This is a genomic window from Pseudorhizobium marinum (genome assembly GCF_000705355.1).
Classification (GTDB): domain Bacteria; phylum Pseudomonadota; class Alphaproteobacteria; order Rhizobiales; family Rhizobiaceae; genus Neorhizobium; species Neorhizobium pelagicum.
Genome location: NZ_JMQK01000010.1, coordinates 1 through 53,839 on the forward strand (window position 1 = coordinate 1; position 53,839 = coordinate 53,839).

Sequence of the window (53,839 nt, forward strand, 5' to 3'; positions counted from 1 at the left end):
CGCTGGTCGCCTGCGCCATGGCTTCGGCGCGTTTGCGATCCTGCTCGGCGGTCTGCCGGCGCTGCTCTTCGGTCTGGTTGCGCAAGCGGCCAGCCTCGTCCTCGAGCCGGCGGCTTTCCAGCGCGTTGTTGCGGAAGACTTCCACGGCGGCGGCCATTTCGCCGATCTCGTCGGCGCGGCCGGCATAGGGGATGGCAGTCGCGGCGTCGCCGGCCGCCAGCTTGTTCATCGAGTGGGTGATCGTCTGGATCGGCTTGGCGATGCCGGTGATGGCGAACCAGATGGCGCCGGCAATGGCGATTGCCACGATCCCGATGACGGTAAAGGTCACGGTCAAGGTCGTGGAATAGGCGGCCTGGGCACTCTGGTACGCTTCTTCTGCATGCGACATGCTGATTTCGACCAGTTTTGCGAGCGCGACCGTGGCGGCATCGGCCGACTTGACCATATCGGTCCTGAGGATTTCGTTGGCACCCTGCACGTCTGCGGCATTGGAGAGTTCGAAGACACGGGGAGCAAACCCGACATAAGTCTTCATCGCCTCCTCTACGGCGTTCAGCGCTGCGGCTTCTTCGGGTGGTGGGGAGAAGGTTCTCGCCTTGCGAAGGTCTTCTCCGAAAACGGCATAGGCGGCGTCGACGGCCTTCTCCGCGCTTGCCTTGCCTTCGGCGTCGGCGCGCAGGATGTGGCTGCGGAAGGAATTGCGGATCTTTTCGACCTGTACTTCCATGTCCTTCATGGTCACCACGCTCGGCATCGCTTCCGTCGCGATCTCGATCAGGTGGTGCTCGATCGCGCCGAGCCGATTGACGGCGAAGGCGCCGAAGAGGGCGAATGCGGCACCGAGCACTATCAGGATGCCGGCGAGAGCTGTTTTTACCTTTGGACGTGACATGAATGGGGATCCAGTTGCGCGAGTGAGGGCTCGACGACAGGCCACGCGCGTTTCCGCCGCAGGACCTGCCTCCGTCATCCAGATCTAGCCTAGGAATCTTTACCGAACAGAAACCAATGCGTCCCCAAGAAATCACCCGTAATATCTAGTTGCGACCGATCATCGCCGGATGCGGAGCCGTGCCATTGATCGGAGAACCGGCTGCGGCACCTGCCGCCGCGATCACCCCAATCCCGCGGCGGGCGCGTGCCAGCCGCAGGACGGCAGAAAACCGTCCTCCTGCACGCTGATCCTGCCGCGACGCCAGCTTCACGCCAGCCGCAACCTGCATGGTGCTCGCGGTATCATCTGCCGGAATCGGGTCGCCATGTCGTTCTTGCCTCAGTCTCTGCGCAAATCCCTGTCGCTGGTCAGCGCCACAGCCGCCATGCTTTCGCTCGGCGGCTGCATCCTGGTCACCGACACGAGCCGCATGAACCCGGATGTCTTCGTGCAGGAGACGGCGCCGGTCTTCAATGTGCCGCCCTATGCCGATCCGCCGACCAACAATCCGCCGCCGATGCCGGGCGCCATTCCGCAGCGGCGCCAGCTCTATCCGACGGATTTCCACCAGACCTACCGCCAGACCTATGGCCTGCCGATCTCCAATCCCGTCCACCGTGCGATGTACGGCGTCCTGCGCGACGGGGGCCACACGCTGCCGGCCATTCCCTATTCGCGCATCGATCCGCGCTTCCTGCGTCAGGAGGTTTCCTACCAGACCACGGAGGCGCCGGGCACGATCGTCGTCGATCCGCGCCAGCATTTTCTCTATCTCGTGCAGCCCGGCGGCAAGGCGATCCGCTACGGCGTCGGGCTCGGCAAGGACGGCTTTTCCTGGTCCGGCCGCGGCACCATCCAGTGGAAGGCGAAATGGCCGCGCTGGACGCCGCCCGGCGAAATGGTCGAGCGCCAGCCGGAGCTACGCCAGTTCGCAGCCTCCGAGGGCGGCGCCAATCCGGGGCTGAACAACCCGCTTGGCGCCCGCGCGCTCTATATCTTCCAGGACGGCAAGGACACGCTCTACCGCGTCCACGGGACGCCGGACTGGCAATCGGTCGGAAAGGCCACCTCGTCGGGCTGCGTGCGGATGCTGAACCAGGATGTCATCGACCTTTTCGACCGCGTTCCTGCGTCGACGCCGATCGTCGTCCTCTGATTTTTTGAAACGCGGGTGTCCGCTCACGCGAACGTGCCTTTAAAAATCGTTGCCGTGGCCGCAGGGAAGCGTAAACGATAGCTGCAACGCGCGCACGCCCGGGTGGAACCTTCACACCGGGAGTGTCGTTGATGGGCTTAGTCAAGAACCAAGAAATCGGCGGTCTTCCGAACATGAACAGCAATACTTCCTATTCCCGCCGGGGCGTTCTCTCGCTTCTTGCGGCGGGTGCAGCCTCGACACTGGCCGGTTGCGCCTCCAGCAGCCCGCGTCCATTCTCGGCCACGCCGGTCGCTTTCGCGCCGCCTCCGCAGCAGCAGCTTCGCGCCGGTCGCTCGCCAGAACTCGACGCGATGTACGGCTCGGTCGTCGATGGCGGCTTCGTCATCCCGGCCGTTCCCTACTGGCAGATCAACCCGCGCTACTATCGCCAGCAGGTCGTCGATCCGACCGGTGAACGCCCGGGCACCGTGGTCGTCGATACCGCCTCGCGCTTCCTCTACCTCGTCGAGCCCGGTGGAACCGCGATGCGCTACGGCGTCGGCATCGGCCGCGAAGGCTTTTCCTGGGAAGGCGAGGGTGTCATCCAGTGGCGCCGGAAATGGCCGACATGGACGCCGCCGGCGGAAATGATCGCCCGCCAGCCGCAGCTGGCCAAATATTCCGCCGACAACGGCGGCCAGCCGCCGGGCCTCGACAACCCGCTCGGCGCCCGCGCGCTCTACATCTTCCAGGGCGGCGAGGACACGCTCTACCGCCTGCACGGCTCGCCGGAATGGAGCTCCATCGGCAAGGCCGTCTCCTCCGGCTGCGTCCGGCTGATGAACCAGGACGTCATCGACCTCTACGAACGCGTGCCGGAAAAGGCCCGCATCGTCGTCTGGCAGTAATTCTGTCATCTGCGATTGGTAATCCCTGCGAACGCGCTCCGTTTGCAGGGATTTCGTTTAGGTGGATACCAGAATAAAACTCGATGCTGCTGTTGTGCAGCGCCTGGTCGCCGCGCAGTTTCCGCAATGGGCCGGGCTGCCGGTACAGGCGGTTGCGGAAGGCGGTTGGAACAACCTGACGTTCCATCTTGGGACGGCCATGTCCGTTCGGCTGCCCAGCGCAGAACGCTATGTGGCGCAGGTGGAAAAGGAAGTGCGCTGGCTGCCGGTGCTGGCGCCTCAGCTTCCTCTCCCTGTTCCCACGCCGCTCGGGCTCGGACAGCCGGGCGAGGGCTATCCATGGCCCTGGTCCGTCTACAGCTGGATCGAGGGTGAGACGGCAAAACCGTCTAGAATTGCCGACCTCACCGGTTTTGCCTTGGATCTGGCGGATCTTCTCAACGCCCTTCGCGCCATCGACGCAGCAGACGGTCCGGTCGCCGGGCTCCACAACTTCCATCGTGGCGGCGATCTTCAGGTCTATGACGCAGAGACACGCGACGCGATCGAAATCCTGTCCGACGAAATCGACGTTATGCGGATCACCTCCATCTGGGATGCGGCTCTGGGATCACGTTGGACGGATGCGCCTGTCTGGGTGCATGGCGACGTCACGCAAGGCAATCTGCTGGTGCAGAATGGCAAGCTCTCCGCCGTCATCGATTTCGGTACCTGCGGCACCGGCGATCCGGCCTGCGATCTCGCCATCGCCTGGACGCTGCTCGACCAGCCGGCCCGTGAGGCATTTCGCAACCGTGTCGGGCTTGACGCCGACACTGGCGACGGGCGCGCGGCTGGTGCTTGTGGAAGGCGCTGATCGTCATCGCTGCGGAGCACGACGCCCATCCAGCGATCGCCGATCGTCATCGGGTGTGGATAGAGAAGATCGTTGCCGATCTGGAGCACGGCTGACCGCTGCGCCCGGCCGCAATAAGGCCCGCAGGTCATCGCTGCCCTTAGTCTCCTCTGAGGTTGAGCCGCGTCCGCAGCGCCACCAGTCCGTCACGCAGCGCCTCCGCCTCCTCGAGGCTGCACCCGGTGGCCGAACCGATCGCCGGCATGATACCGGTCGCATCGTGCCGCAGAGCATCGCCTCTCTCCGTCAGCAGGATCCGCACCTGCCGCTCGTCGCGGCTGTCGCGCAGGCGCTTTACCAGTCCGGCCTGCTCGAGGCGCTTGAGGAGAGGGGAGAGCGTGCCGGAATCAAGCCCGAGCCGCTCCCCGATCGCCTTGACGGCCTGGCCGTCCTCCTCCCACAGCGCCAGCATCACCAGATACTGCGGATAGGTGAGCCCCAGCGGCTCGAGCAGCGGCTTGTAGGCGCGATTGAAGGCATGCGCCGCGCCGTAGATGGCAAAGCAGAGCTGCGTCTCCAGCCGGGGAGGCGCCTTCCTGTTTCCGCTCTCGGTCTGCCTTTTCTGCATCTCGGTCCCTTACATTATCCGCTTGTGGCCTATCTCCCCTATTATCTCCGATGCCGACCTCAAGAACAATGCGCAATGCTGTTGCGTAAAATTAAATTGCGCGCTATTGAAATAGGCATCATTCAACCCGAGGAGTTTCCACATGGCTATTATCTACACGACCAAGGCATCCGCCACCGGCGGCCGTTCCGGCCACGCCGTTTCCGAAAACGGTGTCCTCGACGTGACGCTGACGGTGCCCAAGGAAATGGGCGGCGACGGCGCCACCGGCACCAATCCCGAACAGCTCTTCGCGGCGGGCTATTCCGCCTGCTTCCTCGGCGCGCTGAAGAACGTCGCCGGCAAGGAAAAGGTGAAGATCCCCGACGACGCCAAGGTGACCGCCACCGTCGGCATCGGTCCGCGCGACGATGGCACCGGCTTCGGCATCGAGGTCTCCCTCTCGGTCAGCATCCCGGGCATGGACAAGGCCCAGGCGGAAGATCTGGTCGCCAAGGCGCATATCGTCTGCCCCTACAGCCACGCCATGCGCACCTCGACGGAAGTTCCGGTCTCCGTCGCCTGATCATCCGACGACAAAGACGCAAAGGGAGCGGCTCGCCGCTCCCTTTTTTTGTTGCGCTGCTCCGCAACCGTCCGCAGTGACGCCGCCCGCGATGGCGCTGCGGCTGACGACACCCCGGTCGTCGAATTTCAACGCCAGATAGCCATTCCCGAAAGACGTTCGCCGTTAAGGCGAGGTTCATGTCCATTAGACGAAACTGAATTGTGCTTTTGTATCAATGTGCGAAAAGGAAATTTCACGATGAAGATATTTGGAACGACACTCACCGCCGGGGCCATGAGCGTTCTGATGCTGGCGACCTCCGTCTTTCCCGCAGGCGCGGTAGTCATGCCGTCCGTCCAGGCACCGTCCGTATCGGCTGCTTTCGAGCAGGTACAGTACCGTGGCCATGATCGCGACGACCGTCGTCGGTTCGAGCGGGGCCGTGACCATCGTCGCGGCGAATATCGCGGCCACAGGGGCTCGAGAGAGCAGCGTCGCGGCTATCGTCGCCACAACGACGGCTGGTGGTACCCGCTCGCAGCCTTCGGCGCAGGCGCCATCATCGGCGGCGCGATCAACAACCAGCAGGGCCGGCCCCAGGCCGTATCGAGCCGCCACGTGCAGTGGTGCGCGGATCGCTATCGCACCTATCGCGCTTGGGACAACACCTATGTTCCGCGCGTGGGCGTCCGGGCCTATTGCAGCTCGCCTTACTCGCGCTAATCGGCTTTAGCGCGAACGAAGCCCCGCCAGCGATGGCGGGGCTTTTTGCGTGTTGGAGCCTGATAGTAGGCGAAGCGGCGACCGTTACGGCGACCAGTTCTGGAAGCCCCATCCGATCAGCAGGGCGAGCGCCAGGGTCGTGACGAACGCGATGCCGAGCGCGCTCACGAACGATCTTCTCCATCAGCTGCGCCGGGAGCCACGGTCCGGTCGGCATGTGATCGGTGACGAAAGCTACCGGATCTCCGCCAGCGTCTTGCGCAGCGGTGCCATCTCCGAACCAATCTCCTCGTCGAGCTCGCCGTGGACCCGCGTCCAGATCGGCAGCGCGGCGGCGAGGAGGGCGGTGCCGGCCTCCGTCAGGCGCATCAGGCGGCTGCGCCCATCCTTCGGGTCGGGCAGGGTTTCGACGAGCCCGCGCCGCTCCAGCACCTTGACGGCCGCCGTCAGCGTCGTCCGGTCCATCGCCAGCACATGGGCGACCGGTCCCATCGGTGCCGGCTCCGGCCGGTTCAGCGCCATCATCAGGGAAAACTGCCCGTTGTTCAGCCCGAGTGGCTTGAGGGCATTGTCGAAGCGGCGGGCCAGCGCCCGTGCCGCCCGCTGCACGTGAAGGCAGAGGCACGTATCGCGCACATGGAGGGTTGTGGAAAAGGGAATCAGCACGGTGTTTGACATGCGCCATATATGTTGATATCAACGTAATTGTCAAGCGAATGAGCTTTGGAGGAAAGGTCATGCAGCATGCCGTCGTATCGCGCGAAGAGTGGCTGGAAGCCCGCCGCGCACTGCTCCTGAAGGAGAAGGAAGAAACCCGCCTGCGCGACAGGAATCGCGCCGAACGGGAGGCGCTCCCCTGGGTGAGGGTGGACAGGGACTACAGCTTCGACACTCAGGAGGGCCAGAAATCGCTGTCCGATCTCTTTGCCGGGCGCAGCCAGCTGGTGGTCTACCATTTCATGTTCGGTCCGGATTGGGATGCCGGCTGCGTCGGCTGCTCCTTCCTCGCCGACCATCTGGACGGCACGCTGGCGCACCTCAACCACCACGATGTGACGCTGATGGCGGTGTCGCAGGCGCCGCTGGCAAAGATCGAGGCCTACAGGCGCCGCATGGGCTGGACGTTCCCCTGGGCCTCGTCCCACGGCAGCGATTTCAACTTCGACTACCACGTCTCCTTCACGAAGGAGGACCTGGCGAAGGAGAAGGTCGCCTACAACTTCACCGCCATCGACCGCGCCGATGCCCATGACGAACTGCCGGGCCTGAGCGCCTTTTGCCGCAACGCGGAGGGGGAGGTCTTCCATACCTATTCCACCTATGCCCGCGGTTCGGAGGAACTGATCGGCACGCTGATGATCCTCGACCGCGCGCCGCTTGGCCGCAACGAGGACAGCACCATGCATTTCGTCAAGCGCCACGACGAATACGAGGACGCCCCGAAACTTGCAGCCGCCTGCTGCCACTGAGGGAGGAGCCGACGATGATGGAAATGCCCAAGCCGCAGGCAGAGCACGGCTTCCTGCAGAAACTGGTCGGCACCTGGGAGGTGACCGCCAAGGACATGACCGGCGACGATCCCTGGACCGAGGTGGTGCGGTCTCTGCACGGCATCTGGTTCGTCGCCGAGGGCACTGGAAACATGCCCGGCGGCGGCGCGGCGACCACCGTCCTGACGCTCGGCTTCGATCCAGCGAAAGGCAAATACGTCGGCAGCTGGATCGGCTCGATGATGAGCCACATGTGGGTCTACGAGGGCGAGGTGTCTGCCGATGGCACCACCCTCAGCCTCTACACCTCGGGGCCGGATTTTGCCGATCCGGGCAAGACGGGGGAGTACCGCGAGCAGATCGTCTTCGCCGACGACGACCACCGCATCTTCACCTCCAGTGCCCGGCAGGCCGATGGCAGCTGGAACCAGTTCATGGAAGCCCGTTACACCCGCATGTCCTAGATCAAATTCCTTGCGACCCTGATCGCTTAAACCTCGTCCATGGCCCAACACAGGAGGTCGGAATGCTGCAGACTGCAAAGGAAAGCACAAGCGAGACTCACGGCAAATTCATCTGGTGCGAACTGATGACCTCCGACACGGAGGCGGCCGGGCGCTTTTACAGCGCCGTGCTCGGCTGGTCGGTCAAGCCGATGCCGATGGAAGGGATGACCTACCATCTGTTCGAGATCGGCGAAGGTGACAAATGCCCCGGCATCGGCGGCATGATGACCCTGCCGGCGGAGCTTGCCGGCCACGTGCCTCCGAACTGGAGCGGCTATGTGGCGGTCGACGACGTCGACCGGACGGCCCGGGCATTCGAGGCGGGCGGCGGTATGATCCATCGTCAGCCGGAGGATATTCCCGGCGTCGGCCGCTTTGCCGTCGTTGCCGATCCGCACGGCGCTGTCATCAACATCATGACGCCGCTCCCTGTGGACGACATGCCGACGGCGCCCGAGGGCGCTCCCGGCACCGTCGGATGGTACGAACTCTATGCCAATGACCTGCAGGAAGCCTTCGACTTCTATGCCGGGACCTTCGGCTGGACCAGGGACCACGACCACGACATGGGCCCGATGGGCGTCTACCGGATCTTCGCCGAGCACGGCAAGGCGATTGGCGGCATGATGGCACGTCCCGAGAGTGTCCCGGTACCCTGCTGGGTCTACTACTTCAACGTCGACGGGCTCGACGCGGCGATCGCCCGGGTGACGGCTGCCGGCGGCAAGATCGTCCACGGTCCGATGGAGGTTCCCGGTGGCAGCTGGATCGCGCACTGCACGGATCCGCAGGGGGCATTTTTCAGTCTGGTCTCGATGCGGAGGTAAAATCTGCGTCAGCTGAACTTGCCATCTCCGTTAAAACTAGGTTCATGCGGCTGTCGTTATGATATGCCCCACCAAGCCCATGTATTTCGCGCATGGGCACGAACCGAGTGAAAAGGTAACGATGCGCAGGATCAGACTGATGGTGGTGGGACCGCCGTCCTTCCTCAAGCCCGCTGTCCTGCAGGCATTCGCCGACGTCGGCGTTGATCTGCAGGGGCCGGTTGCTGCCATCGATCTGGCGGCAGCCCTTGCCGACGCGAAGCTGGACGGCGCGATCATTGATGTCGACTACGACGCCAAGGCACTGTTCCATGTCGTTGAGCTTTTCGATGCCATTGATGTGCCGGCACTTTTTGCCACGTCCCGGACCGGAAGCATCCGGGGCGGCTTCACCTGCTCTGAGAACCCGGAGGCGATCAACGCCATCGTCCACCATCTTCTCGGCGCGACGGAAACGACCCTGCAGTAACATTTGTTGTTGAACTTTCATGCCATGCATCTACCCTTGTGGACCAAGGGAGACGCCCGATCCTGGGCCGTCCGTCCCGCAATGTCGGAGGAGATGCACGATCATGTCCGCAGATCAACACTTCTTCTATCCGGAGATCCTCCTGGCCGAGGATCTTAAAGTCCTGCAGGCGACGGTGCGCGCCCTGACCATCGGCAATGAAGGCCTGCACCGTGAGCACAACCCGGAACAGGTGGCGAAGATCGTTCTGCGCCTTTACTGCTTCGGTCTCACGGATCCAAACAAGCTGACGGAACTCGCAGGCCTGATGGCGGATCGTGAGGCGGGCTTCCGCTATCCGGCCTGAAAGGGCAAATCGGAGAAATTTTGCCCTGCGCGGAACGATCCCGATGCTCACGTATTCAAGTCATAGATACGGGAGTTTACCATGACAGAACACGTCGTCCACGAACACCTTCAGGTGGAGGTTCTTACACTGGTTCCCGCGCTGCGCAGTTTCGCACGCCGGTTTTACCCCAATGCCAGCGACATCGACGACCTGGTGCAGGAGACCCTGTTGCGGGCCTTCGCCAACCTGGACAAGTTCCGGCCTGGCACCAGTCTGAAGTCCTGGATGTTCACCATCATGCGCAACACCTTCTGCACCCGCTATGGCCAGGGCAAGCGCGAGTTTGTCGGCATAGAGGATTGCGCGTCGCTCAACCGTGCCATCGATGCGCCCCAGGAGTGGTCCATCCGGGCCCAGGAGTTTCATCGCGCACTGGTGTCCTTGCCTGCACACTACCGCGATGCCTTCGAGACCGTGCTGATGCGCGGCGAGAGCTACGAGGAAGCGGCATCGCGCTGCGACTGCCCGATCGGCACGATCAAGAGCCGGGTGAACCGGGCCCGCAGCGCCATCCTGAAGAGCCTCGGAGAAGATGGCGTCGACGGGACGATGGGAATCCATTGAGCCGGTGCGACATTCGGCGTTCCGATACGCTTGATGCCGCTCCTGCGTCCGCTATGGTGCGGGCATGATATTCCAAAGATCCGACGCCGGCCCCGCCCCGCGATTCCATCTCTTCCGGAACACCCTGCAGCGCATCGAGCGGGGTAAGGATGCCATGGCGCTGCGCTGGCAGGCGTTTTTTGCCGTTGTCGATCTCGCCATCCTCGCCTTCTTCCTGTTCGGCCCCTACCTGCGGGCCGGCCCCTCCTACCTGATCATCGATTACCTGATCGCCGTCTGGATCGGCGCCGAGCTTTTGCTCCGCATCGTCGCCGCGCCGACCTGGGGCGTTCTGCTGCGTCGGCCGATGACCTGGATCGACATCGTCATCCTGGCGACGCTGCTTTTCCCGGACGTGCTCTACAACTTTGCCTTCCTGCGGGCGATGCGGCTCTGGGCCGTCGGCAACAGCACGCTGCTGCGGGTGGGGTTGCGCCGCGCCGGCTACCCGCATCTGCTCGATGTGGTACGCGCGCTCATCAACCTCCTGGTCTTCCTCTTCATCGCCACCGGCTTCGTCTACACCAGTTTCTTCTACAACCGGCCGGGTGAGGAGGGCTTCGTCGACGCGCTCTATTTCACCGTCGCGACGATCACCACCACCGGCTTCGGCGACATCACGCTGCCGGGCACCGCCGGCAAGCTCACCTCCGTCGTCACCATGATCGTCGGCATCTCGCTCTTTGTGCGCCTGGCGCAGGCGGTGGTGCGCCCCAACAAGGTGCATTACCCCTGTCCGCGCTGCGGCCTGCAGCGGCATGATTCCGATGCCGTCCACTGCAAGGCCTGCGGCGAGATCCTCAATATTCCGGACGAGGGCGACTAGAGGGTTGCCCGCCTCTAGCGTTTCTCCGCCAGTTCGGTGTTCCACCGGTTCCGGTCCATGCGTCGCATGACCGGCGTCGCCGCCACGCCGTGCACCACGATCGACATCAGCACGATCAGGAAGACCGTGATCCAGAGCGTCGGTTCGGTGCCGAAGCTGACCTGGCCTGTGGCGAAGGCCAGGTAATAGAACGAGCCGAGGCCGCGGATCCCGAAGAAGCTGATCACCGCCTTTTCGCTGGCTCGGTTGGGCAGGCCGATCAGGCTGATCCAGCCGAACAGCGGCCTGATCAGGAAGATCGAGATCACCGCCACCAGCACGATTTCCCAGCTGATGGCCGCGAAGATGCGCCCGTCGCCGAGGATCATGCCGAAGCAGACGATCAGCACCATCATCAGCAGCCGCTCGATCTGTTCGGCAAAGTCGTGCAGGCTCTTGTGATAGGAATGCTGGCGTTCCACCGACCGGAGCGTGATCGCGGCGACAAAGACGGCGAGGAAGCCATAGCCGTGCACGAGTTCGGTCAGGCCGTAGCAGAGACAGGTGATGCCGAGCGCCACCAGCCCTTCGCCGGTCCGCGACAGGCTGGCGCGCTGCGGCAGCCGGAAGGTGAGGTAGGCGAGAACACGGCCCGTCAGCCAACCGACGAGGAGACCGGCCACCAGCCGCCAGACCACATCGACGGTAAACCACGTCCAGAGAATATCGCCATAGCCGCGGTCGGCCACCGCCGCGAGCCCGATGGCGAGGTAGACGAAGGGAAAGCTCAATCCGTCGTTCAGCCCGGCTTCCGCCGTCAGCGAAAAGCGCACCTCGTCCTCTTCGCCCGTCTTCGGCGGCCCCACCTGGATGTCGGAGGCGAGCACCGGGTCGGTCGGCGCCAGCACGGCGCCGAGCAGCACCGCCGAGGCGAGCGGCAGGGCGAGCATCCAGGCGCCAAGGAAGGCGATGGCCGCGATCGTCAGCGGCATGGCGATGCCCAAGAGCCGCCATACCGTGCGCCAGTTCACCCGGCCGAATGGGCGGTCCAGCTTGAGACCGGCCCCCATCAGCGACACGATCACCACGAATTCGGTCAGATGCTCCGTCAGATAGCGGTTTTCCAGCGGATTGACCGCGAAGGGAGCCACCGGCGACCAGGAAAACAGCGCTCCGATGACGATGCAGAAGATCGGCAGCGACATCGGCAGCTCGCGCAGCACCATCGGCAGCCAGGCCGTCAGCAGGATGACCACGCCGAGCAGCGTCAGAATAATGATGTAGGCGTCCATGCGTCTGCTTTTCGTGTGCGATGAGGTGAAGGCGGAACGGCGGGGTCCGGGAGGGGCAACGGCGCGCCGCCCCTCCCGTTCCCTGCAAACGTCGACTGAATTCCTTTGCGATGGCTGGCCCATCCCGCGGATGCGAAGCCTCACAACTTGCGCAGGATCGCACGGCTGCTATAGCGCGACAATGACACCGCGTATCCCGCACCTCAGGAGCATTCGACATGGCAGCCGACGACGACGATTACATCTACGACGAGGTCACCGGCGAATGGCGTCCGGCCTCCGAAATGGCAGCGGCCGCCGGTGCGACCAACCTTGAAGTCCGCGACGCCTCCGGCACGCTTCTCCAGGACGGCGACAGCGTCACCCTGATCAAGGACCTCAAGGTCAAGGGCGCCGGCCAGACGCTGAAGCAGGGCACCGTCATCCGCTCGATCCGGCTGACCGAAAACCCGGAAGAGATCGACTGCCGCCACGACGCCATCAAGGGTCTGGTTCTGCGCACGGAATTCGTCCGCAAGCGCTGAGACAGTTCTGGTGGCGGCGCGGAGCCGGGGAGGGACCTTGCGCCCCCGGCTTTACCGCTTGAGGCTGCCGAGGATGCCCCGAACGATGGCGCGGCCGAGCGAATTGGCGACCGAGCGCGCCGCACTCTTCATCGCCGCCTCCACCACCGTCTCGCGCTGGTAGCCGGAGCGTCCGGCGCTGCGGCTGCGCGCCGGCTTCTCCTCCGGCTCGTCGCCGAAGCCCGGCAGGCTCCAGCGGCCGGCGGCGCTGTCGGCGGGCTCTTCCTCGCTCTCCTGCTTGGCAGCCGTCGCCTTCGCCGCCCGCGCCATCAGGATCTCGTAGGCCGACTCCCGGTCGACGTCGCGGTCGTAGCGGCCGGCGATCGGGCTCGCTTCGATGATCCGCTGCCGTTCCGCATCACTGATCGGCCCGATGCGCGAGGACGGCGGGCGGATCAGCGTCCGCTCCACCACCGACGGCGCGCCTTTGCCCTCCAGCGTCGAGACCAGCGCCTCGCCGGTGCCGAGCGCGGTGATCGCCTCGCCGGTGTCGAAGTCCGGGTTGGCCCGGAAGGTTTCCGCCGCCGTCTTCACCGCCTTCTGCTCGCGCGGCGTATAGGCGCGCAGCGCATGCTGCACCCGGTTGCCGAGCTGGGCGAGCACAGTCTCGGGCACGTCGAGCGGGTTCTGCGTGACGAAATAGACGCCCACGCCCTTCGAGCGGATCAGCCGCACCACCTGCTCGACGCGCTCGACCAGCACCTTCGGCGCTTCGTTGAAGAGCAGATGCGCCTCGTCGAAGAAGAACACCAGCTTCGGCTTCTCCGGATCGCCCACCTCCGGCAGCTCCTCGAAGAGCTCCGACAGCAGCCAGAGCAGGAAGGTCGCGTAGAGCCGGGGATTGTTCATCAGCCTGTCGGCGGCAAGCACGGTGATCATGCCGCGTCCGTCCTGCGTGGTGCGCATCAGGTCGGAAATCTCCAGCGCCGGTTCGCCGAAGAAATGCGCCGCGCCCTGCTGTTCCAGCACCAGCAGGCCGCGCTGCAGCGAACCGACCGAGGCCTTGGAGACGAAGCCGTAGCGGCTGGAGATCTCGCTGGCATGCTCGCCCACGTAGTTCAGCAGCGCCTGCAGGTCCTTGAGGTCGAGCAGCGCCATGCCCCCCTCGTCGGCAATCTTGAAGGCGATGTTGAGCACGCCCTCCTGCGCGTCGGTCGCATCCATCAGCCGGGCGAGCAGCAGCGGCCCCATCTCCGCGACGGTGGTGCGCACGCGGTGGCCCTTCTCGCCGTAGAGGTCGAGGAAGATCGTCGGGAAGGCGTCGAAGTCATACTCGGAAAACTGGATCTGCTCGGCGCGCTTGAGAAGAAAATCCTTCTCCTCGCCGCGTGCGGCGATCCCCGCAAGATCGCCCTTGATGTCGGAGCAGAAGACCGGAACGCCGGCACTGGAAAAGCTCTCGGCGAGGATCTGCAGCGTCACGGTCTTGCCGGTCCCGGTTGCGCCGGTGATCAGCCCGTGGCGGTTGGCGAAGGGGAGATGCAGATATTCGGGCTTGCTGAAGGAATCGTCGGGCTTCCGGCTGCCGCCCAGAAAGAGTTTTCCTTCGTCCATCATGCAACTGGCGCTCCCTCGCGGCGTTAGGATCGCAAGGGTTATAGAGGGCGCTGCAGGGCCGGGCAACGGTCGCGGCAGTGCTCGCTGACGTTTGACGGGTAAGGGAGCAGGAACGTGAAGGACGATGCAGTCAGGGCAGAGCAGCAGGAACCGGGGCGCGGGCGCGACGCGTCCACGCCGAACCAGATACCGAAGACCGGCCTGAAGGACGTCTTCTGGCGCCTTTACGCGGCGATCAACGAGGATCGCGTCATGCTGGTTGCCGCCGGCGTCACCTACTATCTTCTGCTGGCCCTGTTTCCCGCCATTTCGGCACTGGTCTCGCTCTACGGCTTCTTCGCCAATCCAAACCAGATCGCCGAACGCATCCAGTTCCTGAGCTCCGTCATGCCCAGCGAGGCGCTCGACATCTTTATCGAGCAGCTGCGATCGCTGGCCACCCAGGACGGCTCGACGCTGAGCATCGGCCTGATCGCCGGTCTCGGCATCGCGTTGTGGAGCTCCAACAATGGCATCAAGGCGCTCTTCCAGGCCATGAACGTTGCCTATGAGGAGGAAGAGAAGCGCAGCTTCCTGAAGCTTACCGGCGTCTCGCTGCTGTTCACGCTTGGCACCCTGATCCTCATCATCGTCCTGACGGTGGCGGTCGGGATCGTTCCGGCGGTCCTTTCCTTCCTGTCGATCGGCGGCATTGCGGAAACGGCCATCAGGCTCCTCCGCTGGCCGCTGATGCTGTTATTCGTGATGGGCGGAATAGCGCTCCTCTACCGCTATGGCCCGAGCCGGGAGCCGGCAAAAGCGCGCTGGCTGACCTGGGGCACCGGCTTTGCCACGGTCTTCTGGCTGATTGCCTCCATCGCCGTCTCCTACTACCTCTCCAATTTCGCCAACTACAACGCCACCTACGGCACGCTGGGCGCCCTGATCGGCTTCATGGTCTGGACCTGGGTGTCCGTCGTCATCGTCCTCGTCGGCGCCGAATTGAACGCCGAGCTGGAGCATCAGACGGCGCAGGATTCCACCACCGGTCCGGACGAGCCGATGGGCAAGCGCGGCGCCTATATGGCCGATCATCTCGGCAAGGCCTCCTCTTGATCCTTCCCCGTGGATCTGCGCATTTGGCGCTGGACGGCGCCGGAAGTTCCGTATTACCTTGACGTCAACGTCAAAACATTGAGGAGAATCTCATGAACGAACTCGTGACCCGCGTCGCCGACAACGTCGGTATTGCCCCCGACACGGCTGAAAAGGCCGTCGGCATGATGCTCGGCTTCCTGCAGCGCGAAGCTGACGATGCCGCAGTCGCCAGAATGATCGAATCGATCCCCGGTGCGCCGGAGCTGGTCGCCAAGTTCAACGGCGAGGGCGCGGGCGGCGGCGGCCTGCTCGGTGGCCTGATGGCCAGTTTCGGTGGCGGCGTCATGGCGCTCGGCCAGCAGCTGATGAGCCTCGGCCTCGGCATGGGCGAGATCACCGGTCTCGCCAAGGAAACCATCAAGGTTGCGCGCGAGCATGCCGGCGACGAGACCGTCGACACGGTCGTCGCCTCGGTCCCGGGCCTCAGCCAGTTCGTCTGAGTTCTTCGCAGAAGCACATGCAAAAAGCCGCCGGATCGCTCCGGCGGCTTTTTTGTTGTCTCAATCCCACTTCGGGGCGAGATGCCCGGGGTTGACGATGCGGCCGTCGGGACGGGCGAGCGCGTGGATCGCCGCCATCTCGTCCTCGCTGAGCGCGAAGTCGAAGATGTGCAGGTTTTCCTGGAGCCGGCTCTCGGTCGCGGTCTTCGACAGCGCGATCACGTCGTCCTGCTGCACGGCCCAGCGCAGCGCCACCTGCGCCGCCGACTTGCCGTGCTTGGCGCCGATATCCTTCAGCACTTCGTCCTGCGGCACCTTGCCGTCGGCCATCAGGTAGTAGGCGGTCACCGACATGCCGGTCTTGCGGGCCTCCTCGATCACCTTGGTCTGGTCGAGATAGGGGTGATATTCGACCTGATTGGTGACGACGGGCGCATCCGACAGGCTGACGGCCTCCGCCATCAGGGCCGTGGAGAAGTTCGAGACGCCGATGTCGCGAACCTTGCCGGCCTCGCGCAGTTCGTTCAGCGCGCCCATGCGGTCGGCCAGCGGCATTTCGCTCTGCGGCCAGTGCAGCAGGAGGAGATCGACGTAGTCCGTCTTCAGCTTGGCAAGGCTCTCGTCCACGGAGGCGATGAAGGCGTCGTGGCCGACCCGGTCGACCCAGACCTTGGTGGTCAGGAAGATCTCGTCGCGGGGGACGCCGGACGACTTGAGCACATCGCCGACGGCCGCCTCGTTCTTGTAGATCTGGGCGGTATCGACATGCCGGAAGCCGAGCTTCAGGGCTTGCGGCAGAACCCGCTGAACGTCCTCGTCCGGCATGCGGAATGTGCCGAAGCCGAGGGCTGGAATATGGGCGCCGTTTGCGCTGACAGTATGCATGAAAAACTCCTTGGAAATGCACGGCTAGAAGCCGGAGGAAAGGCCCCCTCTACATGGGGCCGAACCGCCTCGCTTCAACCGGAATTATCGAGGCGATCCGAGTGAGGGCGCTCAGGCGATGGCGGCCGTGGCCTGCGCCTTGCGCCGTTCGCCCCGCATCGAGACGAGCGCGATGATGATGGCCGCGACGGGGAAGAGGGCGGAGACATAGGGGATGAAGGCGAGCCCCGGTCCATGCTCGATGGCCAGTCCGCCGACCCAGGCGCCGAGCGCATTGCCGAGGTTGAAGGCGGCGATGTTGAAGCTCGAGGCGAGCTGTTCGCCGGCACCCTCCGCCTTGCCGAGCACCCACATCTGCAGAGGCGCGACGGTCGCAAAGGCGGTGAGGCCGAGCAGGCCGACGAAGATCACGGTGAGCACGGGGCTGAGGAAGGCCGCCGGCATCAGCGCCAGCGTCACGCCGAGGAGCGCCAGCGTCACCAGCACGGTCCGGCGCAGGTTGCGGTCGGCCAGCCTGCCGCCGAGCAGGTTGCCGGCAATCAGTCCCAGTCCGAAGACGAGCAGGATCGGCGAGACGGCGGCATCCGAAAGTCCGGCGACCTGCGTCAGGAGCGGCGCGATATAGGTGAAGACCCCGAACACGCCGGCATAGCCGAGCACGGTGGTGAGCAGGCCGAGCAGCACCGGCAGGCGGGAGATGGCCTTCAGGTCCCGGCGCCAGTCGGAGGCCTCGGGCTTGCCCTCGTCCTTCGGCAGCAGCGCGGCAATGACGGCAAAGGCCGCCAGTCCGACGAGCGAGACCGCCCAGAAGGTCGAGCGCCAGCCGAACTGCTGTCCGAGCCAGGTGCCGAAGGGCACGCCGAGCACGGTCGCGACCGTCAACCCGGTGAACATGATGGCGATCGCCGAGGCGCGCTTCTCCGGCGCGACGAGCTTCGTCGCGACGACCGAGCCGACGCCGAAGAAGGTGCCGTGCGCGAGCGCCGTGACGATACGCGCCGCCATCAGGATCTCGTAACTGGGCGCCAGCGCGCAGATGATGTTGCCGACGATGAAGATCAGCATCAGTCCGGCGAGCACTGTCTTGCGCGGCCAGCGGCCGGTGAGGATCGTCAGCGTCGGGGCGCCGAAGACGACGCCGAGCGCATAGCCGGAGATAAGCAGGCCCGCGGTGGCGATCGAGACGCCCATGTCGGCACCGACTTCCCGGAGCAGGCCCATGATGACGAATTCGGTGACGCCGATGCCGAAGGCGCCGGCGGTAAGGGCATAGAGTGCGAGAGGCATAGGGTTCCTCGTTCGGTTGGAGTGTTGCCGAACAGATAGACCCATGTGCATCTGTGATGTAGATTGTCGGGAGGAACAGCATCTATGAACCGAGTTCACGAATGGCGCGCATTGACATCAACCGCTCCGGCGAGATGGAAGTCTTCGTCCGCGTCGTCGAAAGCGGCGGCTTCTCGGCGGCCGCCCGCAGCCTGTCGCTCACGCCCTCCGCCGTCAGCAAGCTCATCAGCCGGCTGGAAAAGCGCCTCGGCGCCCGGCTGATCAGCCGCTCGACCCGCCACCTGCAACTGACCCCGGAGGGGCGGGAGTTCTTCGAACGCTCCACGGCGGTGCTGGCCGGCATCGAGGATGCCGAGCGCGCCGCGGGCTCGGCGGTGGAGGCGGTCGGCCGCATCCGCTTCAACAGCAGTTCCGTCTACTGCGCCCATGTCCTCAACCCGCTGCTGCCGGAATTCCTGGCGCTCTATCCGGGCGTCACGCTCGATATCGCCCAGACCGACGTCGTCATCGACCTGCTCGCCGACCACGCCGATGTCGCCGTCCGCACCGGGCCCCTGAAGAGCTCCAGCCTGATGGCCCGCAAGCTCGGCCAGACGCGTCTGATCGTGGCGGCATCGCCGGCCTATCTCGAGCGCTTTGGCACGCCGCAGCATCCCTCCGAACTGGCGCACCACAATCTCCTGCGCTTCGCCTATACCCGCAGCCTGCGCGACTGGGCCTTTCGCGTCGACGGTGAACCCCATGCGGTCACCCCCGCCGGCACCGTGCAGGTCAACGACGGGGAGGGTATGCGCCAGCTGGCGCTTGCCGGCGTCGGCATCGTCCGCATGGGTGCCTTCGTCATCCGCGAGGACATCCGCGCCGGTCGGCTGGTGCCGATCCTTGAGGACTTCAGCGCCGGCGACGAGGAGGACTTCTACGCCATCTACGTCGGGCAGGGCGGCCCGCTGCCGTCGCGCGTGCGGGCGCTCCTGGATTTTCTGGCGGAACGCGGCAAGGTGTCATAGAAACGTCACTGATCGAGTCCCTTGCCTTGCCGAAGAGCATCGGAGCCGCCGTCCCCTGTCCAAACCGGAACTGGCAGGGCCACTGCGACTCTGGCGGGGGGCTCGCAACAGTCTGCCGGAGACATCCACATGAGCAACACGCATCAAGATGCCGCCGCCCGCCTGCGTGACCAGGTCCAGACGGCCGGTGCGGATACCGCGGTGGTCGCCGTATCCGATATCCGTCTGCTGCTCGATCGCTGCGAGGCGCTGGAGCGCGATCATGATCACCTGCAGCGCCGCGCCGCCAAGGCCCTGGCCATGCTCGATGCCGCGACCGTGTTCCTGAAGGCCTATGGCGAGAAGTACCGCAACTTCGCCAGCGGCGGCATCCGGCCCACCGCCATCCTGCAAAGCGAGGTCAAGGTGATGTGGGCGGTCTTCAAGGAATTCCGCGACCCGACGGAAAGCGAGGAGCAGGCCGATCCCGTCCGGGACCTGTGGTCGGGAAACAGGGCCGGAGGCTGATCGCCTGCATCCAGCGGCCAGCACCTCCACACCGCCATGACCTAGGGCTCGCCGGTCCGAAGACCATGTTTACGACTTGGAAAGCATTGTGGCGTAACGCTGGAACTTTCGCATTTCAGGAAAATTCATGAACCGGCTGGCCAAATGGAAACGTGGTCTACTCATCGCAGTTGCCTGCGGGGTTCTCGCTGTCAACAGCGCGGTCCTCTACGCCAGCTTGACCAGCCTTGTTGAGACGGCGAACCGGGTCAAGCATTCGCTGGACGTGAAGGACGAGCTTGCCCAGGTCGCCTTCGAGATGGCGAGCGCGGAATCGGGTCAGCGCGGCTATATCCTGACCGCCAACATCCGCTATCTCGACCCCTACTACAGAGCCACCAACAGGGTTCAGGGCCGGTTGGACCGTCTCCGGGAGCTTCTGGTCGACGACGAACAGCAGTTCGCCAAGGTCGAGCAGATCGACCAGCTGATCGCGCAGAAGTTTGCCGAAATGGCGGAAACGATTGACGCCCAGAGCATGGGCAGCTCGACCGAGGCGGCAGAGCTTGTGCGCCGAAACCGTGGAGAGGGGATTGCCCGTCAGTTCCACGAAACGATCGGCGCCATGGAAACCAACGAGGAAAGCACGCTGGCCGAACGGCAGCAGGAGGCCGACGTCGCCCGTCAGGCGGCCTTCTTCACGCTTGCGGGCTTCGTGGCCACCATCGCCGCACTTCTGGCCATCCTGTATTACCTCACCAAGCGCGAGATGAACCGCAAGATCCAGGCGTCCGAGGAGCTCGAAGTCCTGGCCGGCCAGCTCCAGGAACGGCAGGACAACCTCGTGCGCGAGCGCAACGAGGTCGCGCAGCTGAACGAGGCCAGCAACTTCCTGCAGAGCTGCGAGGACATGGCGGAGATTTCGGCCGTGATGGGCCCCTTCCTGCAGAAGATGTTCCCCGGCCACGCCGGCACCATCTACACCACGGCACCGTCCAGGAACCGTCTCGATCTCCTGAGCGCCTGGGGAGAAGCTGACGGCGATGCGCCGCAGCATTTCGCGCCACAGCAGTGCTGGGGCTTGCGCCGCGGACAGGTCCACATGCATTCGGCCGACGACGTGTCGCCGTGCTGCGAGCATTTCTGCGTCGATAGCAAGTTCGAAGCCACCCTGTGCATCCCCCTCAGCGCGCATGGCGAAACGCTTGGCCTGCTGACCCTGGTCCATGATGACGCGGCCCGGCAGGACAAGGACGAGGACATCCGCCGGCGCGCGGAAATGGTGGCCCGCCAGGTCGGCCTGACGCTCTCCAACATCCGCCTGCGCGAAAGCCTGCGCGACCAGTCGATCCGCGACCCGATGACGAAGGCCTACAATCGCCGTCACCTCGAGGCCGTCGTCGAAAAGGAATTCGCACGGGCGGAACGGTTCAAGCGGCCGCTCAGCATCGCCATGCTCGATATCGACCACTTCAAGCGCTACAACGACACGCATGGGCACCAGGCCGGCGATGCGGCGCTGATCGCCGTCAGCCAGCACATCCAGTCCAGCCTGCGCGCCACCGACTGGCTGTTCCGTTACGGCGGAGAGGAGTTCCTGATCCTGTTGAGCGAAGCCGATGCGGCGGACGCGTCCACGCGTCTCGATGCCATGCGGGCCTCAATCTCGGAGCTGGGCGTGATGATCGACGGCGTGCCGCTGCCGCATGTGACCGTTTCCTGCGGTGTGGCCGTGCTCATCGCGCATGGGGAAACCTTCGACGAGCTGGTCGCTGCCGCCGACGAAGCCCTCTATGAGGCCAAGAAGTCGGGCCGCAACCAGGTCAAGCTCGCAGCCGATACCGCACCGAAGATGACGCTGATCGCCTAGAGCGGCAGCATCGGCAGCCTAGACGACAGCCTTGCGGCGGAATTTCCTGCGCAGGAAGTGGGACGGGCTGTAGTCGACGCCCGCCGGCCGCTCCGGATCGGTGACGTCGGATTCGGCCACCATTTCCTCGTCGGCGGTCAGCTCCCGCATCTCGATCGGCCGCAGTCCCCGCCCGTGGTCGCGGTTCAGCCGGTCGATGAGGCCGATCAGCGAGCCGTTCGTGGCGCGCAGCGCTTCCTCGATCTCCTCCGGCGTGCGCGCCAGATGCTCCGCCAGCAACCCCTGGCGCTCGCGCAGGATGCTCTGGCGCAGCTCCGCCTGGTCCTCGCCCGCCTCGATGATGACGTCGCATTCGGTATCGTAGCCCATCGAGCGGTTGTTGAGATTGGCCGAGCCGATCTTCAGGATGCGGTCGTCGGCAATCATCAGCTTGGCGTGCACATAGATCGAGGTTTCCGCCTCGTTGACCGGATAGAAGATCCGGAAGCGGTCGTGCCGGTCGGCCTCCCTCACCAGCTTCATCATCCGGATGCGGGCCGAGTCCATGGTTTTCGCTTCCAGCCAGCCGTCCGCCGTCTCCGGGTTGATGATCACGATCTCCGGCCCGTCCGGCTCCTCGAGGCGCTTGGCGATCGCGCGCGCGATCCGCCGCGAGGCGAAATACTGGCTCTCGATGTAGAGCGATTCCTTGGCCGCCGCGATGATCGCCAGCGTCGCGGTCTCGATCTCGGCGATCTGCTTGCGGTCCTGGTATTCCGGCGCCGTGCGGGCAATGCCGACGTCGATCTCCCGGTATTCAACCGCAAGGTCGTCCGGCCAGGCGTCGCTGTCGACCGTCTGCGGCTCCAGCTTTTCCTCCGTGGCCATCTGCCAGCGGTTGCGGGCAAGCTCGGCAAGCGCCGCCGCCGCCGGTCCCGAGCAGCAGGAGGTGGCGTCGTGCCAGGGAGCCTCCTCCTTGCCGCGCGGCGAACGGCGGGCAGGATGATATTCCAGGTGCTCGCGGGTATCCCAGCGGCAGATCGTCATGTCGATGCCGCCGCAGAAGGCCACCTGGTCGTCGATGACGAGCAGCTTCATGTGGTGCGCGGCCAGCGAGGGGTGGGCGCCGTCGAGCTTCAGGTGAATGCGCTTGTTGAAGATCCAGCGCAGCAGGTAGAAGGGCGTCTCGCCGCGGGTGATCGAGGCGATCAGCCCGATGTCCCACTTCAGGATGCGGATGTCGAGATCCGCGTTGTCCTTGGCCAGCGAGTTGAGGAAGCGCCCGAGCTTGTCGGGCTTCTGGGCGTTCTCGTTGTCCGGCTCGAGGCGGATGCGCGTGTCGAAGTCCCAGCCGATCATGTAGATCGACCGCTTCGCCTTCAGCATCGATTGCTTGGCCAGCCGGAAGAAGTCGGCCGCGTCGATGATGACGGAGAAGCGGTCGGCCCGTGCCACCCGCCAGCAGCTCTCGCCCTCGGACAAAATCGAAGTCATGTCGTGTCAGCCCCCCAGTGATGCCCGCTCGATGATGATGATGATGTCTCGTGTCGCGCAAAAGACAGGGCGGGAACGTTTGACCGCCATGCGAGTTCCGTGACCATCACCACCCTCCGTTGATCCTCCGGAAGATGATCCGCCATCAGCAGGACGCATTGTTGCGCTGAATGGATCCCGGCGGCAGCCCAGGCACGAGGCCCGGACTGCCCGCTATCCGTGGATGTGTTGTGCGTTCCAACCCGGAGATCCTGATGCGCTGGCCTTTTCTGCTGTTCCTCCTCTTCCTGCTCGGTTCCGTCCTCAGCCTCGTGCTGATCGACCGGGTCGGTACCTCCCGTCTGGAGTTCGGGCCCAACGAGGCCGTCAATCCCCGCAATCCCCTGCTTCCCGCGCCGGCGCGCTCCTGACGGGCCTCTCGTCGCATGATATTTTGTGATGCACCGATAGCTTTCGCTGCTGGACCTTCGCAAAACCGTTGCAAATCAAGGCGAATGCGCAAGAGGGCCTGCGCGGCGGCTTGCCTCCGGCTGGAAGAAACCCCTTGACCTCGGCAAGGCCGGCGGCCTTCACTCCCGCCGAAAGCGCAAGGAGACCCGCATGCCCGTCAATACCGCACCGCGTACCCAGACCTTCACCTATGTCGAAGGCGAATGGCTGGAAGGCAACCCGCCGCTGATCGGCCCCACCTCGCACGCCATGTGGCTGGGCTCCACGGTGTTCGACGGCGCCCGCTGGTTCGACGGCATGTCGCCCGATCTCGACCTGCACTGCCAGCGCGTTAACCGCTCCGCCACCAACATGGGCATGAAGCCGGTGATGGCCGCCGAGGAGATCGAGCGGCTGGCGCTGGAAGGCGTCAAGAAGTTCGACGGCAAGACCGCCATCTACATCAAGCCGATGTACTGGTCCGAGCACGGCACGTCCTACAGCGTCGTCGCCCCCGATCCGGAATCGACCCGCTTCGCGCTCTGCCTCTTCGAGGCGCCGATGCACACGGCAAAGCCCTCGTCGCTGACGGTTTCCCCCTACCGCCGCCCCAACCCGGAAGTCGCCATGACCGGCGCCAAGACGGGCAGCCTCTATCCCAACAGCGGCCGCATGATCATCGAGGCGCGTCAGCGCGGCTTCGACAATGCGCTCGCCCGCGACATGAACGGCAATGTCGCCGAAACCGCCTCCTCCAACATCTTCATGGTCAGGGACGGCGTGGTCATGACCCCGGTCCCCAACGGCACCTTCCTCGCCGGCATCACCCGCTCGCGCGTCCTTACCCTGCTTCGCCAGGCCGGCTTCGATGTGCGCGAAGTCAGCCTCACGGTCGAGGATTTCCGCAACGCCGACGAGATCTTCACCTCCGGCAACTACTCCAAGATCGTGCCGGTGACGAAACTCGACGACCGCGAGTTCCAGGAAGGCCCGGTCGCCCGCAAGGCGCTGGAACTCTACATGGACTGGGCCCGCTCCACGGCCGCCTGATAGGCTGCTTTGATCCGGGCGCCGCATCGGCGGCGCCCGGATCACGTCAGGCGATCCTGTTGGTTGGCTCCAGGGGGCGCCGCGCCGCCTGAAGCCTCACTCCGCCGGTACCGCCACCCGGTCGGCGCCAAGCTCGCTGCCGAGTTCGGCGGCTTGCGTCTGCTTGTTCATGACGCAGATGTGGCTGACCTCGGTCGTCGTGCCCTTCGCCGTGCCGGTGACGATGGCCAGGCCGTAGCTCTCGCTGCCGAAGGGGTCGACCACGGCGCGGGGGGCGTCGAGCATGTCCTTTGCCGCGGCCAGGCATTTGGTCTCCACGGTCTGCGCGAAGGCTGCCCAGGCATCGTCCGAGGAGGCTTCTGCGGTGCCGGCGCAGAGCGCCAGCGCGGCGGCGAGAAGAGTGGCGGTTCTCATGGTTTTCGACATCTAGAAGCTCCTGCGGTGCGTCGTGGCTTTCGTTTGCGGCTCTACCAGATTTTCGCGCCGCGTGGGAGCAATTGGTCCCGATTCTCGGCCGTCAGGCGTTGCCTCTTGGCCGATGCGCTCCTATGTTCCGCCTCGACCGTTTCACGGTGTTTTGCCGAAAAGGAGTAAGATCATGGCCTTTGAACTTCCCCAGCTGCCCTATGCCTACGATGCCCTCAGCCCCTATATGTCGGCCGAGACGCTCGAATTCCACCACGACAAGCACCACAAGGCCTATGTCGACACCGGCAACAAGCTGGCCTCGGAAGCGGGCATGGGCGATCTCTCCGTCGAGGAAGTGATCAAGAAGTCCTATGGCACCCACCAGACCCTCTTCAACAATGCCGGCCAGCACTTCAACCACATCCACTTCTGGAACTGGATGAAGAAGGACGGCGGCGGCACCAAGCTGCCGGGCAAGCTGCAGAGCGCGATCGACAGCGATCTCGGCGGCTACGACAAGTTCAAGTCCGATTTCATCGCCGCCGGCACGACGCAGTTCGGCTCCGGCTGGGCCTGGCTTTCCGTCAAGGATGGCAAGCTCGAGATCTCCAAGACCCCGAACGGCGAAAACCCGCTGGTCCACGGTGCCGACCCGATCCTCGGCGTCGACGTCTGGGAGCATTCCTACTACATCGACTACCGCAACGCGCGTCCGAAGTACCTGGAAGCCTTCATCGACAACCTGATCAACTGGGACTACGTGCTGGAGCGCTACGAAGCCGCCACCAAGTAATCCCGTCGATACGGTAATTTCGAAGGGCTCCGGTTTTGCCGGAGCCCTTTTTCGTTTTCCTCAGTAACCGGCCGGCGAAAGCCGGGCGCCCGGGTTCTGGCGGAAGAACTCGAGATCGCGCTCGGCCTCGCCAAGCTCGTAGCTGAGGTCGTCCGCTTCGCGCCGCATCCGGCGCCGCTCGCGTTCCAGGTCGTCGATCCGGTCGCGGATGCCGCGCCGGTCCTTGTCGGCCGCCTTCTTCATGTCGTCGTAGAGCCGGTCGGCCTCCGATTCCCGCGCACTGATGCCGGAGTGCAGCAAGTCCATTCGCGAGCGCAGCTCATGGACCCGCTTGCCGAGGCTGTAGCCGCGCACGAAGTCCGCCTCCATCTCGGCCGGGCAGACGTTGTGATAGGCGCCTCCGGCTTCGCCGTGCGCGGCACCGCCGAGCGGCGTGCAGAAGCGTCGGATGCCGGTCTGGTATCCCTGATACCATTGCGTCTGGTTGGGCGTGGCGCCGCTCTTGGAGCAGGACCGCACATGGTCGGCAAAGCGGCTCTGCGGATCATAGCCCGCCGCGCCGTCCGTATCGCCGACCACGGCCCAGTCGGCTACGCGGCATTCCTCCTTGGACATGGTGCCGCATGAGGCAAGTGCCGCCATGACGGCCGCCATGCCGATGAATGGCAAGTAACGCATATAGTTGAACCCCCGGTTGAAACCCCGATCCCTCTAAGCATGAATTCGATCGATCTTCCAGATGCCCGGGTGGCGGTGCAGACACCACGCACCCCCATGCACACCCAGGCGTCACACGGCTGTTAAATTCCGCTGGTCTATGAGCCCGGACAATTCCCCGGACCGAGCCTTCCGCATGCCCAGTGATTCCCCTCTCATTCGTTTCGGCGTCATTGCCGACCCTCAATACGCGCCGCTTCCGCCCAATCCGGCTCTCAACCGTCACTTCGAGAAGAGCCTCGGCAAGCTCGACGAGGCGATCGGCGTCTTCAACGCCCACGATCTCGCCTTCGTCGTGACGCTCGGCGATCTCGTCGACCGCGGTTACGAGAATTTCGACGCGGTGCTGGCGCGCTATGAGCGTCTTACGCACGAAAGCATCCTTCTGCCCGGCAACCACGATTTCCTCGTCGCGCCCGAGCAGCTGCCGGAGGTCCACCGGCGGCTGTCGATGCCCGCGCCCTATCATCATTTTTCCCGCAACGGCCTGCGCTTCGTCGTCATCGACGGCAGCGAGGAGAGCCTGTTTGCAGCCCCCGAGGGGGACCCGCGTCGCGCCCGCGCCGAGACCCGGCTGGCGGCGCTCGAAGCGGCCGGCGCCCTCAACGCCCAGACCTGGAACGGCGGCATCGGCGAGGCGCAGTTCGCCTGGCTCTCCGGCGTGCTGGTGGATGCGGCCGCAGCCGGCGAGAAGGTGGTGGTCCTGGGCCACTATCCGCTCTATCCGGACAATGCCCACAACCTCTGGGACTGGCAGGCGCTCGTCGATCTCTTCGACCGCTCCGGCAATGTGCTGGCCTATCTCTGCGGCCACAACCACATCGGCAACCTCGGCCACCACGGATCGACCTGGTACGTGAACTTCACGGGCATGGTGGATACGGAGACGGAAAACACCTTCGCAATTGCCGAGATCTTCCCCGACCGCCTGGAAATCACCGGCTTCGGCCGCGAGGAAAGCCGCGCGCTGCCCTTCGACATCTAGGTGGCGTCATCGGGGCTTTGACCTGTGCCTCTGCCGGCATTGGTCTGCCAGCCCTCGACCCACCGCCTGCGCAGGGCGTCGCCCTGGCCGGTGAAGAAGCCGTCGGCCGGCACGCAATCCTCCACCCGATCGGCGCGGAAATTGCGGAACGCCTGCCGCAACTCGCACCAGCCGACGATATTGGCCGTTTGCGAATAGTAAATCAGCGCGATCGGCCGGATTACCCTCTCCGTCGATCGGCCCAGCTCATCGCGATAGTCGAGCGACAGCGTCTGCTCGTCGCGGATCGCCCGCCGCACCATGGCGAAATCGACGGCCTCCGGAACGGGTGCAGCACGGCCCCAGGCATGCAGGGCGTTTGCGGAGAATGTCGCGGAGAGCGGCGGCGGCACGGCGGCGGCAATCTTGCGGTTCACCTGCTTGGCCGCCTGCCGCAGCTCCCCGTCGCCGGTGCGTTCCAGAAGGGCCAGCGCCAGCACGATTGCCTCCGTCTCCTCCACCGTCAGCATCAGCGGCGGCAGCGTGAATCCGGGCCGCAGTATGTAGCCGATGCCGCGCCCGCCCTCGATCGGCACCCGCATCGCCTGCAGCGCGACGATGTCGCGGTAGATGGAGCGTACCGTTACCTCCAGCTGTGCCGCCATGGCGGCAGCCGTGACCGGTGCGCGCGCGAGCCGCAGGATCTGGATGATCTCGAACAGCCGTGACGCCTTGCGCATGTTTTCGGCCTCCTCCCGCACCGCTCCTGACATGACGCTGTCAGGAGCACTTCGCTATACCGCCGCAGATCCATAAGGAAAACAAGCCTCCCGGAATTCTGCGGCGAGGCGGCGAGAACAGGAAACTGACATGACCTACGGCGAAAACCTCTGGCTGTTCTTTACCCTTCTGTTCGGCATCATCGTCGTCCCCGGCATGGACATGATCTTCGTGCTGGCCAATTCGCTGAGCCGCGGGCGCTCCTCCGGTCTCGCGGCGACCGCTGGCATCATGGCCGGCGGTGCCGTTCATTCCCTCTACGGCGCAGTCGGGGTCGGCCTGTTGGCCCATCTGGTGCCTATGCTGTTCACGCCGCTGCTGATCGCCGGCGCGCTCTACATGGCCTGGATCGGCGTGACCCTGATGCGCAGTTCGATCATCATCGAAGGTGTCGGTCCCGCCGATGCGGCAAGTCACTGGCAGGCCTTCCGCCGCGGCGCCATCACCTGCCTGATGAACCCCAAGGCTTACCTTTTCATGCTGGCGATCTACCCGCAGTTCCTGCGCCCCGACTTCGGTCCACTCGCTCCCCAGGCGGCCGTCATGGCGCTAGTGACGGCCGTGACCCAGCTTGCCGTCTACGGCGGTCTGGCGCTCGCAGCGGGCAGGGCGCGGCAGGCAATCGTCGACAACGCCCGCGCCACCGTCTGGATCGGCCGCAGCGCCGGGGCGCTCTTGGTGGCCGTCTCGTTGGTCACGCTTTGGGAAGGTACCGGCAGCTGGCGCATGTGACGGAATCAAGACATAGCGTCTTGATTTTCCACATGTTATCACCGCTTTGTTACTTTGTTCCGGATGCCCGGCAGGCGATGCTGCGGCGCTTTTTGGTGGCCGGTCGGCCGCTGTCACGAAGGAGAACCACTGCATGCGCCTGAAGTCTCTCGCTCTCGGAGCCGTGCTCGGCTGCCTCTGTCTTTCCGCAGCCGTCGCCCAGGAAGAGCCGCAGGTCGTGCGGCAGAACCTGATGAAGGGCATCGGCCAGTCGATGGGCGCACTCGGCGCCATCGCCAAGGGCGAGAAGCCCTATGATGCAGCCGTCGTCCAGACGTCGCTGGAGACGATCAGCACCAATGCCAAGGCTTTCCCGGACCAGTTCCCGGAAGGCTCCGAGACCGGCATGGAGAGCGATGCGGCGCCCGCCATCTGGGAAAACATGGCGGATTTCGAGGCCAAGGCCGAAAAGCTCGCGACCGAAGCCGACACGCTTCTGGCCGCCGTGCCCGCCGACCAGGCCGGCGTCGGCGCGGCCCTGAAGACGCTCGGCGGCACCTGCGGCGATTGCCACCAGACCTATCGCCTGAAGCGCTAGCCTCGAAGCCGCCGAGGCCGTGACTGAGGCAATGACGGAAGTTTCGCCGGCGGCGGTTCGCCTGCCGCCGGTCTTTCAATGATCGACTGGAGACGGACATGGCTTTGCGGTGGGGGAGGGTACTGGGCGCCGGCGCGGCCGTGGTCGCGATCGGCGTGGCGGCGGCCTGGTTTCTGACGGCCCCGCAGCCCGCCTCGGCCGACACCTGGGAAGGGCTCGGCGCGCCGGATCTGGCGCGCGGCGAAACGCTGTTCTGGGCCGGCGGTTGCGCCGGCTGTCATGCGGCGGACGGCTCAAGCGGCGAGGCGGTCAAAACGCTCTCCGGCGGCCTGGCGCTGACCAGTCCCTTCGGCACCTTCCATGTTCCCAACATCTCGCCTGATCCGCAGGCCGGCATCGGCGCCTGGACGCTCGCCGAATTCGGCAATGCCATGACCCGCGGCGTCGGTCGCGCGGGCGAGCACCTCTACCCCTCGTTTCCCTATACCTCCTACGCCCGCATGCGGCCGGAAGACGTCAACGACCTCTTCGCCTACCTGAAGACGCTGCCGGCAAGCGGGAATGTGGCGCCGCCGCACGACCTCGGCTTCCCCTACAACATGCGGATCACGCTCGGTGGCTGGAAGCTCTTGTTCTTCTCCGACGCGCCGCGCGTCGAACTCGCCGCCGCCGATCCCAAGCTGCAGCGCGGCCAGTTCCTTGTCGAAGGTCCCGGCCATTGCGGCGAATGCCATACGCCCCGCAATGCGCTCGGCGGCCTGCAGGCCGACCAGTGGCTCGCCGGCGGTCCCAATCCGGAAGGCGAGGGGCGCGTGCCCAACATCACGCCGGGCGGCGATGCCGTCGGCTCCTGGAGCGAGGCCGATCTCGTCAATTATTTCCAGACCGGCTTTACGCCCGACTTCGACACCGTCGGCGGCTCGATGGTCGAGGTGCAGCGCAACCTCTCGCATCTGCCGCAGGAGGATCTGGAGGCGATCGCCGCCTATCTGAAGGCCGTGCCGGCTATCCAGTAGGCGCAGCGGTTGGCGGCAGGCCCGGTCAGCCGTGTCGGATCGCGATGCTCTCGATCGTCTTCAGCCTGAGGGCAGGGCAGTGAAGCCTGCCTCAAGCGCGAGGAAAGGGGATGCCATGCCGCTATATCTGGTCGCCATTCACCACCCCGACGACTACGACCCCGCCGCGACGGAAGACGCGGCGATGACCCGCGACATCGACCGGCTCAACGACGAGATGGTCGCCGCGGGCGTGAGGATCTTCGTCGGTGGCCTGCAGCCGGCAGATCGGGCGATGTCGCTCAAGGCCGAGCCCGATGGAGAGGTGCGCGTCACGCATGGGCCATACCTTCAGACGAGGGAGCACATGGGCGGCTTCTGGGTGCTGGAGACAGCCGATCTCGACGAGGCTTTGGCCTGGGGTCGCAAGGCCGCCGTCGCCTGCCGGGCGCCGGTCGAGGTGCGGCCGTTTCACTAGCGGCGGCGAAGACGCGGCAGCCAGCCTATGCGCCCGCCTGCAGCGAATGCCGCACCGGGACTGTGGGGCGGTGTGCAGGTCGTTCGGCCTGGGCCGGCGGGATGGCTTGCGCCGGCGGCAGCTGTCGTCCAATCTCTCGTGGCCGTTGCCGCCATCTTCTGCCCGCGCAGGTGTCGCATCGGAACCTGGCCTGTCGGCCGGGGTTGAAGGCGCGGGAAGGGCATGAGCATGAGCCATCACCACCATCATCACCACCAGGAAGCCGAAGGCGGCGATCGGCGCATGGTCCTCGCCATCATCGTCAACGTCGGCCTCACCTTCGCGCAGATCGTCGGCGGCATCTTTTCCGGCAGCCTGTCGCTGATCGCCGATGCGCTTCACAATTTCAGTGACGCCGCCTCGCTCGCCATTGCCGCCTATGCCCGGCGCATCGCCCGCAGGCCGTCCAATGCCGCGATGACCTTCGGCTACGTGCGCGCGGAGGTGGTGGCGGCACTGATCAACTACACCACGCTGATCGTCATCGGCCTTTACCTCGTCTACGAGGCGGTCATGCGCTTCATCACGCCGGAGCCGGTCGAGGGCTGGATCGTGGTCGGCGTCGCCGTCGTCGCGCTTGTGATCGATCTGGCGACCGCCTTCCTCACCTATGCCATGTCGAAGGAGAGCATGAACATCCGGGCCGCCTTCGTCCACAACGTCGCCGATGCGTTGGGCTCGGTCGGCGTCATCGTCGCCGGAACGCTGATCCTTCTCTACGACTGGCAGATCGTCGACCCGATCGTGACGCTGGCGATCGCGCTCTACATCCTCTGGCAGGCGTTTGCCGAGATCGGCGGCTCGATCCGCATGCTGATGCTCGGCACGCCCTCCGGCATCGACGTGCCGCAGCTGATCGACAGGCTGTCGGGCATCGACGGCGTCGTCGATATCCACCATGTGCATGTCTTTGCGATCGACGAGCAGCTGACGGCCATGGAGGCCCACGTCGTGCTGGCGGCGAGCCACGGCGCGCAGACGGAACTCGTCAAGGCGCGGCTGAAAGCGCTGGCGAGCCAGGAGTTCGGCATCGGTCACTCCACCCTGGAATTTGCCAGCGGTGAAGCCTGCTGCCAGGGAGAGGATGCCAGCATCGTCGGCCACCCGATCCGGGGCTCGTCCGGAGAACGGCATCTCAAGACGGGGCATCTTCACTGAAGCGGGACGGCAGTCTCAGCGGTGCTCGCGGGAGAAGGCGGCGATTTCCGCCTCGGCCTGCGGCCCCCAGAGGCCGAGCGCCTTGAGGATTTCCATGGTGAATGTCACGGGTGAACTGCCGGGCGCGGTGATCACCCGGTCGTGCGAGACTGCCTGCGGGCGGTCGCGGTAGAAGGCCTGTCCGCTGTAGCCCGGCTGTTTGCTGTGCGAGGCAAGCGAGTTTCCGGTATGGGCAACGGCGTTCAGCACGCCCGTCGCCGCCAGCGCGCTCGCCGCGGCGCAGATCCCGGCGACGACCTTGCCGCCACCATGGAAGGCGTGGACATGGGTGGTGAAGTCTGGCGCTTCGCCCTTCTCCCAGGAAAGCCCGCCGGGGATGACGAGAGCGTTGAAACCGGCCGGATCGAGCGCGGCATAAGAGATGTCCGGCGTCACCTTCAGTCCGCCCATGGAGGTGACAATCCCACCGTCCGGCGAGGCGGTGACAACCTCCACGCCAAGATAGCTGCGCGCCACGGCCATCAGCAGCGCGCATTCCCAGTCGGCGAAATCGGGTGTCAGGGCAATCGCGATGCGGGCCATGGGTATCCTCTTCAGGCGAGCGCCTGGGTATAGCGCATGCCGGTCACGGGGCGGGGAAGGAAGTCCATCTGTTCGTAGAACCGGTGGGCGGCGAAATTGCCGGTTGCGGCGCTGACCGAAAGATAGTCGCAGCCGGCGGTGCGGGCAATCTCCCGGGCGCGGGCGATCAGGTGCTGGCCGATGCCGTTGCCGCGCTGCCCGTCGCGCACGAAGAGATGGTGCAGGTCCATGCCGCGGCGGCCTTCCTGCGCCCTGTAGAGCGGCACCAGGATCGCGTAGCCCATCAACTCGTCGCCGCTGTCGGCAACCAGCGCCTGGATCCAGGGCATAGGCCCGAAGAGGTCGCGCTCCAGCTTCTCCGGCGTCATGGCGGACGCGTCGCCGTGATGGGCGGCGAGTGCCGCGATCATCGCGTTCAGTTCGGGAAGGTCATGGGGCTTGGCGGCGCGGATGGTGACCACGGCCGGGCGGGGAAGGGTGATGTCGGTATCGTCGGTCATGTCTGGCTTCCTCTTGAGTTCTGTCGCCGTCAGGAGGAGCCGTCTTGAAACAACAAAGCCGCCTGACGGCGGCTCGTTGACATTGTGATCTGTCGAGCCGCCCGTTACCGGTAGGCCCAAAAATACGTGCAGGAGATGGGTGCGCGTGCGTCGATCATGGAGAATGTGATGCGCCGGTTTTGAAAGCTTGTCAAGACGAAGTGATCTGGAGGGGCACGCCCGACGTTTCTGCGTCATGACCCTGCTTCACCTCGTCCTCGGCGACCAGCTTTCCCATTCGATCTCCTCTCTTCGCGACGTCGAGCCACGGGGGGCTCAGGTGCTGATGGCCGAGGTCATGGCGGAGGCGACCTATGTCGGCCACCACCAGAAGAAGATCGCCTTCCTGTTCTCCGCCATGCGCCATTTCGCCGAGGAACTGCGCGGCCGCGGCTTTTCCGTGCGTTACGTCACGCTCGATACGCCGGACAACAGCCAGTCGCTGCGCGGCGAGGTCGAGCGGGCGCTCGCCGCGACCGGCGCGACGGGTGTCGTGGTCACCGAGCCCGGCGAATACCGGCTGCTGGAGGAGATGCGCGGCTGGCAGGCGCACCTCGGCGTGCCGGTCGAGATCCGCGACGACGATCGTTTCCTGATCACCCAGTCTGGCTTTAGCCGCTGGGCGGATCGCCGCCGCGAGTTGCGCATGGAGTATTTCTACCGCGACATGCGCCGTCACTTCGGCGTGCTGATGGCTGGCGCCGATCCCGAAGGCGGGCAATGGAACTTCGACAAGGAGAACCGCAAGCCGCCACTGAAGGGACTGGCGGGGCCGCGGCGGCTGTCCTGGCGCCATGACGCCATCACTTCCGAGGTGCTGGAGCTGGTAGAGGCGCGCTTCTCCCACCATGTCGGAAAGCTGCGGCCCTTCCACTTCGCCGTGAATGCGGAGCAGGCGGAGGCCGAGTTCGAGCAGTTCGTCACCGAGATCCTGCCCTCCTTCGGCGATTACCAGGACGCCATGGTTGCCGGCGAGCCTTATCTCTTCCACTCGATGATCGCCGCCTATCTGAACGCCGGCCTGCTTCTGCCCATCGATGTCATCCGCCGGGCCGAGCGCGCCTATCACGACGGGGCAGCGCCCTTGAATGCCGTGGAGGGCTTCATCCGCCAGATCCTCGGCTGGCGCGAATATGTGCGTGGCATCTACTGGCGCTTCATGCCCGATTACGCGGGGCGCAACGCGCTCGAGGCGCACCGCCCGCTGCCGGCGCTCTACTGGGGCGGCGAGACGAAGATGCGCTGTCTGGGTTCCGCCGTGCAGGACACGCTGGAGCATGCCTATTCCCACCATATCCAGCGGCTGATGGTGACCGGCAATTTCGCGTTGCTCGCCGGGCTCTCGGTCGACGAGGTCTGCGAATGGTATCTCGCCGTCTATGCGGACGCCTACGAATGGGTGGAACTGCCCAATACGTTGGGCATGGCGCTCTATGCGGACGGCGGGCTGATGGCGAGCAAGCCCTATGCGGCGAGCGGCAAATACATTGACCGGATGAGCAATTTCTGCGGCGGCTGCGCCTATAGCGTCAAGGACAGCACGGGCGAAAACGCCTGCCCCTTCAACTCCCTCTACTGGCGCTTCATCGCCGTCAACCGTGAGAAGTTCCGCGGCAACCACCGCATGGCCAATATCGTCGCCGGCTGGCTGCGCATGGACGAGATGAAGAAGCAGGCCATCCTCGCCCGGGCGGAAGACTGTCTCGTGCGCCTCGACGCGGGTACCCTGTAGAGGGCGAGAGGCATCAGTGCTCGTGGTCGCACAGGCCGTGGTCGGAAAGCGCCCGGATCACATAGCAGTCCTCGACCGAATGACCGCCGCAGTGGGAGACGATCCGTTCCAGTTCATGCTCCAGCTTCTGCAGGCTGGCGATCTTGGCCCGGACCGCCGAAAGATGGTCGTCAGCGATGCGGTCGGCACCGGCGCAGGGCGCCTCCGGATGGCGGCTCAGCGCAATCAGCTCCCGGATCGCCGGAATGTCGAAGCCGAGATCGCGGGCATGGCGGATGAAGGCGAGGCGCTCCAGGTCGGTCTTCTCGTAGCGCCGCTGGTTGCCTTCCGAACGCTGCGTCGGGCTGATCAGCCCCATCTGCTCGTAGTAGCGGATGGTCGGCACCTTGACGCCGGTCCGCCGGGAAAGATCGCCGATCGCATACATGTCGAAAAATTCCTCTTGAACCTATAGTGGCTAGAGGGATTAGCTATGGCGTCATCGAACAAAAAACAAGGATCAGGTGACGAACATGAGTGCAGGCTGCGGGCACGAACACGCGACATTCGAAGGATTGTCGGCCGACTACAAGAGACGGCTCTGGGCGGTCATCGCCATCAACGGCCTGATGTTCCTCGTCGAGATGACGGCGGGGCAGATGGCGCGCTCGCAGGCGCTGCAGGCCGATGCGCTGGATTTCTTCGCCGATGCCGTCACCTACGGCATCTCGCTCGCCGTCATCGGCGCCTCCATCCGGGTGCGCACCACGGCCGCCGCCGCCAAGGGCGTGAGCCTCTTCCTGATGGGCCTCTGGGTCTTCGGCTCGACGATCTGGCGCGTCTTCTACATGGGTGTTCCGGAAGCCCCGATCATGGGCCTGATCGGCCTCCTGGCGCTCGCCGCCAACCTCCTCAGCGTCGTGCTGCTGATGAACTACAAGGATGGCGACGCCAATGTCCGCTCCGTCTGGCTATGCTCGCGCAACGACGCGATCGGCAACGTCATCGTCATGATCGCCGCCGTCGGCGTCTGGGGAACCGCCACCGCCTGGCCGGATCTTGCCGTCGCGGCCATCATGGCCGGCCTCTTCCTGTCGTCCTCGGTGCAGATCCTGCGCCAGTCATGGCAGGAGTGGAAGTCGGAAGGCACCGTCTCGCTCGACCCGCATGCCGGCCACAGCCACGGCGATACCGGCCGCAAGGGGAACAAGGGCGCATGCTCTGGTCATGCGCACGAAGCGCACGAGCACAGTTGAGGCAGGGACGGCAACGGCCGGCTGGGTGAGGGATGGATGAGGGCCGAGGTGACCGATAGCCTGCGGGCTCAGGAGGCCTCGGCTTTTTCGGGTGCGGTGATGCCCATGGCCTTCAGGATGGCGGCCCGGATCTCGGCCTCGATCATCTCCCGTTCCTCCACCGCCATCTTCCGAAGGTCGGCTTCCGTCAGGTCGTGATCCTCGAGGTATTTGGCCCGCACCATCTCGCCGAAGTCCATGTCTGCGAGCTTGCTGAATTCCTGTTCCGCGGCGGAGCCGGACGAATCGGAGCCCACCCAGACCTCCTCGTCCTGCGCGCTTGTGTCCTTCAGGACGGCAAGGTCCCAAAGCGCAGCGGAAAGCTTGCTGGCGGCGGCGTCGCCGCTGATCAAGGCTGCGCCGGAGGCGGAAGACGGGGCAACGGCCTGTTCGGAGGAGGGGGAGGCGGCATCCGGCCGGTAGGGCAGGGCGTAGGACTGCAGGTTAAGGCTACCGATCGTCGTCATGCGGATGCTCCTGCAGGTTGATCCCGGCAATCGATCCGATCGGGCGGATCATTGGCAGGCGACACCGGCCGCGCCGGCGCCGATTATGAATTCTCCGAAAACTCCAGGTACATTCCTTCGACCCAGTCGGCAGGCATGTCTGCGGATGCGGACGAAGCCGCCGTCCGTCCGCCGTCCGTTGCCGCATCCTCTTCCGAGCCGCCGATCACCCACAAGGCGTTGGCAAGCGAACTGGAAAGGAGCGTGCTGCTTCCGGTGATGGCAAAGGCGGACCGCTGACGCTGTTCGACCTCGCGGGGAGCGACCTCTTCGCTCACGCGCTCGATGGTCTGGGAGCGTGTCGGGTACGGGTAGCCGCTGAGGCCGCTGTCGATCTTCATGGGAAGACACCTGGTTAAATCGTTAACAAATGGTTAACGCGCGAACCTTGCGCGAAGCTTGCGCGCACGGGTGTCTGGCCGAATCGGTCACTTGACAGATTCGTCAATATCAAAATGCAGGTGATTTGCGGCACTTGGCTGTGCGGTGCAGCATGACGCGGAAAGGAGCATCCGGCATGGCGCTCGCTCAGAGCGACGGCGTATCCGCAATCAGGCGCTGCCGGTCAGGCTCGAAGCCGAGCTGCTCCAGGGCCCGCTGCTGGGCGAGCTTGGAAAACCGCCGCGCGGCCTCGCGCAGATCCGGCTGCGCCGTGGCAGCAATCACCGCCAGCGCCTTCTGCATGCGGATCGCCACCTCGATCTGACCGGCTCCATCGCGCGCGATCGGCATGAAGGCGGCATCGACCAGGTCATCCTCGCTGAGCGAAGGAATGAAGACGTGCTCGAACTTGATCTCTTCGCGATCGTCCGGCGTTTCCTCGCGCGCGATCGGGGCCATGACCCGCACCAGCGTCGCCAGCACGTCGATCGCCGTGCCCGGATCATTGATGCCGGGAGACAGGGCGCGCGAGCCGATCTCCGACAGCGCAATCAAGCCGAATCGCGGATCCTGGTCGAACGAACGCCGGTCGCCGAGGGTAAAGGCGGCGCGGATCTGGTCCGACAGTTCCGACTTGTAGGTATCCCCGCTGTCGCGCAGGACGACGGAGGCAATCGGCTCGGAGGGATCGCAGTGGCTGCCGGGTCGGCGTTGCACGTAGATATCGGCGCCCGCCTCCTCGGCGATCCCCGACAGCACCTGGACGTCCAGGTGCTGGAGGTAACCGAGACGCTTGTGATGGATCTCGATCGCCCCCTCGGGCACATCCCGATACGGTTGCCCTCCCAGATAGGGCCGCTTTCGATGGGCTTCATAGGCGCGCGTAGCGACCCGCTCGACCCGGGCGATCGTTTCCGCCACGCGGCCCAGACCTGCCAGGTGGTCGATCCACTGCAGCAGCGTGATGACGATCAGAGCCACGACCCCGAGTGTCGCGATGAACAGGATGAAGCGGCCACCCTCGCCGTAGAGCTCGGTGTTGAGCGCGATCAGCCCGACCAGCGAGAACAGGAAGCTCCCGAGGAAGGTTGACAGCGCCCGCTGCGAGGTCGTGTCCTCGAGCAGAAGCGAGGTCGCCCGCGGCGTGGCGTTGGATGCCGCCGCCGTAGTCGCGGAGACGAGCGTCGTCAGCGAGAAGGTGGTCACCGCCAGCATGCTGGAGGCGATGATGGTGAGGATCGAATCCACCGCCTTGGCCCCCACCTGGCGGGGAAGCTCCGAGGGCATGTAGGGATCGGCCCAGATCGCGGCCAGCGCGATGACGATGGCAACGACGCAGTACAGCGTCGCGCGCACCCAGAGCCGTCGCAGGAAGCGAACGAGGATCCACCACTTCTTCGAAATCACGCCTGCCTCGCCTCCATCAGCCCTGCCGGATCATAAGGTTGCAACGCCGGTGGCTTCGCGCCGGCGCCTTCTTCAACAACCTCCGCGCAATGTGGAGCGCAGGGTGTCTTTTGGCTAGGGCAGCCCCATGCTGATCCTGCTGTCGGCAACCCCGGGCTGCCGGTATTCGCAAGCAACACTGCCTACATCTTGCCCGCGACCTTGCCCGCAACTTTGATGGCGAAGGCATATTCGAAGGCGACCTCCTCCAGCCGCTGGAAGCGACCGGACTTGCCGCCGTGGCCGGCGGCCATGTTGGTCTTGAGCAGATAGGGGCCGGCGTCCGGCGCCGTCTCGCGCAGTTTGGCAACCCACTTCGTCGGCTCCCAGTAGGTCACGCGCGGGTCGGTGAGGCCGGAGATGGCGAGAATCGGCGGATAGGGTTTTTCCCCGACGTTGTCATAGGGCGAATAGGCGGCGATCCAGCCGTATTCCTCTTCCGACTCCAGCGGATTGCCCCATTCGGGCCATTCCGGCGGCGTCAGCGGCAGGGTGTCGTCGAGCATGGTGTTGAGCACGTCGACGAAGGGCACGGCGGCGATGATGCCGGCGAATTTCTCCGGCGCCATGTTGGCGATCGCGCCCATCAGCATTCCGCCGGCGGAGCCGCCCTCGGCGATGATGTTCGCGTAAGATGTGAACTTCTGTTCCACCAGATGATCAGCGGCGGCGATGAAGTCCTTGAAGGTATTTTCCTTCTTCTCCATCTTGCCGTCCTCGTACCAGGAAAAGCCCTTGTCCTTGCCGCCGCGCACATGGGCGATGGCATAGACGAAGCCGCGGTCGGCGAGCGACAGGTTGGTGGTCGAGAAGGACGCCGGGATGCTGATGCCATAGGCGCCGTAGCCGTAGAGCAGGCAGGGGGCGGAGCCGTCGAGCGGCGTGTCCTTGCGGTAGAGCAGCGAGACCGGCACGAGCTCCCCGTCATGCGAGGGCGCCATCACCCGGCGGGTCACATAGTCGTCGGGATTGTGCCCGGACGGCACCTCCTGCGTCTTCAGAAGCGTCCGCTCGCGGGTGGTCATGTCGTAGTCGTAGAGCTGGCTTGGCGTCGTCATCGACGAATAGGAGAAGCGGATGACGTCCGTTTCGTATTCCGCGGCGCCCTGCAGCCCCAGCGAATAGGCCTCCTCGGCAAAGGCGATCGAGTGCTCCTCGCCGGACCTGCGGTCGCGGATGACGATGCGCGGCAGCCCGTCGCGGCGCTCCAGCCAGATCAGGTGGCGGGCATAGGCCATGTGGCTGAGGATCAGCCGTCCCGGCTCGTGCGCAACGACCTCTTTCCAGTTTTCCTTGCCTGGCGCATTGACCGGCGCCTCCATGATCTTGAAGTCCTTGGCGTCGCCGTCGTTGGTGAGGATGTAGAAGACGTCGCCGCCCTCGGTCATCGAATACTCGATGCCTTCCTCGCGCTCGGCCACCAGCATCGGCTCGGCCATCAGGTCCTTGGTCGACAGCAGGCGGTATTCCGAGGTCTCGTGGTCATGGATGTCGATGTAGATGAAATCGTCGAGCAGCGAGCCGCCGACGCCCATGAAGAAGCCCGGATCCGTTTCCTCGAACACCAGCCGGTCGGCCGACTGCGGCTCCCCGACGATGTGGTGGAAGACTTTCGACGGCCGGTGGTTCTCGTCCTGCAGCGTGTAGAAGAAGCTCTTGCCGTCCGGCGCCCAGACACCGCCGCCGCCGGTGTTCTCGATCACGTCGGCCAGGTCCTCGCCGGTCGAAAGATCGCGGATGCGCAGCGTGAAATATTCCGATCCCTTGTCGTCATAACCCCAGATGCCGTGGCTGTGGTCGGTCGAATGGTCGAGGCCGGCAAGCCTGAAATAGTCCTTGCCCTCAGCTTCCTTGTCGCCGTCGAGCAGCAGCCTGCGGTTTGCCTCGTCCTTCGGGTCGGCGTCGTGCGGAATGCGGAAATAGCGCGGCTGCTCGCCGCCGGTGACGAAGGAGGTGCCGTAGGCGAAGGGTCCGTCCTTCATCGGCACGGAGCTGTCGTCTTCCTTGATGCGGCCCTTCATCTCGGCAAACAGCGTCTTCTGCAGCGCCTTGGTGTCGGCCATGGCCGCGTCCATGTAGGCGTTCTCCGCCTCCAGATGCCGGCGCAGCTCCGGATCGAGCAGCGTCGGATCCTTGAACATCGCCTGCCAGTTCTCCGCCCGCATCCAGGCGTAGTCGTCGCTGCGGGTCAGCCCGTGGCGGGTATCGGAAACGGGCTTTTTCTGAGCGACGGGGGCGGCGGGGAGATCGTGAAAGACGGGCTTGCGGTCGACGGCCAAGGAAGCACTCCGGGTTGGACGGGGAGGAGTGCCAGAGATAGGGGTCGCCGGTCGCGGAGGCAAGGCGGCGGTGAGGGTCAGCCAACCTGAAGGTTGAGCGATGGGGGCGGAATGGCCCGTTTATCTTCGCGGGCAGCCTCCATCCAGCTTTCGATCGCGTCCTGGATGTTGGAGATCGCCTCTTGTGGGTTCTCGCCGTCGCTCATGCAGCCGGGAAGGTCCGGGACAGTTGCCAGGAAGCCACCGCCATCTTCGGCGGTCAGTGGTGAGATGACAACGGGATATCGCAATGGATGTGTCACAATGACCTCACGGCATCGATGAATTGCACCAGCTTGCGAATATATACTGCCTTGATGGGGCGTTTGGAAGGGACGGTCAGGATTTCGCGCATGTACGGATGGCTGACTTTGTAGTGCGAGCTGCCGCCCCTCGGTGGCGTGCAAGAAATGCCGAATTCACCGCAGACCGCGTCGATGTCGGCGATACGCCAGTCAGCACGCGGGTTGGCGCGCATGGCTTCCAACCGCTTGCTCATCCCGCAGAAAGGCCATTGATGGAGATCATGCTGCTTTCCTTCTGTTTCGAACGGAGGCGAGCGCCAGTAAGCAAGCGTGGAACGAGCCGCCTATTTCTTCTTGTTGCGCCCCTTGTGGGAAGCGGTCTCCCGCTCGTTCTGCCACAGGACGAAAGCGGCCACGCAGGATACGCCGACAATCGGCGTCAGAAAGAGGATTAGGTTCTCGATCATCTCTTCAGTCCCTCCAGCGTTTGGACTAAACTTAAATGCAAACCGCTTTCAGGCGAGACTATTTCCCGCTCTGGTAGGTGGTCAATCGTGTCGCCATCTCCTAGGTTCCGGCCGTTCGAATCCCATTGGATGAGGCGGAAAATGAAGAACAAGAAAATCCTCGCCCTGGCCGCTCTGGCACTTGCGGCCGCCTTTCCTGCGCAGGCACTTGATAGCAGCGTCCTGCGGCAGCTGAAGGCGCTCGACATTGCGGAGCGGCGCGAGCAGCGCTGCGACATGGAGGCCATGGCGCGCATCGCCAGGGAGCAGCAGGGCTACAGGCCCGACAAGGTGATCGCCTATACCTTCGCCGATCCGGTGGAGAAGGGAAATTTGGTGCAGGCGCCGGGCGCGGTGTTCCGCAGCCGGGGCGACTGGTATCGCCTCAAGTTCAAGTGCGAGACCGGCGAACGCGGCCTGAAGGTCCACTCGTTCAAGTACAAGGTCGGCGACAAGGTGCCGCGCGACCAGTGGGAACGCTACTACCTCTACGACTGAGACCGTTCAGCCCGGCAGGTGCGGAACCGTCTTGCGCTCGGGGAACAGCTCGTTGACGATCGTCATGGCGATCAGCGACAGCGGCAGGGCGAGCATCGCGCCGACGGCACCCCACATCCAGGTCCAGAAGATGATCGCGATGAAGACGATGAAGGGGTTGATCTCCCACTGCCGTCCCATGATCGCCGGGAACACGAGGTTTTCCATCATCAGGTGGACGGTGAAGAAGACCGCCGCTGGTGCCAGGGCGAGGATGAGCGATTCATGCGTCAGCGCGCCGCCGAGCGCCACGGATGCCGTCATCAGCGTGATCCCGAGATAGGGGATGAAGCTGGAGAGAAAGGCAAAGATCCCCCACATCACCGGTGATCCGAGCCCGCCGACATAGGCAATCAGCGTCATCGAGATGCCGAGCGCGAGATAGAGCAGGCTCGCCGTGGCGAAGTAATAGCCCAGCACCTCTTCCATGGCGTTCAGCACGCGGATGGCGATCAGCCTCTGGCGGCGGCGCGGGAAGGCCATGATGATCGTCCGCCGCAGCCGTACCCGGCCGTAGAGGAAGAGCAGCAGCGCGGCAAAGAAGATCATCGCCTGGATGATCGCCGGCGTCAGGCTGGCGGTCAGGACGGCGAGCACGCTGCTGCTGTTTTCGAGCAGCTTTTCCATCGACATCGGCCCGGTCTGGAAGGTGGCGGGGCTGATGTTCAGCCATTCCTGCCGCTCGAGGAAGGGCATCACCCGGTCGATCATCTGCTCGATGAGGTCGGGACCGTCGTTGATGAAGAAGGCGGCGGGCTCCGCGAGTGCGTTAACGATCAGAAGCACCACGAGCGCGACACCCGACGACAGGATCAGCGCCGTCCCGAAGCGGGGCACGCCCATGTCGCCCAGCCGTTCGGCGGCCATGCCGAGGATGATGCCGACGACGATGGCCAGCGTGATGGGGATCAGCACCAGCTTCATGTAGGAAACGACCGCGAGGCCGAGCAGGCAGAAGATGCCGATCAGCGCCCAGCTTGCCGCCACCTCCAGCGCATCGCGTCCGAGCGGGGAGAAGTCGGTGATGTCGCCGTCCTCGCGCGGCATCGCTGCGGCCTCGGATTTGGCGACGGCGATGTCCGCTCCCTGTTTTGGCCGCCGGCCGTTTGCGCTAGATGCTGCCATGAATTCTGGTCCCCGATGCGCGCCGTCAACGCGCAGCGAAAGGCCGGGTTCCGCGACCTATGCCGAAAGCGTGATCGCGATCCCCCAGGGGTCAAGGAACCGATGCCCTTCGGCCGTCTGCGCGATGGCGATCTGCTGCGCTTCGAGGTTTGCTAGCGTGGTCGCCAGCATCGTCCTGTCGTTGAAATGCAGCGTGTAGCCGGCAAGCCCGGTCATGTTCTCCGCCCGTGGCCCGGCGCCCCGGCTGTTCCAGATGTTGGCCGCCAGATGATGGTGATAGCCGCCCGTGGCCAGGAAGCTGGCGCCGGGATAGTGCGCCATGACCTTGAGCCCCAGGACATCGCGGTAGAAGGCCTCCGCCTGCGGCACGTCGCCCACCTGCAGGTGGATGTGGCCGATCGCCGTGCCTCCGGCCATGCCGTTCCAGGCGGACTGCGGCGCGTCGGCCAGCAGTGCCTGCAGGTCGAGCCTTTCGGTCGCCATCGCCACCGTTCCGTCCGCGTTGTGAGGCCATTCCTCCGGCGGCCGGTCGCGGTAGATCTCGATGCCGTTGCCCTCCGGATCGGTGAGGTAGAGCGCCTCGCTGACGAGATGGTCGGAGGCGCCGTCGAGGCGCAAGCCGGTCGCGGCGGCGTGCGAAAGCCAATGGGCAAGCTCCGTGCGTCCGGGAACCAGGAAGGCGGTGTGGAACAGTCCCGCCGCCTGCCGCGGTGCGCGCGCCGCATCCGGACGGTGGAGAAGCGTCAGCAGCGGCCGCCCGTCGACGCCCAGCACATGCGCGCTTCCGCCCTCGTCCATCACCCGCAGGCCGATCACCGACTGGTAGTAGCCGGACACCCGATCGAGGTCTGACACCACCAGCTGCACGTGCGCCACATGGGCAGGCCGCGTCAGGGCAAAGAGTTCGGCTGGCATGCTCATGGTCGTGTCTCCGGCGTCTGTCACGAGGGGCGATGGCAGCAGTCTGACTCGTTCCGGTCGTTCATAGAAGCCGCCATTGCATTGATAGGTTGTTCACGCTGCGTTGACGCTCTCGCCGCCACACCAGCCGGAACCGCCGCCAGTCTTGATCACGATCAATGCGGCGAGCGCGGGAAGACGGAGAGTGGCCCTATCGAAAGACGCCTCATCCGTGAGGAAGCAGCATGTACAGGAATATCATCGTGGCGATTGACGTCACGGCACCGGAGAAGGCGGAGCGCATCATTCCGCGCGCGAAGAAGCTTCTCCAGGAGGGCGGCAGGATCGTGCTGCTCGCCGTCGTTGAGGATCTGCCGGGCTATGTGCTGGCCGAGGTGCCGGCGGATATTTCGCTCGACGCCCGCAACGAGGCGGAGAGCCACCTTTCGCTCCTGCGCACCCACCACGATGTGCAGGCCGATATCGAGGTGCGCCAGGGCGCCCCGGCGCGGGAAATCCTCGCGGCCGCGGATCAGCGCAAGGCCGATCTGATCATCCTCGCCTCGCACCGCCCGGACTTCTCCAACTACTTCCTCGGCGCAACCGCCGATCGCATCGTGCGCCACGCCCAGTGCTCTGTTCTCGTCGACCGCTGAACAGATTTATGACCATGAAAGGAATACCGTCCATGGACGTCGAGAAATACAGGATCATCCTTGCCAGGCGCCAGCAGGAGCTGCAGTCCCGCCTGCAGAAGATCGAGGCGGATTTCGAGGCGCCGCGCAACCCCGATGACGATGACCGTGCCGTGGAGCGCAACAACGACGAAGTCCTGGAGGAGCTCGGCGAGTCCGGCCAGAGGGAGCTTGCGGCGATCGAGGCGGCGCTGGCGCGGGTCGAGGCCGGCACCTTCGGGACCTGCGTCCGCTGCGGGAACCCGATCTCTGAGGAACGGCTCGACGTCGTGCCGCACACGCCCTTCTGCAAGACCTGCGCTGCGGCATTGTGACCGACCTAAACAGAATGTGAGCTTTTGCGCAGCAAAAGACCTTGCCTCGGAGCGCTCCCCTGATCATTTTCAGGGGCTAGCGCGAAGAGGAAGTGCATGTCTGACCTGGTCCGGTTTGGAAGATCCTACGACTTTCACGAGATCGTTGCCGATGGCATCGTTCACGGGATAGGCATCGTCATGGCGCTGATCGGCGTCACGGCGCTGATCTTCTATGCGACGCTCTGGGCAAGCTACGGCGAAATCGCCGCCGCCTGGATCTATGGGCTCGGCCTGCTGCTCTGCCTGTCGATCTCGTTCACCTACAACATCTGGCCGCACTCGCGCACCAAGTGGATCCTGCGCCGCTTCGATCATTCGGCGATCTTCGTGCTGATTGCCGCCACCTATACGCCCTTCCTGCAGCGCGGCACCCATGAGCCGCTGATCCTCTTCATGCTCGTCGCCATCTGGCTGACGGCGATCGTCGGCATTTCGCTGAAATGCCTCTTCCCCGGCCGATTTGACCGGCTGACGATCCTGCTCTATCTCGGCATGGGTTGGAGCGGCGTGGTGGTCGCGGCGCCGATCTCGCAGTATCTGCCGGAGATCACCGTCTGGCTGATCTTTGCGGGCGGCATCATCTATTCGCTCGGCGTGATCTTCCACGTCTGGGAAAGGCTGCGCTTCCAGAACGCCATCTGGCATGCCTTCGTGGTCGCCGCCTCCGCCGTTCATTATGGTGCCGTTATTACCTGCTTCAGTCTTTCCGGCGCAAATTTTTAACCACATTGATGGTCTGATCCGCCCGGGAGCTGCCTGCTCCGGCTGGTGGACATCGTTTTCGTTCGTCTGCTATGGTGGACGAAAATCAAACATAATGGACAAGCCATGACGTCTGCCCCGATCATCCGCGACGCGACCGAAGCCGATCTTCCCGCGATCACCGCCATCTACAACGATGCCGTCGCCAACACGACCGCCATCTGGAACGAGACTCAGGTCGATCTGGCAAACCGTGAGGAATGGTACCGGCTTCGTCTGGCGAGGGGCTTTCCGGTGCTGGTGGCGGATGTGGACGGGCAGGTTGCCGGCTATGCCTCCTATGGCGACTGGCGTGCCTTCGAAGGCTTTCGCCACACCGCCGAGCACTCCGTCTACATCCACCACGACCACCGCGGCGCAGGCCTCGGCCGCCAGCTGATGACGGCGCTGGTCGCCAATGCCGGAAAGCGCGGCATCCATGTGATGATCGCCTGCGTCGAGGCCGGCAATGCCGCCTCCATCCGCCTGCACGAAAGCCTCGGCTTCCGCAACGTCGGCACCTTCACCGAGGTCGGCGAAAAATTCGGGCGCTGGCTGGATCTGACCTGCCTGGAACTGCGGGTGCCGTTGGCGGCCTAGGTCGCTTCGCCTGCATCGCTTTCACCGGTGCCGACCACCGCTGATCTCGCGCTAGCCCCCTCGCTGCGGCAGATCCGGCGTGCATCCGGAAAAGTCCCGGCGAAAAGGTGGCTTTTTTTGGTGCGGCGTCGGGAACATTCGCCCATCTCCCCTGTTGCCTGAAGCTGAACCAAGGCGAAAACCGAGGGGAAGCCGACCATGACCGACCGTTCCGCACATCATACCTCCCATCCGATCAGCCGCTGGTATTCGATACTGCTGGGCGGTTTGCTCGTCCTGCTCGGCCTCGTGATCGGCGGTGGGGGCCTCTGGCTGATCGCGCTGGGCGGTTCCTGGTACTACGCCATCGCCGGGATCGGTCTGGTGATCTCCGGTGTGCTGATATTAAAGGGCAGCATCTCCGGTGCCCTCGTCTATGGTGTGACGTATCTGTTCACCCTCGTCTGGGCCCTCTGGGAAGTCGGGCTCCAGGGCTGGCCGCTGGTGCCGAGGCTGGTCGCGCCGACCGTCATTCTCGTGCTCGTGCTGCTCGCCGTTCCCGCTCTGCGCAGACGTGATTCAGCTCCGGTCCGCAAGCGCGGCATGGCCACGGCGATGGCTGTCCTCGCGGCGCTTGGTATTGGAGTGACGGCCGCCCCCTGGATCGAGCCGCCGGCCGTCCTGGCGCAGGTCGATACGGAAGAGGGGGCAGGGAACGCTCCGCCGGCGCCGGCGCAGCCGGGCGAACAGCCTGACCCGGGAGCCGGGATACTTGCCGCCGAGCCACTGGCCGATCAGAGCCCGGGCACCGAGCCGGCGCTCGATACGGAAAGCGACGTCGTCATCAATCCCGAGGTTCCCCGCGATCCAGCCCCCGAAGGACAGTCAGCGCAAGAGGATCGGCCGGCGCTCGCCATGCGCGAGACCGGCGCCGACTGGCCCGTCTGGGGCGGCGACCTGCACGGCACGAAATATTCCCCGCTGACCCAGATCACGCCGGAGAACGTCGACCAGCTGCAGCGCATCTGGGAATTCCAGACGGGCGACCTGCCGGACGCCGACGCGGAAGGCAAGTACTCGCCGGAGAACACGCCTTTGAAGATCGGCGCGAAGCTTTTCGCCTGCACGCCCATGGGCAAGATCATCTCGATCGATGCCGGCTCCGGCAAGGAGGAGTGGCGCTACGATCCGCAGGTGCCGGAAGATGCCATTCCCTATGGTGCGACCTGCCGCGGCGTCGCCTATTTCGAAGTCCCCGATGCCGACCCCTATGACCCCTGCGCGACGCGCATCATCTGGGGCACGCTGGACGCGCGCCTGATCGCCATCGACGCCGAAACCGGCCGCCTGTGCATCGATTTCGGCGACAACGGCATGGTCTATCTGGAGCGCGGACTGGGCCGGACGGTTCCCGGCTGGTACGCCATGTCTTCGCCGCCCGTCATCGTGCGCGGCGTGGCCGTCGTCGGCGCCCAGGTCACCGACGGCAATGCGGAAGATTCACCCTCCGGCGTGATCCGCGGCTTCGATGCCGTGACCGGCGAATTCGAATGGGCCTGGGACATGGGCCGTCCGGGAGACACCAGCCAGGCCGGGCCGGAGGAGGTCTATACCCGCGGCACGCCGAACATGTGGACGATTGCCGCAGGCGACGAGGAGACGGGCTACGTCTTCCTGCCGATGGGGAACTCCGCCGTCGATTATTACGGCTCCAACCGCAGCGAGCAGGAGAACGAATACTCCACGGCGCTCGTGGCACTGGACGTCACGACCGGCCAGCCCGCCTGGCATTTCCAGACCGTCCACCGCGACGTCTGGGACTACGACCTCGGCAGCCAGCCGACGCTGGTCGACTTCCCGACCGACAATGGCACCGTGCCGGCCGTCATCCTCGCGTCGAAGCAGGGCGACATCTACATCCTCAACCGCGAGACGGGCGAATCCCTGTTTCCGGTCGAGGAGCGGCCCGTGCCCCAGGGCGGGGTCGAGCCGGAGTATCTTTCGCCGACGCAGCCCTTCTCGACCTATCACACGCTCGCCTTCCCGCGCCTGGAGGAGGAGGACATGTGGGGCATGTCCCCGATCGACCAGCTCTGGTGCCGCATCCAGTTCCGCCGCTCCCATTACGACGGCATCTACACCCCGCCGACATCGGACCAGCACTGGATCCAGTACCCGGGCTATAACGGCGGCAACGACTGGGGTTCGGTCGCGGTCGATCCCGAACGCGGCCTGCTGATCGCCAACTACAACAACATGCCGAACCACAACCGGCTGGTGCCGCGGGAAGAGGCGGATGAGGCGGGGCTGAGGGCCATCTACGAGCCGCCGGCCGAAGGCGAAACCCCGCTCGGAGAGGCGGGCCCGCAGATCGGCGCGCCTTACGCGATCGACGTCAATGCCGGCTGGCGGGTGAAATACACCGGGCTTCTGTGCAAGGAGCCGCCCTACGGCGGGATCCGGGCGATCGACCTCGCCACCGGCGACACGGTCTGGGATCACCCCTTCGGCTCGGCGCGCCGCAACGGCCCGTTCGGCATCCCCTCCATGCTGCCCGTCACCATCGGCACGCCCAACAACGGCGGACCGGCGGTCACCGCAGGCGGGCTGATCTTCATCGCGGCCACCACCGACGACCTGATCCGGGCGATCGATGTGGAAACCGGCGAAACGCTGTGGAGCGACGTGCTTCCCGGCGGCGGCCAGGCCAACCCGCTGGTCGTGGAGGTCAATGGCCGCCAGTTCGTGATCATCTATCCCGGCGGCCACCACTTCATGGAAACGCCGATCAGCGATACGATCATCGCCTACGGCCTGCCGGAGGACTAGGCGGGCGCCCGACCGCGCTCGTCAGCCGCCGACGTACTGGAAATAGGCCCAGGTCAGCACGAAGAAGGCCACCACCGCCAGCACCGTCAGGAGCTTGCGCAGCCCCGGATTGGGCTTGCGGGGCGGTTTCGGCGCCTTCGGCTGCGGCGGGCGCTTGAAGTCGACGACATTGTTGGACATGGCGGCTCCTGACGGGTCGGCCCGATCTGCGGCAGGGCGGTTGAGACCTTGCCAGATGCAATGCCAGACCGGAGCCCGGATGAAAAGCGCCCTCGCAGCGATGTGCGGCCGATCGGACGGAATCTTCGGCGCTTGCGGCTCAGACTTTCGTCCAGTTGAAGCATCCGGCCGGCACGATGGAATTGCCGACGAGAAGCGCGCCGTGCCGGTAGAACCGGCTCGGGTCTCCGCCGCCGGAGACGTCCACGGCCCAGACCGTGTCGGAGGCGTCCGACCAGACAAGCCGCCCCTTGACCGCCGCCAGACCCGCCAGCGCCTGCGCCGGCGTCACGCCGGGCCGGAAGACCACCATGACAGGCCCGTCGGCCGGTGCCGGAAGGGCGGCCAGCGGCCCGGCCAGGCAGACGGCGAGAACCAGCGCCACCGGCGACCGCCTCCCACTGCCGCCGCCGTGCCGGTTCCGGCGCAGGGCAAGCCCGATCAGGGCGGGGAGCACGCCGAAGACGAAAAACCAGAGCAGGTCCCAGAACAGCGGGTTGTCGACATCCATCCGAATCCGGTGGATGCCGAGGATCCAGTGCGACAGAAGGCTGTCGAGAATGTGCCAGACGCCGAAGCCGATCAGCGCGTTGGCAAAGAGAAGCCGGTCGGCGCCGGCCACGGCAAACGCGGCCCGCGCCCGCCACAGCAGCCAGAGCCCCGCGGCGGCGATCGCATACATCAGCACGTGGAAGAGCCCGTCGGTCAGGATCAGGAAGCGGATGTCCTGCCGCGCCGCGTCGATGCCGCTCAGGAGATGATGCCACTGCAGCACCTGGTGCAGCAGGATGCCGTCGAAGAAGCCGCCGAGCGCAAACCCGAGTGCATAGCCCGCCCACCGCAGCGAGGTCGAAAACCCGTCGGTGACGCCGGCTGATTGAGGCGCAGCCCGCATGATCCGTCTCCCCATCGCACCCGACCGCCACCGCGGCGTCGTGTCGGACGATCCGAACCGGGCGCGACAGGCGAAGTTCCAGGGGTGCAGCATAGGAGGCGGGTCAGCTCGGAGGCGGTTTCCAAGGCCCGGGATCACGCCTCCTCGATCGCGTCGGCGATATAGCCGCCGGTCTGGCGTTTCCAGAGCCTAGCGTAGAGGCCGTCCCGTGCCAGCAGTTCCTCCGGTTTGCCCTCTTCCAGGATCCGGCCTTTCTCGATGACCACGATCCGGTCCATCTCCGCGATCGTCGACAGCCGGTGGGCGATGGCGATGACGGTCTTGCCGGCCATCAGCCGCGAGAGGTTCTGCTGCACGGCGGCCTCCGATTCGCTGTCGAGCGCGGAGGTCGCCTCGTCGAGCACCAGGATCGGGGCGTCCTTGAGCAGCGCCCTTGCAATCGCCACCCTTTGCCGCTGGCCGCCGGACAGCTTGATGCCGCGGTCGCCCACGAAGGCGTCGTAGCCGCTGCGGCCTTCGTTGTCCTTGAGGTCCGCGATGAAACCATCCGCCTGCGCCAGCGCCGCGGCCCGTTCGATCTCTTCGCGAGAGGCGTCCGGACGGCCATAGCGGATGTTGTCGCCCACCGAGCGGTGCAGCAGCGCCACGTCCTGGGTGATGACGCCGATCTGCTCGCGCAGGCTCGCCTGCGTCACGTCACGGATATCCTGTCCGTCGATCCGGATGGCGCCGCCGTCGAGGTCGTAGAATCGCAAGAGCAGGCTGACGAGGGTCGACTTGCCGGCGCCGGAAATGCCGACGAGCCCAACCTTCTCGCCCGGGCGGATCTCCAGCGAGAGGTCATCGATCACGCCCCGGTCCTTGCGGTAGGCAAAGTGCAGCTTGTCGAACTGCACGGCACCGGCCGTCACCGCCAGCGGTTTTGCATCCGCCCGGTCGGTCACCGTCGGCGGCGTCGTCATCACCGGCATGGCGTCCTTGATGGTGCCGACCGCCTGGAAGATCTGGTGGCAGATCTGCAGGAAGCCGCGGGCATTGGTCTGCAGCCGCTGGGCGATGTAGAGCGAGGTGACGAACTGGCCGGTGGTGACGAAGCCGTCGATCAGCCCCCAGAAGCCGATCCAGAAGACGCCGAGCCAGAGCAGCACGTTGAGCGTGATCACCGCGATGTCCGTCGTCAGGTAGATGCGCCGCTCCCATTGCTGCGTGTCGATGGTCTTGCCGAGGATGCCGCGCAGCGATCCGGCTTCGCTGTCTTCCGCGGCAAACAGCTTCACCGTCTGGATGTTGCTGTAGAGATCGGTCATCGCCCCGACCACCAGGCTGCGCTGCTTGGCCGACTTTCGGCCCCGTTCGGAAAACTGCGGCACCGCCCGTACAGCAACGAAGGCGTTCGCCACGATCCACAGCAGGACGGGCACCGCCAGCGGCCAGGCAAGCGCCCCCAGCAGCACCAGCGAGCCGACGAACTGGACGGCGAAAAAGGGCACCGTCTGGAAGGCGACGACCACCTGCTGCTGCACCGCAGAGGCTACCTGCGACAGCCGCGACGCCACCTGGCCGGCAAACAGGTCATGGAAGAAGGCAAGGTCCTGACGCTCGACCGCCTTGTGCCCCTGCCACTGGATCGCCGCCGGCATGCAGACGACGAGCGACTGCGAGGCCAGCGTGTTGTTGACGAAGATCAGGAGCGGGGTGATGGGGAAGGCAAGCGCCACGAGCAGCGCAAGGAAGGGCCAGTCCTGCTGCAGGAAGGCGCGCGCCCCCTCGGCGGCGATGCCGTCGACGATCACCGAGATGCCCCAGAGCAGGAAGAGGTTGACGATCTCGACGATGACGCTGGAGAGCGCCACCGTCAGCAGCACCCACCGGAAGATCCGCACGAAATGCAGGAGCACCGCAAACGGCCCGCTCGTCGGCAGCGGCGAATAGGGAATGTCGAGCGGCCGGATCAGCGTCTCGAAGGGACGATAGACGGCATCTGAAACGGACATCCGAATCTCCTCGAGCGCAGGATCGACCTGCACTAGATACGACGGCCGCTCCCGTCGTAAGCCCCCTCGATCAGGGGGCGGAATCTGACCTATGCCGCCCTTACGCCGACCGTCCGCCCTTGCGTAGCATGACCGGCAGGGTGAGCGCCGAGGCGGCCAGGCTGAAGGCGCAGCAGCCGAGCGCCTGGAGGCTCAAGGGAACGCCGGCGTCGATGAGGAGGCCCATGGCGATGGGGGAGGCGCCGCTCGCCAGCACCGCGCCGGCCTCGACGGCGGAGCGGACCCGCGCCAGTTCCCGCGCCCCGAAGAGGTCCACCCAGAGCGCCGTCGCCAGCGTCGATCCGAAGGCCGCCGAGACGGCCATCAGCAGCATGTAGACGGGCGCTATCAGCGGCGTCGAGACATAGCCGAGCAGCAGCATGGCGCCCGCCTGCGGCAGCAGGAAGAAGGGCAAGAGCCGCTTCGGGCCGAAGCGGTCGATCACCGGACCGATCAGCACCAGCGACATCGCCTGCACGATGGCAAATGCCCCAAGGCTGCCGGCGACGGTGGCGATGTCCCAGCCCTTCTGCTCGGCAAGCCGCGCCTGGTGGAAGAAGAAGCCGGTGACGATGAAGGGCGTGGCGAGAACGGCGGGAAGCGTCAGGAGCAGGCGCATGTCGCGCCAGAGCGGCGTCGCAGGCGGCCCCGCATCCGCCTTCGTCTCGCGCCGGCTGCGCAGCGGCTCGTCGCCGGCCACCGGCAGGAAGCGCAGCGCAAACGTCACCCCGATCAGCACCACCGCCGCATTGATCAGCCACCCCGTTCGCCATCCCCAGGCGTCCATGACGAAGACGGTGGCAAAGGGCAGCACGCCTTGCGCCAAGGACAGGCCGAGCGCGATCAGCCCCAGCGCCTTGCCGGCATCGCTCGGAAAGGCGCGGGCGGTCGCCGTCAGCGCCGTGTGGGTCATCAGCCCCTGGCCGCCGAGCCGCAGGAAGTAGAAGGCGACGGCAAGGAAGACGGCACCCGGGCTGATGGCGACGAGCACGCAGGCAAAGGCCAGCAGCAGCGCCACCGTCCAGGTGAACCGCCGCACGGTGGTATAGTCGATCAGCCGGCCGGCCCAGGTCAGCGTCAGCGCGCTGACGAAGGTGCCGGCCGCATAGGCCGCCCCCAGCTCGCCGTCGCTGAGCCCGAAGGCGCCGCGAAAATGGGCGCCGGACATGGCCACGAAATAGGTCTGCCCGAAGCTCGACAGGGCCATCAGCAGGCCGCCGAAGATGAGCAGCGACCAATTGCGGCGGGAGAAGTCGATGTAGCTCTTGATCATGCGCCGGGGAAAATGAGGGAAGGGAGGGGAAGGATCTAGCGCTTCTGGGGCATGACGGCCAGTCCGAAGCGGACATTGCGACCCGGACGCCTCAAGTCACCTTCGCGCCCCCATGTCGGTCATTTGGGCTGCTGTTGAATTTCCTGGAAGCTGTCGTTCGCCTGTTCAGACAGGATGTGGCAGAGGGTGGCTCCAGACAGTAGGCTG

At 65.1% G+C, this 53,839-nt stretch carries 62 protein-coding genes and 1 pseudogene; 35 read left to right on the top strand and 28 right to left on the bottom strand.

Translation table 11 applies throughout. From position 1 onward, the window contains the following. Together EO99_RS0113245 and EO99_RS0113250 are read right to left on the bottom strand one after the other, a co-directional pair. Positions 1–895, bottom strand: an 895-nt coding sequence (locus tag EO99_RS0113245; RefSeq protein ID WP_029619121.1) for an MCP four helix bundle domain-containing protein, incomplete at its 3' end; no start/stop codon positions are given. Between the two features lie 145 nt (positions 896–1,040). Continuing rightward, positions 1,041–1,226, bottom strand: a complete 186-nt coding sequence (locus tag EO99_RS0113250) for a hypothetical protein (protein ID WP_029619122.1) — start codon at positions 1,224–1,226, stop codon at positions 1,041–1,043. Positions 1,227–1,322: 96 nt separating this feature from the next. On the opposite strand from EO99_RS0113250, the gene EO99_RS0113255 reads away from it, so the two are divergent. The 3 genes and pseudogenes from EO99_RS0113255 (at position 1,323) to EO99_RS25710 (ending at position 3,934) form a co-directional block, all read left to right on the top strand. Next, a complete protein-coding gene (locus EO99_RS0113255) occupies positions 1,323–2,093 on the top strand; it encodes a L,D-transpeptidase (protein ID WP_404820876.1) in 771 nt (256 codons plus the stop codon). 173 nt (positions 2,094–2,266) lie between these two features. Next, complete coding sequence (locus EO99_RS0113260; protein WP_029619124.1) at positions 2,267–2,983, top strand: L,D-transpeptidase; 717 nt, start codon at positions 2,267–2,269, stop codon at positions 2,981–2,983. A 61-nt stretch (positions 2,984–3,044) separates the two neighbouring features. Then, positions 3,045–3,934 (top strand): annotated as a pseudogene (locus EO99_RS25710) (aminoglycoside phosphotransferase family protein). 44 nt (positions 3,935–3,978) lie between these two features. Here the strand turns inward: EO99_RS25710 and EO99_RS0113270 are convergent. Further along, entirely contained in the window at positions 3,979–4,446 is a 468-nt protein-coding gene (locus tag EO99_RS0113270; protein ID WP_029619125.1) for a MarR family winged helix-turn-helix transcriptional regulator, read from the bottom strand. 142 nt (positions 4,447–4,588) lie between these two features. Between EO99_RS0113270 and EO99_RS0113280 the strand changes: the two genes are divergently transcribed. Further along, complete coding sequence (locus EO99_RS0113280) at positions 4,589–5,011, top strand: organic hydroperoxide resistance protein (protein ID WP_029619126.1); 423 nt, start codon at positions 4,589–4,591, stop codon at positions 5,009–5,011. A 240-nt stretch (positions 5,012–5,251) separates the two neighbouring features. Then, the gene (locus EO99_RS0113285) at positions 5,252–5,716 is read left to right on the top strand and encodes a BA14K family protein (RefSeq protein WP_029619127.1); all 465 of its coding nucleotides are present in this window, start codon (positions 5,252–5,254) and stop codon (positions 5,714–5,716) included. 234 nt (positions 5,717–5,950) lie between these two features. Here the strand turns inward: EO99_RS0113285 and EO99_RS0113295 are convergent, their stop codons facing one another. Beyond that, positions 5,951–6,394 carry a MarR family winged helix-turn-helix transcriptional regulator gene (locus tag EO99_RS0113295; protein WP_029619128.1) on the bottom strand — a complete coding sequence of 148 codons (444 nt, stop codon included), beginning with the start codon at positions 6,392–6,394 and terminating at the stop codon, positions 5,951–5,953. 59 nt (positions 6,395–6,453) lie between these two features. On the opposite strand from EO99_RS0113295, the gene EO99_RS0113300 reads away from it, so the two are divergent. The 7 genes from EO99_RS0113300 (at position 6,454) to EO99_RS0113330 (ending at position 10,825) form a co-directional block, all read left to right on the top strand. After that, on the top strand, positions 6,454–7,185 hold the full coding sequence (locus EO99_RS0113300; RefSeq protein ID WP_029619129.1) for a DUF899 domain-containing protein: 732 nt from the start codon (positions 6,454–6,456) through the stop codon (positions 7,183–7,185). A gap of 17 nt (positions 7,186–7,202) precedes the next feature. Further along, positions 7,203–7,670: a DUF1579 domain-containing protein gene (locus EO99_RS0113305; protein ID WP_029619130.1), complete on the top strand. Its 468-nt coding sequence runs from the start codon at positions 7,203–7,205 to the stop codon at positions 7,668–7,670. A gap of 62 nt (positions 7,671–7,732) precedes the next feature. Further along, the gene (locus EO99_RS0113310) at positions 7,733–8,539 is read left to right on the top strand and encodes a VOC family protein (RefSeq protein WP_029619131.1); all 807 of its coding nucleotides are present in this window, start codon (positions 7,733–7,735) and stop codon (positions 8,537–8,539) included. Between the two features lie 121 nt (positions 8,540–8,660). After that, positions 8,661–9,008 (top strand): hypothetical protein, encoded by a 348-nt coding sequence (locus EO99_RS0113315; protein WP_156034772.1) that lies wholly within the window; start codon positions 8,661–8,663, stop codon positions 9,006–9,008. Between the two features lie 103 nt (positions 9,009–9,111). After that, complete coding sequence (locus tag EO99_RS0113320) at positions 9,112–9,354, top strand: hypothetical protein (RefSeq protein ID WP_029619133.1); 243 nt, start codon at positions 9,112–9,114, stop codon at positions 9,352–9,354. Positions 9,355–9,435: 81 nt separating this feature from the next. After that, positions 9,436–9,960 (top strand): sigma-70 family RNA polymerase sigma factor, encoded by a 525-nt coding sequence (locus EO99_RS0113325; RefSeq protein WP_029619134.1) that lies wholly within the window; start codon positions 9,436–9,438, stop codon positions 9,958–9,960. A gap of 64 nt (positions 9,961–10,024) precedes the next feature. After that, positions 10,025–10,825 carry a potassium channel family protein gene (locus EO99_RS0113330; protein ID WP_029619135.1) on the top strand — a complete coding sequence of 267 codons (801 nt, stop codon included), beginning with the start codon at positions 10,025–10,027 and terminating at the stop codon, positions 10,823–10,825. A 14-nt stretch (positions 10,826–10,839) separates the two neighbouring features. Here the strand turns inward: EO99_RS0113330 and EO99_RS0113335 are convergent, their stop codons facing one another. Beyond that, positions 10,840–12,096, bottom strand: coding sequence for a cation:proton antiporter (locus tag EO99_RS0113335; RefSeq protein WP_029619136.1), 1,257 nt, complete (start codon positions 12,094–12,096; stop codon positions 10,840–10,842). A gap of 218 nt (positions 12,097–12,314) precedes the next feature. On the opposite strand from EO99_RS0113335, the gene EO99_RS0113340 reads away from it, so the two are divergent. After that, the gene (locus EO99_RS0113340) at positions 12,315–12,620 is read left to right on the top strand and encodes an alkylphosphonate utilization protein (RefSeq protein WP_029619137.1); all 306 of its coding nucleotides are present in this window, start codon (positions 12,315–12,317) and stop codon (positions 12,618–12,620) included. Positions 12,621–12,671: 51 nt separating this feature from the next. Here EO99_RS0113340 and EO99_RS0113345 read toward each other — a convergent pair whose 3' ends face one another. After that, positions 12,672–14,216, bottom strand: a complete 1,545-nt coding sequence (locus tag EO99_RS0113345) for a helicase HerA-like C-terminal domain-containing protein (protein WP_029619138.1) — start codon at positions 14,214–14,216, stop codon at positions 12,672–12,674. 114 nt (positions 14,217–14,330) lie between these two features. Here EO99_RS0113345 and EO99_RS0113350 point away from each other — a divergent pair, with 114 nt between their 5' ends. Both EO99_RS0113350 and EO99_RS0113355 read left to right on the top strand, forming a co-directional pair. Then, positions 14,331–15,311 (top strand): YihY/virulence factor BrkB family protein, encoded by a 981-nt coding sequence (locus tag EO99_RS0113350; protein ID WP_029619139.1) that lies wholly within the window; start codon positions 14,331–14,333, stop codon positions 15,309–15,311. Between the two features lie 92 nt (positions 15,312–15,403). Next, entirely contained in the window at positions 15,404–15,793 is a 390-nt protein-coding gene (locus EO99_RS0113355) for a hypothetical protein (RefSeq protein WP_029619140.1), read from the top strand. 60 nt (positions 15,794–15,853) lie between these two features. Here the strand turns inward: EO99_RS0113355 and EO99_RS0113360 are convergent, their stop codons facing one another. Beyond that, on the bottom strand, positions 15,854–16,678 hold the full coding sequence (locus EO99_RS0113360) for an aldo/keto reductase (protein WP_029619141.1): 825 nt from the start codon (positions 16,676–16,678) through the stop codon (positions 15,854–15,856). A 111-nt stretch (positions 16,679–16,789) separates the two neighbouring features. Continuing rightward, on the bottom strand, positions 16,790–17,965 hold the full coding sequence (locus EO99_RS0113365; protein ID WP_029619142.1) for an MFS transporter: 1,176 nt from the start codon (positions 17,963–17,965) through the stop codon (positions 16,790–16,792). A 101-nt stretch (positions 17,966–18,066) separates the two neighbouring features. Between EO99_RS0113365 and EO99_RS0113370 the strand changes: the two genes are divergently transcribed. The 3 genes from EO99_RS0113370 to EO99_RS0113380 all read left to right on the top strand — a co-directional run bounded on the left by EO99_RS0113370 (position 18,067) and on the right by EO99_RS0113380 (position 21,328). Further along, positions 18,067–18,972 (top strand): LysR family transcriptional regulator, encoded by a 906-nt coding sequence (locus EO99_RS0113370; RefSeq protein WP_029619143.1) that lies wholly within the window; start codon positions 18,067–18,069, stop codon positions 18,970–18,972. A 129-nt stretch (positions 18,973–19,101) separates the two neighbouring features. Then, on the top strand, positions 19,102–19,479 hold the full coding sequence (locus EO99_RS0113375; protein WP_029619144.1) for a hypothetical protein: 378 nt from the start codon (positions 19,102–19,104) through the stop codon (positions 19,477–19,479). A 127-nt stretch (positions 19,480–19,606) separates the two neighbouring features. Then, a complete protein-coding gene (locus EO99_RS0113380; RefSeq protein WP_029619145.1) occupies positions 19,607–21,328 on the top strand; it encodes a diguanylate cyclase in 1,722 nt (573 codons plus the stop codon). 18 nt (positions 21,329–21,346) lie between these two features. Here the strand turns inward: EO99_RS0113380 and EO99_RS0113385 are convergent, their stop codons facing one another. Continuing rightward, positions 21,347–22,801: a phospholipase D-like domain-containing protein gene (locus tag EO99_RS0113385; RefSeq protein WP_029619146.1), complete on the bottom strand. Its 1,455-nt coding sequence runs from the start codon at positions 22,799–22,801 to the stop codon at positions 21,347–21,349. A 254-nt stretch (positions 22,802–23,055) separates the two neighbouring features. On the opposite strand from EO99_RS0113385, the gene EO99_RS27415 reads away from it, so the two are divergent. Together EO99_RS27415 and EO99_RS0113395 are read left to right on the top strand one after the other, a co-directional pair. After that, a complete protein-coding gene (locus tag EO99_RS27415) occupies positions 23,056–23,211 on the top strand; it encodes a hypothetical protein (RefSeq protein WP_156034774.1) in 156 nt (51 codons plus the stop codon). Between the two features lie 190 nt (positions 23,212–23,401). Continuing rightward, positions 23,402–24,280, top strand: a complete 879-nt coding sequence (locus EO99_RS0113395) for a branched-chain amino acid aminotransferase (protein ID WP_029619147.1) — start codon at positions 23,402–23,404, stop codon at positions 24,278–24,280. Between the two features lie 96 nt (positions 24,281–24,376). On the opposite strand, the gene EO99_RS0113400 is transcribed toward EO99_RS0113395, so the two are convergent. Next, on the bottom strand, positions 24,377–24,706 hold the full coding sequence (locus tag EO99_RS0113400) for a hypothetical protein (RefSeq protein WP_029619148.1): 330 nt from the start codon (positions 24,704–24,706) through the stop codon (positions 24,377–24,379). 172 nt (positions 24,707–24,878) lie between these two features. Between EO99_RS0113400 and EO99_RS0113405 the strand changes: the two genes are divergently transcribed. Continuing rightward, positions 24,879–25,481: a superoxide dismutase gene (locus EO99_RS0113405; protein WP_029619149.1), complete on the top strand. Its 603-nt coding sequence runs from the start codon at positions 24,879–24,881 to the stop codon at positions 25,479–25,481. A 60-nt stretch (positions 25,482–25,541) separates the two neighbouring features. Here EO99_RS0113405 and EO99_RS0113410 read toward each other — a convergent pair whose 3' ends face one another. Continuing rightward, positions 25,542–26,159 (bottom strand): DUF2799 domain-containing protein, encoded by a 618-nt coding sequence (locus EO99_RS0113410; protein WP_029619150.1) that lies wholly within the window; start codon positions 26,157–26,159, stop codon positions 25,542–25,544. A 175-nt stretch (positions 26,160–26,334) separates the two neighbouring features. Here EO99_RS0113410 and EO99_RS0113415 point away from each other — a divergent pair, with 175 nt between their 5' ends. Further along, complete coding sequence (locus EO99_RS0113415; protein ID WP_029619151.1) at positions 26,335–27,183, top strand: metallophosphoesterase; 849 nt, start codon at positions 26,335–26,337, stop codon at positions 27,181–27,183. Here the strand turns inward: EO99_RS0113415 and EO99_RS0113420 are convergent. Continuing rightward, a complete protein-coding gene (locus EO99_RS0113420) occupies positions 27,180–27,902 on the bottom strand; it encodes a helix-turn-helix transcriptional regulator (protein ID WP_029619152.1) in 723 nt (240 codons plus the stop codon). The genes EO99_RS0113415 and EO99_RS0113420 overlap by 4 nt on opposite strands. A 130-nt stretch (positions 27,903–28,032) precedes the next feature. Here EO99_RS0113420 and EO99_RS0113425 point away from each other — a divergent pair, with 130 nt between their 5' ends. From EO99_RS0113425 to EO99_RS0113445, 5 genes are all read left to right on the top strand, one after another. Next, a complete protein-coding gene (locus tag EO99_RS0113425; protein ID WP_029619153.1) occupies positions 28,033–28,674 on the top strand; it encodes a LysE family translocator in 642 nt (213 codons plus the stop codon). A 133-nt stretch (positions 28,675–28,807) separates the two neighbouring features. Beyond that, positions 28,808–29,251 (top strand): c-type cytochrome, encoded by a 444-nt coding sequence (locus EO99_RS0113430; protein ID WP_029619154.1) that lies wholly within the window; start codon positions 28,808–28,810, stop codon positions 29,249–29,251. 98 nt (positions 29,252–29,349) lie between these two features. Then, on the top strand, positions 29,350–30,267 hold the full coding sequence (locus EO99_RS0113435; RefSeq protein ID WP_029619155.1) for a cytochrome c: 918 nt from the start codon (positions 29,350–29,352) through the stop codon (positions 30,265–30,267). A 115-nt stretch (positions 30,268–30,382) separates the two neighbouring features. Then, complete coding sequence (locus tag EO99_RS0113440) at positions 30,383–30,724, top strand: YciI family protein (RefSeq protein ID WP_029619156.1); 342 nt, start codon at positions 30,383–30,385, stop codon at positions 30,722–30,724. 222 nt (positions 30,725–30,946) lie between these two features. Then, positions 30,947–31,921: a cation diffusion facilitator family transporter gene (locus EO99_RS0113445; protein WP_051679838.1), complete on the top strand. Its 975-nt coding sequence runs from the start codon at positions 30,947–30,949 to the stop codon at positions 31,919–31,921. Positions 31,922–31,936: 15 nt separating this feature from the next. On the opposite strand, the gene EO99_RS0113450 is transcribed toward EO99_RS0113445, so the two are convergent. Continuing rightward, positions 31,937–32,503, bottom strand: coding sequence for a DJ-1/PfpI family protein (locus tag EO99_RS0113450; RefSeq protein ID WP_029619158.1), 567 nt, complete (start codon positions 32,501–32,503; stop codon positions 31,937–31,939). Between the two features lie 11 nt (positions 32,504–32,514). Continuing rightward, positions 32,515–33,003, bottom strand: coding sequence for a GNAT family N-acetyltransferase (locus EO99_RS0113455; protein WP_029619159.1), 489 nt, complete (start codon positions 33,001–33,003; stop codon positions 32,515–32,517). A gap of 235 nt (positions 33,004–33,238) precedes the next feature. On the opposite strand from EO99_RS0113455, the gene EO99_RS0113460 reads away from it, so the two are divergent. Then, positions 33,239–34,774: a cryptochrome/photolyase family protein gene (locus EO99_RS0113460; protein WP_029619160.1), complete on the top strand. Its 1,536-nt coding sequence runs from the start codon at positions 33,239–33,241 to the stop codon at positions 34,772–34,774. A gap of 13 nt (positions 34,775–34,787) precedes the next feature. Here the strand turns inward: EO99_RS0113460 and EO99_RS0113465 are convergent, their stop codons facing one another. Continuing rightward, positions 34,788–35,201: a MerR family transcriptional regulator gene (locus EO99_RS0113465; protein WP_029619161.1), complete on the bottom strand. Its 414-nt coding sequence runs from the start codon at positions 35,199–35,201 to the stop codon at positions 34,788–34,790. Between the two features lie 85 nt (positions 35,202–35,286). Between EO99_RS0113465 and EO99_RS0113470 the strand changes: the two genes are divergently transcribed. Further along, a complete protein-coding gene (locus tag EO99_RS0113470) occupies positions 35,287–36,009 on the top strand; it encodes a cation transporter (protein ID WP_081852049.1) in 723 nt (240 codons plus the stop codon). 68 nt (positions 36,010–36,077) lie between these two features. Here EO99_RS0113470 and EO99_RS0113475 read toward each other — a convergent pair whose 3' ends face one another. The 7 genes from EO99_RS0113475 to EO99_RS28440 all read right to left on the bottom strand — a co-directional run bounded on the left by EO99_RS0113475 (position 36,078) and on the right by EO99_RS28440 (position 41,411). Continuing rightward, positions 36,078–36,515: a hypothetical protein gene (locus EO99_RS0113475; RefSeq protein ID WP_051679839.1), complete on the bottom strand. Its 438-nt coding sequence runs from the start codon at positions 36,513–36,515 to the stop codon at positions 36,078–36,080. Positions 36,516–36,598: 83 nt separating this feature from the next. Next, entirely contained in the window at positions 36,599–36,895 is a 297-nt protein-coding gene (locus tag EO99_RS0113480) for a hypothetical protein (RefSeq protein ID WP_029619164.1), read from the bottom strand. Positions 36,896–37,082: 187 nt separating this feature from the next. Further along, positions 37,083–38,342 carry a DUF2254 domain-containing protein gene (locus EO99_RS0113485; protein ID WP_029619165.1) on the bottom strand — a complete coding sequence of 420 codons (1,260 nt, stop codon included), beginning with the start codon at positions 38,340–38,342 and terminating at the stop codon, positions 37,083–37,085. Positions 38,343–38,524: 182 nt separating this feature from the next. After that, entirely contained in the window at positions 38,525–40,660 is a 2,136-nt protein-coding gene (locus tag EO99_RS0113490; protein ID WP_029619166.1) for a S9 family peptidase, read from the bottom strand. Between the two features lie 77 nt (positions 40,661–40,737). Then, on the bottom strand, positions 40,738–40,962 hold the full coding sequence (locus tag EO99_RS0113495) for a type II toxin-antitoxin system HicB family antitoxin (protein WP_029619167.1): 225 nt from the start codon (positions 40,960–40,962) through the stop codon (positions 40,738–40,740). Continuing rightward, positions 40,959–41,177, bottom strand: coding sequence for a type II toxin-antitoxin system HicA family toxin (locus EO99_RS0113500; protein WP_235776819.1), 219 nt, complete (start codon positions 41,175–41,177; stop codon positions 40,959–40,961). The genes EO99_RS0113495 and EO99_RS0113500 overlap by 4 nt, the downstream gene beginning before the upstream one ends. A gap of 111 nt (positions 41,178–41,288) precedes the next feature. After that, positions 41,289–41,411, bottom strand: coding sequence for a hypothetical protein (locus EO99_RS28440; RefSeq protein ID WP_268871299.1), 123 nt, complete (start codon positions 41,409–41,411; stop codon positions 41,289–41,291). Positions 41,412–41,552: 141 nt separating this feature from the next. Here EO99_RS28440 and EO99_RS0113510 point away from each other — a divergent pair, with 141 nt between their 5' ends. Then, the gene (locus tag EO99_RS0113510) at positions 41,553–41,948 is read left to right on the top strand and encodes a DUF930 domain-containing protein (RefSeq protein WP_029619169.1); all 396 of its coding nucleotides are present in this window, start codon (positions 41,553–41,555) and stop codon (positions 41,946–41,948) included. 6 nt (positions 41,949–41,954) lie between these two features. Here the strand turns inward: EO99_RS0113510 and EO99_RS0113515 are convergent, their stop codons facing one another. Beyond that, complete coding sequence (locus tag EO99_RS0113515; protein WP_029619170.1) at positions 41,955–43,112, bottom strand: AI-2E family transporter; 1,158 nt, start codon at positions 43,110–43,112, stop codon at positions 41,955–41,957. A 57-nt stretch (positions 43,113–43,169) separates the two neighbouring features. After that, positions 43,170–44,027 (bottom strand): VOC family protein, encoded by an 858-nt coding sequence (locus tag EO99_RS0113520; RefSeq protein ID WP_029619171.1) that lies wholly within the window; start codon positions 44,025–44,027, stop codon positions 43,170–43,172. Positions 44,028–44,257: 230 nt separating this feature from the next. Here EO99_RS0113520 and EO99_RS0113525 point away from each other — a divergent pair, with 230 nt between their 5' ends. The 5 genes from EO99_RS0113525 to EO99_RS0113545 all read left to right on the top strand — a co-directional run bounded on the left by EO99_RS0113525 (position 44,258) and on the right by EO99_RS0113545 (position 49,212). Then, positions 44,258–44,668, top strand: a complete 411-nt coding sequence (locus tag EO99_RS0113525; protein ID WP_029619172.1) for a universal stress protein — start codon at positions 44,258–44,260, stop codon at positions 44,666–44,668. Positions 44,669–44,700: 32 nt separating this feature from the next. Continuing rightward, a complete protein-coding gene (locus EO99_RS0113530) occupies positions 44,701–45,021 on the top strand; it encodes a TraR/DksA family transcriptional regulator (RefSeq protein ID WP_029619173.1) in 321 nt (106 codons plus the stop codon). Positions 45,022–45,117: 96 nt separating this feature from the next. After that, positions 45,118–45,786: a PAQR family membrane homeostasis protein TrhA gene (gene trhA / locus EO99_RS0113535; RefSeq protein ID WP_029619174.1), complete on the top strand. Its 669-nt coding sequence runs from the start codon at positions 45,118–45,120 to the stop codon at positions 45,784–45,786. 105 nt (positions 45,787–45,891) lie between these two features. After that, positions 45,892–46,404 (top strand): GNAT family N-acetyltransferase, encoded by a 513-nt coding sequence (locus EO99_RS0113540; RefSeq protein ID WP_029619175.1) that lies wholly within the window; start codon positions 45,892–45,894, stop codon positions 46,402–46,404. Positions 46,405–46,602: 198 nt separating this feature from the next. Continuing rightward, on the top strand, positions 46,603–49,212 hold the full coding sequence (locus tag EO99_RS0113545; protein ID WP_051679840.1) for an outer membrane protein assembly factor BamB family protein: 2,610 nt from the start codon (positions 46,603–46,605) through the stop codon (positions 49,210–49,212). Between the two features lie 21 nt (positions 49,213–49,233). On the opposite strand, the gene EO99_RS28005 is transcribed toward EO99_RS0113545, so the two are convergent. From EO99_RS28005 to EO99_RS0113565, 4 genes are all read right to left on the bottom strand, one after another. Then, positions 49,234–49,392 (bottom strand): hypothetical protein, encoded by a 159-nt coding sequence (locus EO99_RS28005; RefSeq protein WP_173425148.1) that lies wholly within the window; start codon positions 49,390–49,392, stop codon positions 49,234–49,236. A gap of 139 nt (positions 49,393–49,531) precedes the next feature. After that, positions 49,532–50,326, bottom strand: a complete 795-nt coding sequence (locus EO99_RS0113555) for a DUF2243 domain-containing protein (protein WP_037111887.1) — start codon at positions 50,324–50,326, stop codon at positions 49,532–49,534. 134 nt (positions 50,327–50,460) lie between these two features. Then, positions 50,461–52,320, bottom strand: coding sequence for an ABC transporter ATP-binding protein (locus EO99_RS0113560; RefSeq protein ID WP_029619178.1), 1,860 nt, complete (start codon positions 52,318–52,320; stop codon positions 50,461–50,463). Positions 52,321–52,420: 100 nt separating this feature from the next. Next, on the bottom strand, positions 52,421–53,632 hold the full coding sequence (locus tag EO99_RS0113565; protein ID WP_029619179.1) for an MFS transporter: 1,212 nt from the start codon (positions 53,630–53,632) through the stop codon (positions 52,421–52,423). Positions 53,633–53,839: the final 207 nt, after the last annotated feature.

Coding starts and splice junctions, on each gene's coding strand:
- EO99_RS0113435 (WP_029619155.1), top strand. CDS start 29,350: ATGGCTTTGCGGTGGGGGAGGGTACTGGGCGCCGGCGCGGCCGTGGTC.
- EO99_RS0113400 (WP_029619148.1), bottom strand. CDS start 24,706: ATGTCGAAAACCATGAGAACCGCCACTCTTCTCGCCGCCGCGCTGGCG.
- EO99_RS0113300 (WP_029619129.1), top strand. CDS start 6,454: ATGCAGCATGCCGTCGTATCGCGCGAAGAGTGGCTGGAAGCCCGCCGC.
- EO99_RS0113430 (WP_029619154.1), top strand. CDS start 28,808: ATGCGCCTGAAGTCTCTCGCTCTCGGAGCCGTGCTCGGCTGCCTCTGT.
- EO99_RS28005 (WP_173425148.1), bottom strand. CDS start 49,392: ATGTCCAACAATGTCGTCGACTTCAAGCGCCCGCCGCAGCCGAAGGCG.
- EO99_RS0113270 (WP_029619125.1), bottom strand. CDS start 4,446: ATGCAGAAAAGGCAGACCGAGAGCGGAAACAGGAAGGCGCCTCCCCGG.
- EO99_RS0113360 (WP_029619141.1), bottom strand. CDS start 16,678: ATGCATACTGTCAGCGCAAACGGCGCCCATATTCCAGCCCTCGGCTTC.
- EO99_RS0113355 (WP_029619140.1), top strand. CDS start 15,404: ATGAACGAACTCGTGACCCGCGTCGCCGACAACGTCGGTATTGCCCCC.
- EO99_RS0113255 (WP_404820876.1), top strand. CDS start 1,323: ATGCTTTCGCTCGGCGGCTGCATCCTGGTCACCGACACGAGCCGCATG.
- EO99_RS0113455 (WP_029619159.1), bottom strand. CDS start 33,003: ATGACCGACGATACCGACATCACCCTTCCCCGCCCGGCCGTGGTCACC.
- EO99_RS0113565 (WP_029619179.1), bottom strand. CDS start 53,632: ATGATCAAGAGCTACATCGACTTCTCCCGCCGCAATTGGTCGCTGCTC.
- EO99_RS0113370 (WP_029619143.1), top strand. CDS start 18,067: ATGGCGCGCATTGACATCAACCGCTCCGGCGAGATGGAAGTCTTCGTC.
- EO99_RS0113540 (WP_029619175.1), top strand. CDS start 45,892: ATGACGTCTGCCCCGATCATCCGCGACGCGACCGAAGCCGATCTTCCC.
- EO99_RS0113330 (WP_029619135.1), top strand. CDS start 10,025: ATGATATTCCAAAGATCCGACGCCGGCCCCGCCCCGCGATTCCATCTC.
- EO99_RS0113250 (WP_029619122.1), bottom strand. CDS start 1,226: ATGCAGGTTGCGGCTGGCGTGAAGCTGGCGTCGCGGCAGGATCAGCGT.
- EO99_RS0113555 (WP_037111887.1), bottom strand. CDS start 50,326: ATGCGGGCTGCGCCTCAATCAGCCGGCGTCACCGACGGGTTTTCGACC.
- EO99_RS0113460 (WP_029619160.1), top strand. CDS start 33,239: ATGACCCTGCTTCACCTCGTCCTCGGCGACCAGCTTTCCCATTCGATC.
- EO99_RS0113325 (WP_029619134.1), top strand. CDS start 9,436: ATGACAGAACACGTCGTCCACGAACACCTTCAGGTGGAGGTTCTTACA.
- EO99_RS0113320 (WP_029619133.1), top strand. CDS start 9,112: ATGTCCGCAGATCAACACTTCTTCTATCCGGAGATCCTCCTGGCCGAG.
- EO99_RS0113280 (WP_029619126.1), top strand. CDS start 4,589: ATGGCTATTATCTACACGACCAAGGCATCCGCCACCGGCGGCCGTTCC.
- EO99_RS0113510 (WP_029619169.1), top strand. CDS start 41,553: ATGAAGAACAAGAAAATCCTCGCCCTGGCCGCTCTGGCACTTGCGGCC.
- EO99_RS0113385 (WP_029619146.1), bottom strand. CDS start 22,801: ATGACTTCGATTTTGTCCGAGGGCGAGAGCTGCTGGCGGGTGGCACGG.
- EO99_RS0113335 (WP_029619136.1), bottom strand. CDS start 12,096: ATGGACGCCTACATCATTATTCTGACGCTGCTCGGCGTGGTCATCCTG.
- EO99_RS0113260 (WP_029619124.1), top strand. CDS start 2,267: ATGAACAGCAATACTTCCTATTCCCGCCGGGGCGTTCTCTCGCTTCTT.
- EO99_RS0113475 (WP_051679839.1), bottom strand. CDS start 36,515: ATGACGACGATCGGTAGCCTTAACCTGCAGTCCTACGCCCTGCCCTAC.
- EO99_RS0113395 (WP_029619147.1), top strand. CDS start 23,402: ATGCCCGTCAATACCGCACCGCGTACCCAGACCTTCACCTATGTCGAA.
- EO99_RS0113480 (WP_029619164.1), bottom strand. CDS start 36,895: ATGAAGATCGACAGCGGCCTCAGCGGCTACCCGTACCCGACACGCTCC.
- EO99_RS0113305 (WP_029619130.1), top strand. CDS start 7,203: ATGGAAATGCCCAAGCCGCAGGCAGAGCACGGCTTCCTGCAGAAACTG.
- trhA (WP_029619174.1), top strand. CDS start 45,118: ATGTCTGACCTGGTCCGGTTTGGAAGATCCTACGACTTTCACGAGATC.
- EO99_RS27415 (WP_156034774.1), top strand. CDS start 23,056: ATGCGCTGGCCTTTTCTGCTGTTCCTCCTCTTCCTGCTCGGTTCCGTC.
- EO99_RS0113415 (WP_029619151.1), top strand. CDS start 26,335: ATGCCCAGTGATTCCCCTCTCATTCGTTTCGGCGTCATTGCCGACCCT.
- EO99_RS0113530 (WP_029619173.1), top strand. CDS start 44,701: ATGGACGTCGAGAAATACAGGATCATCCTTGCCAGGCGCCAGCAGGAG.
- EO99_RS0113365 (WP_029619142.1), bottom strand. CDS start 17,965: ATGCCTCTCGCACTCTATGCCCTTACCGCCGGCGCCTTCGGCATCGGC.
- EO99_RS0113375 (WP_029619144.1), top strand. CDS start 19,102: ATGAGCAACACGCATCAAGATGCCGCCGCCCGCCTGCGTGACCAGGTC.
- EO99_RS0113470 (WP_081852049.1), top strand. CDS start 35,287: ATGAGTGCAGGCTGCGGGCACGAACACGCGACATTCGAAGGATTGTCG.
- EO99_RS0113295 (WP_029619128.1), bottom strand. CDS start 6,394: ATGTCAAACACCGTGCTGATTCCCTTTTCCACAACCCTCCATGTGCGC.
- EO99_RS0113405 (WP_029619149.1), top strand. CDS start 24,879: ATGGCCTTTGAACTTCCCCAGCTGCCCTATGCCTACGATGCCCTCAGC.
- EO99_RS28440 (WP_268871299.1), bottom strand. CDS start 41,411: ATGATCGAGAACCTAATCCTCTTTCTGACGCCGATTGTCGGCGTATCC.
- EO99_RS0113450 (WP_029619158.1), bottom strand. CDS start 32,503: ATGGCCCGCATCGCGATTGCCCTGACACCCGATTTCGCCGACTGGGAA.
- EO99_RS0113525 (WP_029619172.1), top strand. CDS start 44,258: ATGTACAGGAATATCATCGTGGCGATTGACGTCACGGCACCGGAGAAG.
- EO99_RS0113345 (WP_029619138.1), bottom strand. CDS start 14,216: ATGATGGACGAAGGAAAACTCTTTCTGGGCGGCAGCCGGAAGCCCGAC.
- EO99_RS0113410 (WP_029619150.1), bottom strand. CDS start 26,159: ATGCGTTACTTGCCATTCATCGGCATGGCGGCCGTCATGGCGGCACTT.
- EO99_RS0113545 (WP_051679840.1), top strand. CDS start 46,603: ATGACCGACCGTTCCGCACATCATACCTCCCATCCGATCAGCCGCTGG.
- EO99_RS0113465 (WP_029619161.1), bottom strand. CDS start 35,201: ATGTATGCGATCGGCGATCTTTCCCGGCGGACCGGCGTCAAGGTGCCG.
- EO99_RS0113560 (WP_029619178.1), bottom strand. CDS start 52,320: ATGTCCGTTTCAGATGCCGTCTATCGTCCCTTCGAGACGCTGATCCGG.
- EO99_RS0113440 (WP_029619156.1), top strand. CDS start 30,383: ATGCCGCTATATCTGGTCGCCATTCACCACCCCGACGACTACGACCCC.
- EO99_RS0113420 (WP_029619152.1), bottom strand. CDS start 27,902: ATGCGCAAGGCGTCACGGCTGTTCGAGATCATCCAGATCCTGCGGCTC.
- EO99_RS0113315 (WP_156034772.1), top strand. CDS start 8,661: ATGCGCAGGATCAGACTGATGGTGGTGGGACCGCCGTCCTTCCTCAAG.
- EO99_RS0113310 (WP_029619131.1), top strand. CDS start 7,733: ATGCTGCAGACTGCAAAGGAAAGCACAAGCGAGACTCACGGCAAATTC.
- EO99_RS0113445 (WP_051679838.1), top strand. CDS start 30,947: ATGAGCATGAGCCATCACCACCATCATCACCACCAGGAAGCCGAAGGC.
- EO99_RS0113520 (WP_029619171.1), bottom strand. CDS start 44,027: ATGCCAGCCGAACTCTTTGCCCTGACGCGGCCTGCCCATGTGGCGCAC.
- EO99_RS0113380 (WP_029619145.1), top strand. CDS start 19,607: ATGAACCGGCTGGCCAAATGGAAACGTGGTCTACTCATCGCAGTTGCC.
- EO99_RS0113285 (WP_029619127.1), top strand. CDS start 5,252: ATGAAGATATTTGGAACGACACTCACCGCCGGGGCCATGAGCGTTCTG.
- EO99_RS0113340 (WP_029619137.1), top strand. CDS start 12,315: ATGGCAGCCGACGACGACGATTACATCTACGACGAGGTCACCGGCGAA.
- EO99_RS0113425 (WP_029619153.1), top strand. CDS start 28,033: ATGACCTACGGCGAAAACCTCTGGCTGTTCTTTACCCTTCTGTTCGGC.
- EO99_RS0113515 (WP_029619170.1), bottom strand. CDS start 43,112: ATGGCAGCATCTAGCGCAAACGGCCGGCGGCCAAAACAGGGAGCGGAC.
- EO99_RS0113500 (WP_235776819.1), bottom strand. CDS start 41,177: ATGCGCGCCAACCCGCGTGCTGACTGGCGTATCGCCGACATCGACGCG.